52 protein-coding genes and 1 pseudogene (1 of these 53 running past the window's edge) are annotated in these 57671 nt (G+C 37.5%); 13 read left to right on the forward strand and 40 right to left on the reverse strand.

What is annotated here, in order from left to right; genetic code table 11:
- Nucleotides 1-149: 149 nt before the first annotated feature.
- The 10 genes from lapB to H4J67_RS13405 all read right to left on the reverse strand — a co-directional run bounded on the left by lapB (nt 150) and on the right by H4J67_RS13405 (nt 13406).
- A complete protein-coding gene (lapB, locus tag H4J67_RS13360) occupies nt 150-1319 on the reverse strand; it encodes a lipopolysaccharide assembly protein LapB (RefSeq protein WP_182175592.1) in 1170 nt (389 codons plus the stop codon).
- 5 nt (nt 1320-1324) lie between these two features.
- The gene (locus H4J67_RS13365) at nt 1325-1567 is read right to left on the reverse strand and encodes a lipopolysaccharide assembly protein LapA domain-containing protein (protein ID WP_070373830.1); all 243 of its coding nucleotides are present in this window, start codon (nt 1565-1567) and stop codon (nt 1325-1327) included.
- Between the two features lie 80 nt (nt 1568-1647).
- Nucleotides 1648-1935, reverse strand: a complete 288-nt coding sequence (gene ihfB, locus H4J67_RS13370; protein WP_070373831.1) for an integration host factor subunit beta — start codon at nt 1933-1935, stop codon at nt 1648-1650.
- Between the two features lie 109 nt (nt 1936-2044).
- Nucleotides 2045-3706, reverse strand: coding sequence for a 30S ribosomal protein S1 (gene rpsA / locus H4J67_RS13375; protein WP_070376968.1), 1662 nt, complete (start codon nt 3704-3706; stop codon nt 2045-2047).
- A gap of 121 nt (nt 3707-3827) precedes the next feature.
- A complete protein-coding gene (gene cmk, locus H4J67_RS13380) occupies nt 3828-4508 on the reverse strand; it encodes a (d)CMP kinase (RefSeq protein ID WP_182175590.1) in 681 nt (226 codons plus the stop codon).
- 46 nt (nt 4509-4554) lie between these two features.
- Nucleotides 4555-5898 carry a 3-phosphoshikimate 1-carboxyvinyltransferase gene (aroA, locus tag H4J67_RS13385; protein WP_182175589.1) on the reverse strand — a complete coding sequence of 448 codons (1344 nt, stop codon included), beginning with the start codon at nt 5896-5898 and terminating at the stop codon, nt 4555-4557.
- Nucleotides 5899-6030: 132 nt separating this feature from the next.
- A complete protein-coding gene (gene serC, locus H4J67_RS13390) occupies nt 6031-7119 on the reverse strand; it encodes a 3-phosphoserine/phosphohydroxythreonine transaminase (protein ID WP_182175588.1) in 1089 nt (362 codons plus the stop codon).
- Nucleotides 7120-7393: 274 nt separating this feature from the next.
- The gene (gene gyrA, locus H4J67_RS13395; protein ID WP_182175587.1) at nt 7394-10117 is read right to left on the reverse strand and encodes a DNA topoisomerase (ATP-hydrolyzing) subunit A; all 2724 of its coding nucleotides are present in this window, start codon (nt 10115-10117) and stop codon (nt 7394-7396) included.
- A gap of 191 nt (nt 10118-10308) precedes the next feature.
- Nucleotides 10309-10863, reverse strand: a complete 555-nt coding sequence (locus tag H4J67_RS13400; RefSeq protein ID WP_182175644.1) for a DUF962 domain-containing protein — start codon at nt 10861-10863, stop codon at nt 10309-10311.
- A 203-nt stretch (nt 10864-11066) separates the two neighbouring features.
- Nucleotides 11067-13406, reverse strand: coding sequence for a S8 family serine peptidase (locus tag H4J67_RS13405; RefSeq protein WP_182204016.1), 2340 nt, complete (start codon nt 13404-13406; stop codon nt 11067-11069).
- 454 nt (nt 13407-13860) lie between these two features.
- Here H4J67_RS13405 and ubiG point away from each other — a divergent pair, with 454 nt between their 5' ends.
- A complete protein-coding gene (gene ubiG / locus H4J67_RS13410) occupies nt 13861-14583 on the forward strand; it encodes a bifunctional 2-polyprenyl-6-hydroxyphenol methylase/3-demethylubiquinol 3-O-methyltransferase UbiG (RefSeq protein ID WP_182175585.1) in 723 nt (240 codons plus the stop codon).
- A gap of 15 nt (nt 14584-14598) precedes the next feature.
- A complete protein-coding gene (locus H4J67_RS13415) occupies nt 14599-15258 on the forward strand; it encodes an HAD family hydrolase (protein WP_220463309.1) in 660 nt (219 codons plus the stop codon).
- A 147-nt stretch (nt 15259-15405) separates the two neighbouring features.
- Here H4J67_RS13415 and H4J67_RS13420 read toward each other — a convergent pair whose 3' ends face one another.
- The 3 genes from H4J67_RS13420 to H4J67_RS13430 all read right to left on the reverse strand — a co-directional run bounded on the left by H4J67_RS13420 (nt 15406) and on the right by H4J67_RS13430 (nt 18509).
- On the reverse strand, nt 15406-16449 hold the full coding sequence (locus H4J67_RS13420) for an NADP-dependent oxidoreductase (protein ID WP_182204017.1): 1044 nt from the start codon (nt 16447-16449) through the stop codon (nt 15406-15408).
- Nucleotides 16450-16588: 139 nt separating this feature from the next.
- The gene (locus H4J67_RS13425; RefSeq protein ID WP_182175583.1) at nt 16589-17746 is read right to left on the reverse strand and encodes an iron-containing alcohol dehydrogenase; all 1158 of its coding nucleotides are present in this window, start codon (nt 17744-17746) and stop codon (nt 16589-16591) included.
- Between the two features lie 76 nt (nt 17747-17822).
- Nucleotides 17823-18509, reverse strand: a complete 687-nt coding sequence (locus H4J67_RS13430) for a type 1 glutamine amidotransferase domain-containing protein (RefSeq protein ID WP_182204018.1) — start codon at nt 18507-18509, stop codon at nt 17823-17825.
- Nucleotides 18510-18687: 178 nt separating this feature from the next.
- Here H4J67_RS13430 and H4J67_RS13435 point away from each other — a divergent pair, with 178 nt between their 5' ends.
- The 4 genes from H4J67_RS13435 to yfaE all read left to right on the forward strand — a co-directional run bounded on the left by H4J67_RS13435 (nt 18688) and on the right by yfaE (nt 24105).
- Nucleotides 18688-19593, forward strand: coding sequence for a LysR family transcriptional regulator (locus H4J67_RS13435; RefSeq protein WP_182175581.1), 906 nt, complete (start codon nt 18688-18690; stop codon nt 19591-19593).
- A gap of 581 nt (nt 19594-20174) precedes the next feature.
- Entirely contained in the window at nt 20175-22448 is a 2274-nt protein-coding gene (gene nrdA / locus H4J67_RS13440) for a class 1a ribonucleoside-diphosphate reductase subunit alpha (RefSeq protein WP_070373844.1), read from the forward strand.
- Between the two features lie 132 nt (nt 22449-22580).
- Entirely contained in the window at nt 22581-23711 is a 1131-nt protein-coding gene (gene nrdB / locus H4J67_RS13445; protein WP_182175580.1) for a class Ia ribonucleoside-diphosphate reductase subunit beta, read from the forward strand.
- Nucleotides 23712-23793: 82 nt separating this feature from the next.
- Entirely contained in the window at nt 23794-24105 is a 312-nt protein-coding gene (yfaE, locus tag H4J67_RS13450; protein WP_259368602.1) for a class I ribonucleotide reductase maintenance protein YfaE, read from the forward strand.
- A 110-nt stretch (nt 24106-24215) separates the two neighbouring features.
- Here yfaE and H4J67_RS13455 read toward each other — a convergent pair whose 3' ends face one another.
- From H4J67_RS13455 to H4J67_RS13540, 18 genes are all read right to left on the reverse strand, one after another.
- Nucleotides 24216-25529, reverse strand: coding sequence for a diguanylate cyclase (locus H4J67_RS13455; protein ID WP_182175579.1), 1314 nt, complete (start codon nt 25527-25529; stop codon nt 24216-24218).
- A 21-nt stretch (nt 25530-25550) separates the two neighbouring features.
- Nucleotides 25551-29741 (reverse strand): response regulator, encoded by a 4191-nt coding sequence (locus H4J67_RS13460; RefSeq protein ID WP_182204019.1) that lies wholly within the window; start codon nt 29739-29741, stop codon nt 25551-25553.
- Between the two features lie 237 nt (nt 29742-29978).
- The gene (locus H4J67_RS13465; RefSeq protein ID WP_182204020.1) at nt 29979-32552 is read right to left on the reverse strand and encodes an ATP-binding protein; all 2574 of its coding nucleotides are present in this window, start codon (nt 32550-32552) and stop codon (nt 29979-29981) included.
- Entirely contained in the window at nt 32549-33709 is a 1161-nt protein-coding gene (locus tag H4J67_RS13470) for a response regulator (protein ID WP_182204021.1), read from the reverse strand. The genes H4J67_RS13465 and H4J67_RS13470 overlap by 4 nt, the downstream gene beginning before the upstream one ends.
- A 46-nt stretch (nt 33710-33755) precedes the next feature.
- Entirely contained in the window at nt 33756-34679 is a 924-nt protein-coding gene (locus H4J67_RS21060; protein ID WP_182175575.1) for a diguanylate cyclase, read from the reverse strand.
- Between the two features lie 43 nt (nt 34680-34722).
- Nucleotides 34723-36450, reverse strand: coding sequence for a SpoIIE family protein phosphatase (locus H4J67_RS13480; protein WP_310650663.1), 1728 nt, complete (start codon nt 36448-36450; stop codon nt 34723-34725).
- Nucleotides 36451-36459: 9 nt separating this feature from the next.
- Nucleotides 36460-36768 (reverse strand): STAS domain-containing protein, encoded by a 309-nt coding sequence (locus H4J67_RS13485; RefSeq protein WP_070376971.1) that lies wholly within the window; start codon nt 36766-36768, stop codon nt 36460-36462.
- A 22-nt stretch (nt 36769-36790) separates the two neighbouring features.
- Complete coding sequence (locus H4J67_RS13490) at nt 36791-37990, reverse strand: methyl-accepting chemotaxis protein (RefSeq protein WP_182204022.1); 1200 nt, start codon at nt 37988-37990, stop codon at nt 36791-36793.
- A complete protein-coding gene (locus tag H4J67_RS13495; protein ID WP_182204024.1) occupies nt 37980-39065 on the reverse strand; it encodes a chemotaxis response regulator protein-glutamate methylesterase in 1086 nt (361 codons plus the stop codon). Before H4J67_RS13495 ends, H4J67_RS13490 begins: the two co-directional genes overlap by 11 nt.
- 52 nt (nt 39066-39117) lie before the next feature.
- Complete coding sequence (gene cheD / locus H4J67_RS13500) at nt 39118-39783, reverse strand: chemoreceptor glutamine deamidase CheD (protein ID WP_182175572.1); 666 nt, start codon at nt 39781-39783, stop codon at nt 39118-39120.
- Between the two features lie 28 nt (nt 39784-39811).
- A complete protein-coding gene (locus tag H4J67_RS13505) occupies nt 39812-40657 on the reverse strand; it encodes a protein-glutamate O-methyltransferase CheR (RefSeq protein WP_182175571.1) in 846 nt (281 codons plus the stop codon).
- A 12-nt stretch (nt 40658-40669) separates the two neighbouring features.
- A complete protein-coding gene (locus H4J67_RS21065; RefSeq protein WP_182204025.1) occupies nt 40670-43042 on the reverse strand; it encodes a methyl-accepting chemotaxis protein in 2373 nt (790 codons plus the stop codon).
- 165 nt (nt 43043-43207) lie between these two features.
- Entirely contained in the window at nt 43208-43348 is a 141-nt protein-coding gene (locus H4J67_RS13515) for a hypothetical protein (protein WP_182175569.1), read from the reverse strand.
- A 67-nt stretch (nt 43349-43415) separates the two neighbouring features.
- Nucleotides 43416-43898 (reverse strand): chemotaxis protein CheW, encoded by a 483-nt coding sequence (locus tag H4J67_RS13520; RefSeq protein ID WP_182175568.1) that lies wholly within the window; start codon nt 43896-43898, stop codon nt 43416-43418.
- Between the two features lie 15 nt (nt 43899-43913).
- A complete protein-coding gene (locus H4J67_RS13525; protein WP_182175567.1) occupies nt 43914-44438 on the reverse strand; it encodes a chemotaxis protein CheW in 525 nt (174 codons plus the stop codon).
- The gene (locus H4J67_RS13530; protein WP_182204027.1) at nt 44438-46558 is read right to left on the reverse strand and encodes a chemotaxis protein CheA; all 2121 of its coding nucleotides are present in this window, start codon (nt 46556-46558) and stop codon (nt 44438-44440) included. Before H4J67_RS13530 ends, H4J67_RS13525 begins: the two co-directional genes overlap by 1 nt.
- Before the next feature lie 5 nt (nt 46559-46563).
- Nucleotides 46564-46926 (reverse strand): response regulator, encoded by a 363-nt coding sequence (locus H4J67_RS13535; RefSeq protein ID WP_182175565.1) that lies wholly within the window; start codon nt 46924-46926, stop codon nt 46564-46566.
- Nucleotides 46927-47014: 88 nt separating this feature from the next.
- The gene (locus H4J67_RS13540) at nt 47015-47290 is read right to left on the reverse strand and encodes a lipid asymmetry maintenance protein MlaB (protein ID WP_182175564.1); all 276 of its coding nucleotides are present in this window, start codon (nt 47288-47290) and stop codon (nt 47015-47017) included.
- A gap of 221 nt (nt 47291-47511) precedes the next feature.
- Between H4J67_RS13540 and H4J67_RS13545 the strand changes: the two genes are divergently transcribed.
- From H4J67_RS13545 to H4J67_RS13565, 5 genes are all read left to right on the forward strand, one after another.
- Nucleotides 47512-48339, forward strand: coding sequence for a tetratricopeptide repeat protein (locus H4J67_RS13545; protein WP_182175563.1), 828 nt, complete (start codon nt 47512-47514; stop codon nt 48337-48339).
- A gap of 131 nt (nt 48340-48470) precedes the next feature.
- Nucleotides 48471-49703, forward strand: coding sequence for a Xaa-Pro peptidase family protein (locus tag H4J67_RS13550; RefSeq protein WP_182175640.1), 1233 nt, complete (start codon nt 48471-48473; stop codon nt 49701-49703).
- Between the two features lie 167 nt (nt 49704-49870).
- Nucleotides 49871-50437, forward strand: coding sequence for a septation protein A (locus tag H4J67_RS13555; RefSeq protein WP_182175562.1), 567 nt, complete (start codon nt 49871-49873; stop codon nt 50435-50437).
- 40 nt (nt 50438-50477) lie between these two features.
- Nucleotides 50478-50780, forward strand: coding sequence for a YciI family protein (locus H4J67_RS13560; protein WP_182175561.1), 303 nt, complete (start codon nt 50478-50480; stop codon nt 50778-50780).
- A gap of 71 nt (nt 50781-50851) precedes the next feature.
- Complete coding sequence (locus tag H4J67_RS13565; protein WP_182175560.1) at nt 50852-51253, forward strand: lysozyme inhibitor LprI family protein; 402 nt, start codon at nt 50852-50854, stop codon at nt 51251-51253.
- 206 nt (nt 51254-51459) lie between these two features.
- On the opposite strand, the gene H4J67_RS13570 is transcribed toward H4J67_RS13565, so the two are convergent.
- From H4J67_RS13570 to H4J67_RS20750, 9 genes and pseudogenes are all read right to left on the reverse strand, one after another.
- A complete protein-coding gene (locus H4J67_RS13570; RefSeq protein ID WP_182175559.1) occupies nt 51460-52203 on the reverse strand; it encodes a DUF1461 domain-containing protein in 744 nt (247 codons plus the stop codon).
- Nucleotides 52203-52907 carry a hypothetical protein gene (locus H4J67_RS13575; protein ID WP_182204029.1) on the reverse strand — a complete coding sequence of 235 codons (705 nt, stop codon included), beginning with the start codon at nt 52905-52907 and terminating at the stop codon, nt 52203-52205. Before H4J67_RS13575 ends, H4J67_RS13570 begins: the two co-directional genes overlap by 1 nt.
- The gene (locus H4J67_RS13580) at nt 52904-53701 is read right to left on the reverse strand and encodes a hypothetical protein (RefSeq protein WP_182204031.1); all 798 of its coding nucleotides are present in this window, start codon (nt 53699-53701) and stop codon (nt 52904-52906) included. Before H4J67_RS13580 ends, H4J67_RS13575 begins: the two co-directional genes overlap by 4 nt.
- Complete coding sequence (locus H4J67_RS13585; protein ID WP_182175639.1) at nt 53701-54075, reverse strand: cupredoxin domain-containing protein; 375 nt, start codon at nt 54073-54075, stop codon at nt 53701-53703. Before H4J67_RS13585 ends, H4J67_RS13580 begins: the two co-directional genes overlap by 1 nt.
- A 32-nt stretch (nt 54076-54107) precedes the next feature.
- Nucleotides 54108-54539 (reverse strand): cell wall metabolism sensor histidine kinase WalK, encoded by a 432-nt coding sequence (locus H4J67_RS13590; protein ID WP_182175556.1) that lies wholly within the window; start codon nt 54537-54539, stop codon nt 54108-54110.
- A 9-nt stretch (nt 54540-54548) separates the two neighbouring features.
- A complete protein-coding gene (locus H4J67_RS13595; protein WP_182175555.1) occupies nt 54549-54965 on the reverse strand; it encodes a histidine kinase dimerization/phospho-acceptor domain-containing protein in 417 nt (138 codons plus the stop codon).
- A 33-nt stretch (nt 54966-54998) separates the two neighbouring features.
- Complete coding sequence (locus tag H4J67_RS13600; protein WP_182175554.1) at nt 54999-55523, reverse strand: sensor histidine kinase N-terminal domain-containing protein; 525 nt, start codon at nt 55521-55523, stop codon at nt 54999-55001.
- Nucleotides 55523-56181 (reverse strand): annotated as a pseudogene (locus tag H4J67_RS13605) (response regulator). The gene H4J67_RS13600 and the pseudogene H4J67_RS13605 overlap by 1 nt, the downstream one beginning before the upstream one ends.
- A 250-nt stretch (nt 56182-56431) precedes the next feature.
- A complete protein-coding gene (locus tag H4J67_RS20750; RefSeq protein ID WP_259368603.1) occupies nt 56432-56566 on the reverse strand; it encodes a hypothetical protein in 135 nt (44 codons plus the stop codon).
- Nucleotides 56567-56688: 122 nt separating this feature from the next.
- Here H4J67_RS20750 and H4J67_RS13610 point away from each other — a divergent pair, with 122 nt between their 5' ends.
- Nucleotides 56689-57180, forward strand: a complete 492-nt coding sequence (locus H4J67_RS13610; RefSeq protein WP_182175553.1) for a hypothetical protein — start codon at nt 56689-56691, stop codon at nt 57178-57180.
- 95 nt (nt 57181-57275) lie between these two features.
- Nucleotides 57276-57671 carry the 5' portion of a YchJ family protein gene (locus H4J67_RS13615; RefSeq protein ID WP_182175552.1) on the forward strand. 114 nt of this gene lie beyond the right edge of the window, so only the first 396 of its 510 coding nucleotides appear in the window; it begins with the start codon at nt 57276-57278; its stop codon lies off the right edge, out of view.

Below are 57671 nucleotides of genomic sequence, written 5' to 3' on the forward strand. Positions count from 1 at the left end.
AATTCTTTAATTCTTTAATTCTTTAATTCTTTAATAATATTCTAATTTGACCTTCTATGATTCAAGAGCAAAGAAAAAGCACGCAGCTGACGCTAATCAGTGAGTACTTTAGATGCAGCCATTGAAATGTAGAACAAAGAAGTTAGATATTATTCGCCTTCTAGGCCTCTAACTGGTTTCAATTGTTCCCAGTCATGACATGAAGGACACGCCCAATAATGTTTACTACTATTAAAACCACAGGTTCGACAACTATAACGGGGTTTTAAATTCAAATAAGCGCCAATCAATTCTTTGATCATATCTAAATTTTCGGTGTTGTCATGCTCAGTAGAGTTAACCATTTGCATCTTAATAAAATGCTTAAAGCCTTTAATGGTTGGACGCTTTTTCAAGGCAAGTAAAATAAACTCTTTCGCTTTTTTGTTGCCATATTTAGCTTCAAGATGACTTAAGTATTTTATCAGTGCGCTCGAACCACCGGTTTCATCATAAACTTTTCTAATGAATTTAAAATATTCATCGTCGGCATCTAACTGATGATAACAATTTTGCATTTCATCAATAACATCAGGAAAGAATTCTTTATCCTGAAGATAGATGTCTTGATAACATCGGCAGGCTTCATTGAACTGTTGATGCTTTTCATAAATTTGAGCTAATAACCAATTAGCACGACAAGAATTAGCATCATAAATCAACGCCAACTCTAATAACTCTATGACTTCAATAAAGTTATCTTCTGCGAAGGCTGTTGTCGCTAATTCACAATAAAAATTAGCTAAGTTATGAAGAAGTTTTTTATCTTTAGTTTTAACAATGGCTTTTTTATGACTGATGCCTTTTGACCAATCTTTAGTAGACTGGTAAATACGCATTAAATAATCAAGAGATTTTAAGCCATAGTGTTTTGATTTAAGCAGTTTTTCAAACATCGTTTCAGCGCGGTCGTATAAGCCGGCACTAAAGAAATCTTTACCTAGTTCATAAGCCGCTTGTTGCTTATCTTTAGCGGATAAATGTTTCTGTCTAACTAAGTGCTCATGCACTTTTAATGCGCGGTCAAGCTCACCACGGCGACGAAATAAATTGGCCATGGCAAAGTGTGCTTCAACAGTATCATCTTCAACTTTAAGAGCTTCTAGTAAGTAGTCTATCGCTTTATCTTGTTGATTTGATAAGAGGTAATTTAAGCCTGTTGAATATTTTATCGACAAGGCTTGTTTAGCTGAGTGATCATTTTGTTTAACACTATTACGGCCCATGAACCAGCCATAGCCCATTGCAACAGGGAGTAATAAGAACAATAGTTCTAACATATAATTTACACTGATTCTTTAGAGGATGACTTTTTAGGTTTTATCATTCGAACAAACTTCCACAATAATGCAAAGAGTAAGCCGAGTACAAAGCCCAAAGTGGTAAATAAACTGACAGCCGCAGCAACTGATAGTTCAGTTCGGGCGATGAGATAATTCAACGTTAAGGTCTGCTCATTTTGACTACCAAAGATAAAAGCGATGACTAGTAAGCTGAACAGTAAAAACGCTGTAATATAAATACGCAAAATAAGTTACCTATGATGAAAATTAAGTTAAAAAAAACGGCATACCATTATAGCATGCCGTTTTATTGATAATTTATCAATTACGCTATTGAAAGATTTACCCTTTCACGTAACTCTTTTCCAGGTTTAAAATGAGGAACGTATTTACCTGCCAACTCAACAGATTCGCCAGTTTTAGGGTTACGTCCAACACGAGGAGCACGAAAATGTAATGAAAAACTACCAAAACCACGAATTTCAATACGCTCACCTTTTGACAAGGTTTGTGCCATCATTTCTAAGATTTCTTTAATAGATTGTTCAACATCTCTCGCTGATAAATGACTTAATTTATCGGCTAATCTTTCAATAAGTTCAGATTTGGTCATTTGACCTCCTGTGTTCACTAGATTGAAGTTAATAGTACCTTCTCACCAATGGATTTTAAACGAAGAGAAGGGTTATGTTTCAAACACTTCTCACCTTCAAGTGTCTAAATTAGTTTTTAGCGTTTTTAAACGCTGCAGCCATTGCACTTAAACCAGTTTCTTCAACTTGGTTTAGGTTATCCATAGCTTCACGTTCTTCTGCTTGGTCTTTAGCTTTGATTGATAAGCTGATAGCACGGTTCTTACGATCCACACCCATAAACTTAGTCTCAACACTATCACCAACAGATAATTCAGTTGACGCATCTTCGATACGCTCACTAGAAATATCAGATACGCGTAGGTATCCTTCAACGCCTTCGGCTAATTCAATTTTAGCGCCTTTAGCATCTACTTCGATAACCTTACCTGTAACAATAGCACCTTTCTTAGTATCTGCAAGGTACTGATTAAACGGATCATCTTCAGTTTGCTTAACACCTAAAGAAATACGTTCGCGCTCAGGGTCAACTTGTAATACTACAGCTGAGATTTCATCACCTTTCTTGTATTCACGAACAGCTTCTTCGCCGCCAGCCCATGAAATATCAGATAAGTGAACAAGACCATCAATGCCGCCGTCAAGACCAATAAAAATACCAAAGTCAGTAATTGACTTGATCTTACCAGATACTTTGTCGCCTTTGTTGAAGTTCTTAGCGAACTCTTCCCAAGGGTTAGCAATACACTGTTTAAGGCCTAAAGAAATACGACGACGTTCTTCGTCAATTTCTAATACCATAACTTCAACCGTGTCACCTAAGTTAACAACTTTAGATGGGTGGATATTTTTGTTAGTCCAATCCATTTCAGAAACGTGAACTAAACCTTCAACGCCTTCTTGGATTTCAACAAAACAACCGTAGTCAGTTAAGTTAGTTACACGACCAGTAAGTTTAGCGCCTTCAGGGTAACGCTTAGCAATTGCTACCCATGGATCTTCACCTAACTGCTTCATACCTAGAGATACACGAGTGCGCTCACGGTCAAATTTCAATACTTTAACTTGTATTTCGTCACCAACATTTACGATTTCACTTGGGTGCTTAACGCGCTTCCAAGCCATATCTGTAATGTGTAGTAAGCCGTCAATGCCGCCTAAGTCTACGAATGCGCCGTAGTCAGTAAGGTTCTTAACGATACCTTTAACTTCTAGGCCTTCTGCTAATGACTCTAACAATGCATCACGTTCAACGCTGCTTTCAGATTCGATAACGGCACGACGAGAAACAACAACGTTATTACGCTTTTGATCAAGCTTAATAACTTTAAATTCTAATTCTTTGCCTTCAAGGTGAGTTGTATCGCGAATTGGGCGAACATCTACTAATGAACCCGGTAAGAAAGCACGAATATCGCTAACTTCAACCGTGAAACCACCTTTAACTTTACCGTTGATAACACCGATAACAGTTTCTTTTTCTTCATATGCTTTCTCAAGCACTTGCCACGCTTCATGACGTTTAGCGTCATCACGTGAAAGAATAGTTTCACCAAAACCGTCATCTGTAGCTTTAAGAGATACGTCGACTTCATCGCCAACGCTTACATCAACTTCACCAGCGTTGTTTTTAAACTGGTTAATGTCAATAACACTTTCAGATTTAAGGCCAGCATCAACGATAACATTGTCTTTAGTAATAGCGACAATCGTACCTTTGATAATTGAACCAGGGCGTGTTTCGATTTCTTTTAAACTTTCTTCAAATAGTTGTGCGAAATTTTCAGTCATAACTTGCATATAAACTCAGTTATTAATCCAGTCAACATCAATGTTTCATGGGGTTATTTAATAGTGCCCAGTGCATCCGTACAGTAGGCTATAGGTTGATTTTGAAGCTATATAGCTTCGTTTACGTTAACTTGCCATTGGCAAATGTTAAAATCTTGGTAACCACTTCATCAATAGAAAGGTCAGTAGAATCAACAATTAACGCACCTTCTGCTGGGATAAGGGGAGCGACCGTACGGGTCTGATCTCGCTCATCTCGCTGACGTATATCATCCAAAAGGCGCCCGATTTTAACATCAAAACCTTTCTCTTTCAACTGATTAAATCGACGTTGTGCTCTTTCTTCTGCAGAAGCGGTTAAAAAAACTTTAACTGGTGCGTTACTAAAAACGATTGTTCCCATGTCTCTTCCATCAGCGACAAGCCCGGGAGCGACTTTAAAAGCACGTTGGCGACGTAAAAGCGCTTCACGCACCCGAGGGAAGGCTGCTATTTTAGAAGCGATAGCACCAACTTCCTCTGTGCGTATACTATTACTAACATCTTCGCCTTCTAAAATAACTTTTCCTTCACCTTGACTGGTTATTTCAAATTGCACGTCTAAATGAGCAGCAATGGGGATCAAGGATTCTTCATCTTCGATAGTTAAATGGTGATGCAATGTCGCCACTGCAAGCACACGATAAATAGCTCCGCTGTCAAGCAAGTGCCAGCCAAGTTGCTCTGCAACTAAACGTGCGGCTGTGCCCTTACCTGCTCCACTAGGTCCATCTATAGTTATTACCGGTATTTGTTCTATCATATTTTTATCTACACTAAAGCAAGTTAAACTAAGTTAGTCACTTAATTTAAGCTTGATTGAGCGTTAGTCCCACTTGGTTTGCTAAGGTGACAAAATTAGGGAACGAAGTCGCTACATTGTCACACTCTAAAATTTGAATTTCACCAGTAGCTCGTAATGAGCTAATCGCAAAAGACATGGCAATACGGTGATCATCATGACTATGAATAGTCCCTGATGTTAATTGCCCACCAACAATATCTATACCGTCATCATAAACAGTACAGTCAATATCTAATTCTTTTAAGCCATCAGCCATTGCTTGAATGCGATCGCTTTCTTTCACTCTTAATTCTTCCGCGCCACGTAAACGTGTTGTACCTTCAGCACAAGCAGCCGCAATAAATATCGCTGGGAACTCATCTATGGCAAGCGGTACATCACGTTCGTTTATATCAATACCTTTTAATGGTGATGATTTAACCACAACATCAGCAACAGGCTCTCCGCCCGCCATACGCTCGTTGATGATGCTCAAATCGCCATTCATCTGCTGTAAAATATTAATAGCACCAATACGCGTCGGGTTCATACCCACATTACGAATAGTCAACTGACCTTCTTTAGCAATTAAACCCGCAACCATAAAAAATGTTGCTGATGAAATATCGCCGGGTACTTGAATGTCGCAAGCCGTTAGTTGATGGCCGCCTTCAATAGAAACCTTTTTACCCATAGGGGTATCTTCAACCTTTACCGGATAACCAAAGGCGGTCAACATGCGTTCAGTGTGATCGCGAGTAATACCGGGTTCGGTTACCGAGGTAATGCCGTCGGCATAAATACCAGCAAGTAATACACAAGATTTTACTTGTGCACTGGCCATGGGTAAGTCGTAATGAATCGCGGTTAAGGTTTGACCTTCATCAATACCTTGTGAAATAACCGGTGGCGTACCATTTTTGGCAGCAGAGATATTTGCACCCATTAATTTTAATGGGTCAACAACGCGTGCCATAGGACGTTTATTTAAAGAACTGTCACCAGCCATTTGCCATGCAAAATTTTGTCCGGCGAGTAATCCCGACATTAATCGGATTGTTGTCCCTGAATTACCAATATTTAAAGCTTCTTGAGGTGCGGTTAAACCACGTAAACCTTTGCCATGAATAACAACATTTTGTTGCTTGTCAGGGCCTTCTATTTTTATGCCCATCGCCTTAAACGCATTCATTGTTGCTAAACAATCGTCTCCAGGTAAGAAACCCGAAACATGCGTGGTACCTTCAGCTAAAGAGCCAAACATAATAGAGCGATGCGAACATGACTTGTCACCCGGTACAATGATATCTCCGGATACTTTTCCGGCAAGGCCTGTGGTGATAGTTAATGTTTTATTTACTTGAGACATTTTTTTTCCATTAAATTAATGTTTTTTTATGACAATTTTTCAATCACTTTTACTAAATATAATTACTGATGTTGCTCGCCAGCACTATAAACGAGCGATAAAACAAAGATAAAATGATTACTTTACTTGTTATTACTTGCTGTTTTTAGCGGAAAATTCTTTCATAAAAGCAACCAACGCAGTTATACCCACTAATGGCATAGCATTATAAATACTGGCGCGCATACCACCCACCATACGATGACCCTTTAAAGCCATTAGTCCCTGCGCTTCTGCTTGTTTTAAAAACTCATCATTCAAGCTTTCATCTGTTAACCAAAAAGGCACATTCATTAGACTACGATACTTTGCTTCAATATGATTTTGATAAAACGCACTTTCATCAATATAACCATATAAAACCTCAGCTTTTTGTTTGTTTATCTTTGAAATTTCTTTAACACCGCCACGCTCTTTTAACCATTCAAATACTAAACCGGCTAAATACCATGCATAGGTTGGCGGCGTATTGTACATTGAATCGTTCTTTGCTAACACCTGATAATTCATGATTGAGGGCGTTGTTAATTGAGCATTGCCTAATAAGTCATTACGCACAATAACAATAGTTAGACCAGAGGGACCAATATTTTTTTGCGCACCGGCATAGATAAGACCGAATTTTTTAACGTCAATTTCATGAGACAAAATGGTTGACGACATGTCAGCAACCAGTGGCACCCCATGAGTTTCTGGAATATCAAACATCTCGATACCGTCAACGGTTTCATTCGGGCAATAATGTACAAAGGCAGCATTAGGGTTTAAGCCCCACTCGTTACTTGGTAATACGTGAGTTTCGCCTTTAACCTTACTAACAACATTGATCGCGTTTATTTCACCATAATGCTCAGCTTCTGCAGCGGCAGCTTTTGACCAAGAGCCAGAAATAACATAATCGGCTGATTTGCCGTTTGGTAGAAAATTTAAAGGGACCGCAGAAAATTGACCTCGACCACCACCATGACAAAACAAAACACTGTAATTTTCTGGTATTGCCATCAAATCACGTAAATCCGCTTCGGCTTTTGCGGCTACTACCAAAAACTCTTTACTGCGGTGACTCAGCTCCATCACTGAACTACCCGTACCTTGCCAATTGACAAATTCTGCTTGTGCCTTTTTCATTACCTCTACAGGTAACATCGCAGGACCGGCACAAAAGTTAAATACATGAGACATATAACACAACACCTTCTATAAAGTTTTAAATACGCTTGTCGATGCACTTGGTCTAACTGTTTTAATTATTTTTATTATAAACATCAATTTGGTCAGCATTCTCTTGGGTAAAATAAGACTGCTCATCAAATGGAAAAATGCTCCTGCATTTGCTTAATACCGTTCGTCCTGAACATCGTCACTCATTCACATCGATGTGATCGTGACATACGTTCGTCCTAAACATAAAAAGGGCGGTGATTAGCCGCCCTTTAAACCGAATTTATAGCGGTAACTATTCGTTATCACTTTCGATGAGTTGTTCTTCATCACTGTCAGCTTCTGGTGCTACCTCTGTTGAGGTACTCTCAGTTGACGAAGCGATTAACTGCTCAGAAGTTTCTTCCGTTCCTTCAGGAACGTCTTCTTCTTCAATTTCGTCAATACGTTGCAATGCAACAACATGTTCACCTTCAACCGTTCTAATAATACGAACACCTTGAGTATTACGACCAATAACACTAACTTCATTAACACGAGTACGTACTAAAGTACCGTTATCAGTGATAAGCATTATTTCATCTAAATCTTCAACCTGAACAGCGCCAACTACTGGGCCATTTCGATCGCTAACTTTAATAGAAACAACACCTTTAGTCGCACGACTTTTCGCTGGGTATTCAGTTAACGCGGTACGTTTACCAAAGCCATTTTCGGTTATCGTTAATATTGGGCCATCATTAACTGGCACAATAAGTGACACAACCTTTTGATCACCTTCTAACTTAATACCTCGAACACCAGTACCGGTTCGTCCGATAGGTTTTAATGCCCAACGTTCTTCACCTGTTTCTGCATCTAATTTAATTTCACCCGTTTCACTGTCACGAAGTTTCTCATTAAAACGAACAACTTTACCCGCATCCGAGAACAACATAATATCGTTGTAACCGTCGGTAATAGCAACGCCAATTAAGGTGTCATCATCACGTAAGTTAAGGGCTATAATACCGTTAGCACGTTGGTTTTTATAAGCGGTAAGTGCTGTTTTCTTAACAGTACCTGAAGCCGTTGCCATGATAATAAACTTGTCTTCTGCATATTCACGAACCGGTAATATTGCGGTAATACGTTCACCTGCATCAAGCGGTAAAATATTAACAATAGGTCGGCCACGGGCAGTACGACTCGCTAAAGGTAATTGGAACACTTTCAACCAGTAGAGTTTTCCGCGATCTGAGAAACACAAAATAGTATCGTGGGTATTAGCAATGAGTAAACGTTCAATGAAATCTTCTTCTTTCATCTTAGTCGCTGCTTTACCTTTACCACCACGGCGTTGTGCTTGATAGTCACTTAACACTTGGTATTTAACATAACCTTCATGTGATAACGTAACCACAACATCTTCTTCTGTGATCAAGTCTTCCATGGATAAGTCATGCGAAGCATTAGTAATTTCAGTACGACGTTCATCACCAAAATCATTACGGATAGTTTCTAGCTCTTCACGAATAATTTCCATTAAACGTTCAGGCGAACCTAATATATGTAATAACTCAGCGATAATATCGAGTAATGCTTTGTATTCAGATAAGATTTTTTCGTGTTCTAAACCAGTCAACTTATGTAAGCGAAGATCTAATATCGCTTGTGCTTGTTGCATAGTTAAGAAGTATTGACCGTCTTGAATACCAAAACCAGCTTCAACCCATTCAGGGCGTGCTGCGTCATCACCAGCGGCGCTGAGCATATCAGCAACATTACCTAAATCCCAACCACGAGCCAGCAGTTTTTCTTTTGCTTCACTTGGCGTTGGTGAATTTTTAATTAATTCAATGATCGGGTCAATGTTCGCTAATGCAATCGACAAACCTTCTAGTAAATGCGCGCGTTCACGTGCTTTACGTAATTCAAAGATAGTACGACGAGTAACAACTTCACGGCGATGAAGGATAAACTCTTCAAGCATTTCCTTGATATTAAATAATTTAGGTTGGCCGTTAGTTAACGCCACCATATTTAAACCAAAAGAAACTTGCATTTGGGTAAGTTTGTACAAGTTATTTAATACAACTTCACCGACTTCTCCACGTTTAATTTCAATAACCATGCGCATGCCGTCTTTATCAGACTCATCACGCAGCGCTGAAATACCTTCAAGGCGTTTTTCTTTTACCAGCTCTGCCATCTTTTCGATAAGGCGGGCTTTGTTTACTTGATAAGGTAATTCATGAACAACAATCGTTTCTTTACCGGTTGTTTCATGAACTTCGATGTCGGCACGGGCGCGAATTTTAATTTTGCCACGACCAGTACGGTAAGCTTCTTCAATACCGGCACGACCGCTAATAATACCGGCTGTTGGAAAATCAGGACCAGGTATATATTCTAATATCTCTTCAAAGGTCAAATCACTATTTTCAATCAGTGCTAAACAGCCGTTTATCACTTCTGTTAAATTGTGAGGAGGTATATTGGTTGCCATACCTACGGCGATACCTGAGGTACCATTCACTAATAAATTAGGAATACGCGTTGGCATAACAACAGGTATATGTTCTGTACCGTCATAGTTAGGTACAAAATCTACCGTTTCTTTATCAAGATCTGCCAAAATAGAATGTGCTATTTTTGACATTCTGATTTCGGTATAACGCATTGCTGCTGCAGAGTCACCGTCAACCGAACCAAAGTTACCCTGACCATCTACTAGCATATAGCGTAATGAAAATGGTTGCGCCATACGTACTATCGTATCGTAAACGGCAGTATCGCCGTGTGGGTGGTATTTACCTATTACATCACCAACAACACGTGCTGATTTTTTGTAAGGTTTATTGAAGTCATTACCAAGTACATTCATCGCAAATAATACGCGGCGATGAACAGGTTTTAAGCCGTCTCGTACATCTGGTAATGCACGGCCTACAATTACGCTCATGGCGTAATCTAGATAAGAATTTTTTAGCTCATCTTCAATATTGACGGGTACAACATTGTTTGACAAATCGGTCATAAGTCGATGGTATCCCTTAACTTAGCAAGAATTTTGAAAGTTTTTTCGAAATTATAATTATTAATTAACACAGCATACTATCATATTTTTAATGAGATGCCATACCGCTTTATTATCTTAAAAGTACTTAAAATGGTAGCACTGAAAAGTCATTAACTTCCAAATGGTTGTTTATTGTTCACCATTTTAACTCAACATATATTATTGTGCTTTTTTTGTTCAAATATACGGCGTTTCTCAATGGCTTTTTCAGTAATTTTTTTATTTAATATTCTCCCTTGTCCTAATGAAAAATAAATTTCCGCAATTACAAATAATGGTCCAATAAATAATTGGTTAATATCATCAAAAAATGCCGGCTTTGCTTTTTCGTAATGATGACCAACAAATTGAATAACCCATCCAATAATAAAGACACTTATTGCAATAATAATATGATGTTCTACTTTTACAACTTCATGAACACTCCACATTAACGGGCCAAACAAAATGAACGCCAATAACGCAAGAGGTAACGACAATATTAAATAATAAATAAACACCGCAATTGAAAGTATGGCGGCTAAAGTAAAGTTAACTTGTGCAACGCCTAAGTAGTTATTGATAACAACTTCAAAGGATACACTGGCAAGTAATAAGGCAATTGACCAAATGATCATTGGCACACCAATAAAGTGTGTATGAATATTTTTTCTGTTTAAGTGAACGCTTTTATAGCTAGACAGTTGTTCTATTACTGTTTTCATCATGACCTCTTAGATTTTTTCGCATCGTACCTATTAAGTGACAATTTATATTTATAGCTATTAAACTTCAAGATGCAATTACAGCCCATTTTGTGTCGAGTAACTATATCATCTTCTTTTTTACAACAGATCTAACGAAAAACCCTGCCGAAGCAGGGTTTTATTTATCAACATAAAGTGAACGGGTTGCCCCTTTCTTTAGATTATTTGGGTGTAGCTTGTAGATTTAATGTTATACCTGAAGCTGCTGAATAGCCGTAGATATCGACATACCATAGACCTTTAGCTGGGTCGGTAAAGTTACAAGCTTCATTGTTACCATTTTTATAAGGGCGACAATCATAAACAGACGTTGTTGACTGTTTACCTTGTGTTACATATAAATCTGCATCACCTGAACCACCTGAAAGTGTAACCGTTAGATCGGCATAACCATCGGCTAAATCAAGGGTGTAACGTTTCCATGTTCTTCTTGCAACATTAACATTATTAATTGTGGTATCAATCGGATTAATTGTATTACCACCACCCGTAGAAGGTTCAGTGTAACTACCCGTTAAACTAACACCGGCAAAATCACTATAGGCTTTAAGTCTTACATAGTAAGTGCCACCTGCTTGTGTACTTGCACACGATTCAACATTACCTGATTGATAAGGGCGACAATCGTAAACACTGTCAGTTGGCTCAGCACCAAACTTCACATATAAATCAGCATCACCACTACCACCTGTCATCGCAAAATTAATATCTGTTGCACCAGCAGGTACTTCCATAGTGAAAACTAAATCATTACCCGTTGCAGCCGTTAACTCAGTTTTAACCTGACCATTTTCAAGGACAGTATCTGGTATTGTTCCACCACCACCGCCAGTGTCACCGCCAGAGCCATCACATCCATTTGCGGTAATGTAATCGATCGCATCTTTAGTTTGGGCTAAACCATAACCAAATTTAACATCGCGACCCGCAGCACCTAAATCTTGTGCACTACTATTTAATACGTTACGAATTTCAACGTTAGTACAGCTTGGGTGATGACTCCATACCAAGGCAGCAACACCAGCAACATGAGGAGATGCCATTGAAGTGCCACTCATTTTGCCATAATTACCCGCGCCAATATTTATACTGGCGCTTAAGCCTATATTATTTTTCATCGCTGCGCCGTCCGTATCAGATACAGTAACACTTGGGATAGAAGTTGCGTTTGCATCACCTAACGTGCCACCAAAGCTTCCCGGTGCATTGTTATAAAGAATTGCACCTACACCTCCGCTGTCTTGACAAGCTTTAACTTTATCATAAAACGAAATATTGCCACGTTGGATTAAACAAACACTACCTGCAGCGCCTGTATCTATAGCTTCGCCCGTGGCAAAGTCATAGAGAGAGCCCGTTGCTTGACCTTGGTTTTCCATTGCATTAGCGGTATAACCGACATTAGCGACAGAGACTTCAACGACTGAACCTGAACCTTCAGGATAAATAGAATAAACATCAACGCCTGGGCCAGATATCTCTACTTGGCTATTTTTTTGTGAAAAGTCAGCTAAGGCTTTATTACTGTCAACAGCAGCAACTGACATCACTGCATCGTAAGAAGCAGGAAAGCTTTCTAAATCAGTCGTTGCTGTAGCAACACCATCATTACCGGCTGCAGCTATAAGTAAAACGCCTGCATCATAGGCCGCTTGAATACCATTTTGTTCGCTGGTACTTGAACCAGAACCACCTAAGCTCATGTTAATAACGTCTGCACCATTACTGACACAATCGTTAATAGCACTAACAAGTGTTGAAGAGTATCCCCATCCCGCAGCATTAAATACTTTTATAATGTGCAAATTAGGATCGGTGCCAATAACACCACGAACGCCAATACCATTATTAAGTGCGGCAATTGTTCCTGCTACGTGAGTACCGTGCGGACCACCTTCATCATACCAGTTACCTGTACCGCTATTGCTTGTACCAGTTATTGTGCCTCCTTGTGCCCCCATGTCTTCATGAGGTAAGTCTAAACCTGAATCAATAATACATATTTTCTTACCGCCAGCGTTGGCAGAAGCAATCATATCGTCAACTTGATCGGCTTGAACCATGCCAATACCATAAGGCACCGTTTGTGCCATAAAGCGACGTGGTAAATCTTCTTCTACGTATTCCACATTATTGTCCATCGCTAAATTCATCACTTGTGATGTAGATAGCTCAGCACTGATCATATTAACATCTGGAAATTCGGCTTTAACATTGACCCGTAATCTCTTTAATTTTTCCTTAACGGCGGCAAGGCGAACAAAGGCGTTTTGGCTACCGATGAAACTAGTTGTTTGATTACTGCCTGCTTGGTTATTAGCTGCTTGCTTGTATTTGATTATAAAGCGTTTGGGTAAGGGTGAACTGGTCACTTCAGATAATACATTATCTGCGTTTTGTATGCTAAGTGGTTGAGCAGCGTAAAGTGCTGTCGATATTGATACCGACAATATACTTGCAGTGGTCAATATTAATGATTTCTTTGTTATCTTATTCGACATCTATATTCCTACCTATTAGGTTAATTTTAATTATTATTTTGCTGGGGGAATTTCAAATGAGAGTGATACGTCATTTTCGAAGCAGCAATGAACATAACATCAATGTTTCACACATTACAAGTATGTTATTGAAATGTTAAATAAAAAAGACAAAACAAAAGTAACAACCACATTTAAATCAACAACTTATAACATAAGACTTTATTTTTACTGCTAAATCTTGGTAAATAAAGACTTAAATTAAGGGGCATTAGCTGATAAAAATCAGTAATGAGTAAGATAATCGCTATAAAAAAGTCTTAATGTGCCCTGCTTTCTCAGTTTTGGCTCGTCTGCATTAGCTATGACTTATCCACTTTTAACGAGGATAACAAACTCAACGTTCAGTACTAGGCGAACCATTTACTTTAGTTTAGAATTACTGACAATAATTGATTAAAATAGTGAAAATGTAATGTCAACAACTAACAACACTAAAACTGTTAACGTAAATGAAGAAGAAATAGCCAAATTTGAAAAAGTTGCAAGCCAGTGGTGGGACCTTGATGGCGATTTTAAACCATTGCATCAAATAAACCCTATTCGTCGACAATTTATTTGTCAGCATGTCGGTGATATTTTTGGTAAAAAAATTATTGATGTTGGCTGTGGTGGTGGTATTTTAGCCGAGAGTTTAGCCAAGCTTGGTGGCGATGTTACTGGGATTGACCTTGGCGAAGAGCCATTAAATGTAGCTAGATTGCATGCGTTGGAGAGTGGTTTAACGGTCGATTATCAAAAAATACCCGCCGAAGACAAAGCGATTGATCAACCCAAAACATTTGATGTCGTCACTTGTATGGAAATGCTTGAGCACGTACCCGATCCCGCTTCAATTATAGAAGCTTGCGCTAAAATGATAAAACCCGGTGGTTATGTCTTTTTTTCAACCTTAAACAAATCAATAAAATCATATTTATTGGCTATTGTTGCCGCCGAAAAAGTCCTTAAAATAGTCCCGGACGGTACACACGACCACAAAAGTTTTATTCGTCCATCGACCTTAATTGGCTGGGCTGAATCATTTGATCTCAAATGCATTGATGCCGCAGGCATTCATTACAACCCGCTGACAGAGAATCACAAACTTATTTCATCACTAGATGTAAATTATATTCTTTGTTGCCAAAAAATTTAAATAAGGGAATGTCCATTGCGAAATACTAAAATTTCAGGGGTATTATTTGATCTTGATGGCACCTTATTAGATACTGCTAATGATTTAGGTGCAGCACTTAACTACGTTTTACGAAAATATAACTTAGCAGAAGTGGCTCGTGAAGATTATCGTCCAATCGCTTCTGATGGTGCATTAGGGTTATTAACCCTTGGTTTTGCACAAGCTTTAAAAAACTATGATTACGAGGAGTTACGCGCGGAATTCCTCACTTATTACCAAGAAAATATTGCGGTACATACCTGTCTTTATCCTGGCGTAGCTCAATTACTGTTGACGTTGAATGAACGAAACATTCCTTGGGGTGTTGTCACGAATAAGCCAGAAGGTTTAACAAGACTATTATTGCCTTATTATAGTGAATTCGAAAAATGTTTATCACTGGTTGGTGGTGATACTTTCACCAACCGAAAACCACACCCAGAGCCTATCCTCAAAGCTTGTGAACAAATATCAGTGCCAAGTGAGCTATGTTTGTATGTCGGAGACGCTTTGCGTGATATTGAAGCCGGCAATAGTGCTCAAGCAACTACCGTCATTGCAAAGTGGGGCTATATTATCGCTGGTGAAGATTGTAAAAACTGGCAAGCAGACTATCACGCTGAAACCCCCTTAGATATCTTATCATTACTGTAATAATGTTAAGCCAAACGCGAATAAAGTAACGGTTTAAATCCAGTGATATAGGTCCTTAACTTGCTATAACCAACACATAAAAAAGCCACTCAACCGTGGCTTTTTTCTTAATAAAACACCCATAATAAAGTAACGCTTGGTTAACTGTTAGTCAATATTGTCAGGGCCTACTCGCACAATTAACTTACCAAAATTCTCACCTTCTAATAAACCAATAAAAGCATTTACTGTATTTTCTAGTCCGGTAATTAAATGCTCTTTATAGTTAATTTCACCTGCCATTAACCATTTTACCATTTGCTCGCTAAACTCGTTATAACGATGACCATAATCATCAAAGACAATAAAACCTTGCATTTTTATACGCTTAACAAGTAGTGTTCCCATCAATGAAGAAAGTCTGTCAGGTCCACTAGGTAATTCTGTCGCATTGTACTGAGAAATTAAGCCACACAAAGGAATACGGGCACAGCTATTTAATAGTGGCATAACAGCGTCAAAGACTTTACCGCCAACGTTTTCAAAATAGACATCAATCCCTGATGTATAAACGGCCGCTAGTTGCTCAGCTAAGTCATCACTTTTATGATCAAGACAATGATCAAACCCTAAACTGTCAACTGCATAGGTACATTTAGTCTCACCGCCAGCAATACCGATCACTTTACACCCTTTTAATTTAGCTATTTGACCCACTAAACTTCCAACCGCTCCTGTTGCCGCAGCAACGACTACCGTTTCACCTGCTTTTGGTTGACCGATATCCAATAAACCCATGTAAGCCGTTAGCCCAGGCATACCCAAAACACCTAAGGCATGAGACGGGTTAACCATATCATTATCAAGCTTGAGCAATTCACTACCATGAATAACGCTATAATCCTGCCAGCCACCAAAAGCGACAACCCAATCACCTTTTGTGTAATCGTTGTGATTTGACTCTTCTACTCGACAAACACTTCCACCCACCATCACTGCATTTAAAGCGACGGGATCGGCATAAGACTTAGCATAATTCATTCGCCCTCGCATATAAGGGTCGAGTGAAAGAAAAACCGTACGAAGTAATACTTCGTTAGCTTGAGGGATGGGTTTATTACTAGTAACGAGATTAAAATTTTCTGCTTTTGGCGCGCCAACGGGTCTTGATGCTAGCACCATTTGGCGATTGGTATCTGTTGTTTGAGTCATAAGAGTTACTCCTGTAAAGAGCCAGTAAAAGCGCTAAGTGTGTTGGGATTAAAAAAGGCCAATATAAGAGAAATATATCGACCTTTTATGAATAAGGGCAGCGTGTCAATTAAACAAGCCACTCATTTTTATTTTATCTTTACAAGGCTTGCGTTAAAATCTCTCGGCTTATTGCTAGAGTAATATCACTGTTTTCACCTAGTGCTGTCATGCCATGTTGCTCTAATCGTTCGACAAGGGAATCAATATCAGCGCTACCAAGATCAACGTGAGATAAGCGCGTTGGTACCTGCATCTTTTCAAAAAACTCTTCTGTTAAACGGATAGCTTGATCAATACGTGCATTATCATCACCTTCAGTTATCTGCCAAACACGTGTTGCATATTGAAGTAATTTTTCACGCTTTTGCTCACGACGTACTTTCATCACGGCAGGTAACACAATAGATAAGGTTCGAGCGTGGTCAATACCAAAGGCACCTGTTAATTCATGGCCTATCATATGTGTTGACCAATCTTGTGGTACTCCAGCACCAATAAGACCGTTTAGTGCCATAGTGGCCGACCACATAATATTTGCTCTAACGTCTAAATCATCTTTAGTTGCCGGGGCTAAGGCTTTAGGTCCTTCTTCAATTAAGGTTTGTAATAAACCTTCACTGAACCTGTCTTGTACTTTGCCATTAACGCTGTAAGTTAAGTACTGTTCAATGGTATGAATAAAAGCATCAACAACACCATTACCAATTTGACGATCTGATAATGAGAAGGTCACACTTGGGTCTAACACCGCAAATAATGGACGCACTAAAGGACTAGAAAAAGGGAGCTTATTACCGTCTCGTGTTACCACGGAATTACCATTACTTTCTGAGCCAGTGGCAGGTAAAGTTAACACCGCGCCAATGGGTAAAGCTTTAGTGAACGCTTGCTGTTTGGCAAGAATATCCCAAGGGTCATCACCTTCAAATAATGCCGCAGCGGCAATAAATTTAGCGCCATCAACAACAGAGCCACCGCCAACAGCAAGTAAATAATCAATGTTTTCAGCTTTGATGATCGTTTGCGCTTTCATTAAAGTGTCGTAAGTTGGGTTAGGTTCAATGCCTGAAAATTCAAAGTAAGTGTGTTCTTTAAGCGCATCAATAACCTGCTCATAAACACCATTACCTTTGATTGAACCTCCACCGTAAACAACGAGTACTCTTGCATCTAGTGGTATTTCTTTTGAAATAGTTTTAATTTCTCCCGGACCAAAATTAATTTTAGTTGGGTTTTGAAAATTGAAATTTAACATTTATATGTCCTTAAAGGTAAAGCGTTAAATCGATTAGCTAAACAGCTTAGCTAATCGAGTTGTCTGTTCTAAGTAGCTATGCTGAAAGGTGAGTTAATAATTTTTCAGCGGCTAATGCCGAGCTAGCTGGGTTTTGACCAGTAATAATAAGACCATCTTGAATTGCAAAGGCATGCCAATCTTGAGCCTTTTGGTATTCGCCGCCACGTTTAATCAATTCATCTTCTACTAAAAATGGCACAACTTCAGTTAATTGCACCGCTTCTTCTTCACTGTTAGTAAAACCGGTTACGGCTTTGCCTTTGACAGCAAAATCACCAGAGGCTTGTTTTACATTTAACAAAGCAGCACTTGCATGACAAACTGTTGCAACAGCTTTTCCGGCCTTAAGAAAGTTTTCAATCAAAGTAATTGAGTCAGTATTGTCGGTAAGGTCCCATAATGGACCATGACCACCAGGATAGAATACTGCGTCAAAATCAGCTTCATTAACAGAAGCTAATATTAGCGTATTAGCGATTTTAGCTTGTGCTTCGCTGTCTGCATCGTAACGGTCTGTCGCAGCTGTTTGAAAGTCTTCAAGTGTGCTGGTTGGGTCTATTGGTGCTTGTCCACCTTTAGGTGTTGCTAAAGTAACTTCCACACCCGCATCGATAAAGGCATAATAAGGAGCAGCAAATTCTTCAACCCAAAAGCCGGTTTTTTGGCCTGTGTTACCGAGCTCGTCATGTGAAGTAAGTACCATTAATATTTGTTTAGTCATTATCATTCATCCGTTTGGTTATATAAGTGAGTTTAGGTGTTTTTTGATTCTATTTGTCCAGTATATGCCTAAGAACGAACATGAACAATGCAGATAAAACTGACATCATTGTATCAATAATTGATACAATGATTGACAAAGTAAATTATTGGCTGGTTATTACCTCAATAGGTACGTTATGGATATCTCATTTGAACAACTCAAAAGTATGGTTGTTTTCGCTCAAGTCATTGAACAAGGTAGCTTAAGTGCAGCCGCTAAACATTTAGGGCTCTCAAGAGCAGTAGTAAGTTATCATTTGAAGAAGCTTGAAGCGCAGCTCGAGGTAAAGTTACTTAATCGTTCAACACGTGCGATTAATCTTACTGAAGCGGGTCAAGCCTATTATGAGCGCTGTCGAGTTATTGCTGAGCAAGCGAGTGCCGCTAATCAGCAAATTGAAAATTTCAAAAATGAACCTATCGGCTTACTTAAAATAACGTGTCCGGTAAATGTTGGTTTGCAGACCGTTGTGCCGGCACTGAACGAATTTAAAAAAATTTACCCCAAAATAGCACTCGATGTGATGTTAACTGATGAGGTCGTTAATATTATGAAAGAAGGTATCGATTTAGCAATTCGTGGTGCCCCCTTACCTGACTCTGGTTTGCAAGCAACTAAACTGGCAACGCTGCAAACATGCCTATGTGGCGCACCTGAATATTTCCTGCAATTTGGCCGCCCCACTAAACCGTCTGATTTAAGCGACCACCAATGGGTTATTTATAAATTAACCTCTGGAGTGTTAACCTTGACTAAGGGCAGTCGTTCGTTCAGTGTCACCACAAAAGGTAGTATTAGTACCAATAATGCAGCTGCACGTACCGCCTTTGTTGAAGCAGGACATGGTCTGGGACGTATTCCTATTTACGATGCTTGGCCAAAAATAAAAGCAGGCACTTTAGAAACAGTGCTAGATGATTATGCTTTTAGCGACATTAATGTCTTTGGTGTATTCCCGCCAGGTACAGCCAATTCCAAAAAACTGCGCTTATTACTTAACTTCTTAAAAGAATATTTTACCAGCCAAAGTATAATAAAATAGCAATAACCCAACTTATTAGCATATATATTTCTGTGTGGACCAACCGCTATTATGACTGACTAATAACTAGCGGATAAACTTTATACAAGTTGTCATAGTAACGCTTAACCTGAACAGCTATATCAACATTATTGTTCATTTAGTGGCCTTGCTGCTTAAAAAAAAGCAACGTGTTGTTTTTATTAGAAATTAAGTTTTAGCTGACAAAAACAACCAATAAACGGGTAATTTTATTTAAAAATAAATTATCCACAAAAATTAATTAAAATAAACGTTGCGTTTTTGTAATATCAAAAATAAAAAGCACTACTAAGTTAGTCGTTACTAACTGAACTTTTACTCTGAAGAAAGTTATTAAAAACTATGCTTTTTATCACTTGCAAAAACAGTCAAACCTCATTATCTTGTGATCAGTTTTTAGAAAACCCCTACATATAGTGTATTTGTTGTTCAGATGTTTTTTTGTACTCATTTACATTTTAGGGAAATATAATACTGATAAGTGTTCACTTAACGTTTTTATAGTTGACAACGTTAAGTAAATAAAGCGACCAGCATAATTAATAAATGACAGGCTCTTCATGACTAATAATCTTTTTGTAAGTAAGCGTAACGGCAAAAAAGAACTCATCGATTTAGAAAAAATTCATCAAGTTATCACGTGGGCTGCTGAAGGCCTTGATAACGTTTCGGTGTCACAAGTTGAGTTGAAATCTCATATTCAATTCTACGACGGTATCAAGACTGCTGACATACATGAAACTATCATTAAAGCTGCCGCTGATCTTATTTCAGAAGAGACACCTGATTATCAATATTTATCAGCACGTTTGGCTATTTTTCATCTACGTAAAAAAGCCTACGGTCAATTTGAGCCACCTAAATTATTTACCCATGTTGTTAGTATGGTAGAAAATGGTAAATATGATGAACATCTTCTAGCTGATTACAGCGAAGCAGAGTTTGAACAAATGGAAAAATTTCTTGTTCATCCTCGCGATCTAGACTTTAGTTACGCCGCTGTCAAACAATTAGAAGGTAAATACCTTGTCCAAAACCGGGTAACGGGTGAAATTTACGAAAGTGCTCAGTTTTTATATATCTTAGTGGCCGCTTGTTTATTTGCTAAATATCCTGTAGAAACACGTTTAAAATATGTTGAAGGTTTTTATCACGCAATTTCAACCTTCAAAATATCGTTACCTACCCCTATTATGGCAGGGGTACGTACGCCTACACGTCAATTTTCATCTTGTGTATTAATTGAATGTGGTGACAGTTTAGACTCAATAAACGCGGCTTCTAGCTCTATTGTTAAATATGTTTCACAACGAGCAGGTATTGGTATCAATGCTGGCCGTATTCGCGCTTTAGGTAGCTCGATACGTAATGGTGAAGCCTTTCATACCGGTTGTATTCCGTTTTTCAAGCATTTTCAAACGGCTGTTAAAAGTTGTTCTCAAGGGGGGGTTCGAGGTGGCGCAGCAACGTTGTTCTACCCACTTTGGCATTTAGAAGTTGAAAGTTTACTGGTCCTTAAAAATAACCGAGGTGTTGAAGAAAATCGTGTCCGCCATTTAGATTACGGCGTGCAATTCAATAAGCTTATGTACACACGTTTAATTAAAGGTGAGTCTATTACTCTCTTTAGCCCAAGCGATGTCCCTGGGCTTTATGATGCCTTTTTTGAAGACCAAGATAAATTTGAAGCCTTGTATGTAAAATATGAAGCTGATGATTCTATTCGTAAAAAATGTATTAAAGCTATTGAGTTATTCACCTTGTTTGCTCAAGAGCGTGCCAGCACAGGTCGAATTTATTTACAGAATGTTGATCACTGTAATACACACAGCCCATTCGATCCGAAACAGGCACCGATACGCCAAAGTAATTTGTGTTTAGAGATTGCGCTACCGACACAACCAATGAATGATATTAATGATCCAAATGGTGAAATTGCTCTTTGTACTTTGTCAGCCTTTAACTTAGGCGCAATAGAAAGCTTAGATGAATTAGAAGGTTTATCAGACCTTGCAGTTCGAGCACTTGATAGTTTACTTGATTATCAAAACTACCCAATGCCAGCTGCTTACAATGCGACGATAGGCAGAAGAACATTAGGCATAGGCGTAATAAACTACGCTTATTACTTAGCTAAAAACGGCGTGTATTATTCAAATGGCAGTGCCAACAATTTAACTCACCGTACCTTTGAAGCCATTCAATTTAATTTATTGAAAGCATCAAACGAATTAGCAAAAGAAAAAGGCGCTTGTCCTAAATTTAATGAGACACGTTTATCGCAAGGTATTTTACCGATTGATACTTATAAAAAGACTATTGACGACATTACTGGTGAGCCCCTTCATCTTGACTGGGAAACTTTGCGAGAGAGTATCAAGACACATGGCGTAAGAAATTCAACGGTTTCAGCGTTAATGCCATCTGAAACTTCATCACAAATTTCAAATGCTACAAATGGAATTGAACCACCAAGAGGTTTAATCAGTATAAAGGCTAGTAAAGATGGTGTTTTAAAACAGGTTGTACCTGAATATCAAAGATTAAAGGGTAACTATGAGTTACTTTGGAATATTCCAAGTAACGAAGGTTACTTGCAGTTAGTGGGTATCATGCAGAAGTTTATTGACCAAACCATCTCTGCAAATACTAACTATGACCCTGCACGCTTTGAAGGCGGAAAAGTACCGGTGAAGCAAATCTTAAAAGATATTTTAACCGCTTATAAACTAGGCGTTAAAACCATGTATTACCATAACACCCGTGATGGTGCGTCTGAGAATATGCTCGGATTAGAAGAAGAAGACTGTGAAGGCGGTGCATGTAAAATTTAATTGTGCGCACAACAAAGCTTCATTGTTTGTTAACAATGAAGCTTTGAGCATAATCAGTCATACCTATAATTTTAAAAAACAAAATTTTGATAACAGGCTGTGATTTTCACGCTTGTTATCAAGGAGTAATAGATGTCCTACACTACGTTTAATCAAGTTCCTAATAACGCACTACTCGAGCCGATGTTTTTAGGTAACAGTGTCAATGTCTCACGATATGACCAACAACGTTTTATCGCCTTTGAAAAACTTATTGAAAAACAGTTATCGTTTTTTTGGCGTCCCGAAGAAATTGATGTATCAAAAGACAGATCTGATTGGCAAAGTTTAACGCCTTCAGAAAAGCATATTTTCATTTCCAACCTAAAATATCAAACTTTGCTTGATTCTATGGCTGCACGCTCAGTAAATGCGATGTTTTTACCGCTGGTTTCATTACCAGAAGTAGAAACTTGGATAGAGACCTGGGCTTTTAGTGAAACCATTCATTCTCGTTCATACACGCATATTTTGAGAAACTTGTTTTCAGATCCAAGTGAAATATTTGACGATATCGTTGTTAACCCAGCTATTTTAAAGCGTGCATCAAGTATTTCTAAATACTTTGATGCCGTGATAATCACCACACAACTACTCCAGTCACAAGGTGACGGTACCTATGAAGTCGATGGTAAAATGATTGAAGTGTCGACTCGCAAGCTCAAAGAACGCTTATACTTGGCTGTTTGTTCGGTTAACGCTTTAGAGGCCATTCGTTTTTATGTCAGCTTTGCCTGTTCATTTGCTTTTGCCGAGCGTGAATTATTAGAAGGTAATGCTAAAATTATTAAGCTTATTGCTCGAGATGAGGCTTTGCATTTAACCGGTACTCAACATATTTTAAATAACTGGTTATCCGGTAGAGATGATCCTGAAATGAAAATCATTTCTCAAGAAATGAAAGAGCAAGGATTACAGATATTTCTTGATGTTGTTGATCAAGAAAAAGAATGGGCTCAGTACTTATTCAAAGACGGCTCAATGATTGGCTTAAATGCGGCAATATTAAATCAATATATTGAATACATCAGTAATCAACGCTTAACCGCTATTGGTTTTGATGCACCCTTTGATATAAAAAGTAACCCATTACCATGGATGAATGCTTATTTAGTATCAGACAATGTTCAGGTCGCTCCACAAGAAACAGAAATATCGAGTTACCTGGTCGGTCAAGTCGACTCTTCTGTATCAAGTGATGATTTTGATGGCTTTGACCTTTAATGGTTTTAACCTCCATATAAAGAAGCGATTATCATGCTTTCTTATTACATCATTAGCACATTTTGCGTTTGAGTCTTTTTAAATGAAAAGTGCTAATGATATGGCCATTTGCCAGCAAAAATTACCTGAAAGTAAGAAAGCTCATCGTATTTTTGTCGATAATAAAACCATTACCTTTCAAGCCAATGACAAAAGCTTACTTGACTGTTTAGAGAACGCTAATGTAGAAGTACATTATCATTGTCGTGACGGTTTTTGTGGGGCGTGTCGAGTAACCTTAGTTGAAGGCGAAATTAGCTATCCTCAAGGAGAACCACTGGCTTTTATCGGCGATGGTGAAGTGCTATCTTGCTGTTGTGTGCCAAAGAGTGACATCAAACTTATTGTTGAATAACTTAGTACTAGGATTATTAACGGGTCTTTAAACATTGGAGAATGAACGCGTATAGATGTTGAGCGACAAATATACCCGTCACTCAATATCCAGATCTGTCAATCTTATACTTATAATTGCGCGCTTAACCTAACTTCAATACCGCCTAAAACCTTAATTAACTCTGCGGCAACCGGTTGATACAATTGTTGATAACGCGCGGTATCTTCAACACTTACCGCTTCATCTAGCGCTTTAGTCAATTCAAACAGTTGCATAGCTCCTACTGAGCAAGAAACACCTTTTAAGGTATGTACTAAGTGCTTACAAGCAGTTTGATCATCACTACTGATCGCTTGTTGAATCTTTTCGCTGTCTTTGGAATGGTCTTCATAAAACATCACCAGTATTTCAGCAAAAAGGTCTTCATCTCCGAGCACATTACCAATACCTATTTCAGCATCAATACCTGGATATTGGTCTTCACTGGCCACCGGTAATGCGTCGACAATACCCTCAGCGACAACCGTATTTGATTCTTGATGCACCTTCACTTGATTTCGACCACTGTGTTTTGCTTCATATAGACTAAGATCAGCTTCTTTTAACAAGCCTTCTAAGTTCATCTCATCGCCCTTGCCTAATGATAAGCCGATACTCACGGTTACAGACACCTTTTCATCTATGGTATCATCAATATGTATTTTACTGTGTTCTACTCTTTCTCTTAAGCGTTCACAGGCAACAAGCGCATTCTCTGGAGAGGTATTTGCCATACATATCGCAAACTCTTCGCCGCCAACTCGACCAATAATATCATGATCTCGAAAACAATCGCAGATGATATCAGCAAATTCAACAAGGACTTTATCACCGGCATCATGGCCATAATTATCGTTAACCACTTTAAAAAAATCTATATCGAGCATCGCCACAGCAAGCGGGTTATTCGTGCGTTTTGCTTGGCTAATCGCTTTACCCGCTAAATCTTCAAAAGCGCCTCTGTTACGAATGCCGGTTAAGAAGTCTGTTTTAGCCAGCGACTCTAGCTCTAAAGTTTTCTCTAAAAGCCGAAGCGAGGTTCGTATTCTAGCCAGTAACACTTTAGGAATATAAGGTTTAGTTACGTAGTCGTCGGCGCCAAATTCTAGAGCAGCAACAATTTGATCTTCATCATCTGAAGCCGATAACATAATGACCGGCGTATTGAAAATAATAGGGTGAGTTTTTAATTTGTGTAACATCTCTAAGCCTGAGATACCCGGCATATACATATCTAATAAAATGAAGTCTATCGCTTGCTCTTCTAAAACCTCTAAGGCTTTTTCTCCAGATTCGGCGGTAAACACATTATAACCTTCTTCACCTAAATCAAACTCTAATAGCATGAGCGTGTCTTTTGCGTCATCAACAGCGAGAATGTTATATTTTTTCTTAGTATTCATAATTTATTCCCATTGTAAGGCTTACTCGTCATCTTTAGCTGTTAGGTGTTTTTGTAAGGTATCAATTAACAAATAATATTCCCTTGATAAATCATTCTGCAACGACAACAATTCAACGCTATTTTTTATTCTAGCCAATTGTTCAATTTGTCGCGTTAATTTTCCAAGATTAATTCCACCTAAATTTTTTGACGAACCACTAATTTTATGTGCTAAAGCTATAATATCATCAAATAATTTATTTTCCATAGCGATAACTAACTCATTTTTAAGCGCCGGCATATCCTCAATAAATAAACTGATCAGCTGTTTACTTAATTTTTCATTATTTCTAATACGCTTTAAAAAGCCTGTTTTATCCCAAATGATATCTTCATTTTTCTTTGAATGACTACTTTTGGAGTTATCACCATGGCTGGTCTGGGTTACGGGCTCTGCAATTACACGACTGTTATTATCAGACACAGTTTCAAAGCTATCTAGCCCGACCCATACCGATATTTTTTTAAGTAAAATATCGGTATCTACCGGTTTACTCGCGTAATCACTCATGCCTGCCGCTAAACATTTTTCTTTATCGCCTTTCATCGCATTGGCGGTCATGGCAATAATTGGAATGTTACGATGAACAACACCGGCCTTTCCTGCCCTTATTGCTCTTGTTGCATCGTAGCCGTCCATTTCAGGCATTTGACAGTCCATAATAATGATTTGATAGGGTGCATCTTCTGGTGAAGAATTTAAAGCAGCCAGGGCTTCGATACCATTACCAGCAACATCAGCTGACAAACCAATATTGGCTAGCACACCTAGAATGACCACTTGGTTAATACGGTTATCTTCAACCAATAAGATACGGGTATTTTTGGCAATAACACGATTAACATTTGAATGTTTTAATTTATGGACGTTATGTTGAGTAACAAAGGGTTTATTGACACTCAAAGTGCCTTCTTCGTCTAAAACAAGATTTAACGTAGCAAATAAATCTGCGGTTGTTACTGGCTTGGGGAAATACGCAGAAAAACCGAGTTGTTCAAAAAAGTTAGTATCTCCTCGGTCACTCATTGACGTCATAATAATAAGTTTTGTTTTTTGTGTATGTCGATGCTTCCTCAAGCGCTCACCTAAAGTAACGCCGTCTATGCCAGGCATTTGCATATCAAGAATTGCGGCATCAAAAAAATCAACCGGGTGATTATCAACCTGCTCAATAGCACAAGTGCCATCCTTTGCTTGCGTAACCTCTGCCCCCCAAATAGCTAACTGTCCTTTTAATACCGCCAAATTTGTCGCGTTATCATCAACTATAAGAATTTGCTTACCTTTTATGTCTACATGAGGCATGACTGTTTGAGAGTTATCACTTTCGTTAAGTAGTATGGTGAAAGTAAACACACTGCCCTGACCTTCGGTACTTGTTAAGGTAATATCCCCTGACATCAGTTGGGCTAATTGTTTAACAATGGCCAAACCTAAGCCTGTACCCCCATATTTTCGTGTAGTAGAGGCGTCTACCTGGGTGAAAGAATCAAACAATGCAATCATTTTATTTTCAGGAATACCAATACCCGTATCTGATATGCTGCATGTTAGTTGCAACTGATGTTGATATTTCTTAATCGAGGCTTTAATGAGTACTTCACCGGTCTCGGTAAACTTTATTGAATTACTGACTAAATTTGACAGTATTTGTCGCAAACGGCTAGGATCACCCTTAACTAAAGATTGTTCAACACCGCAAACATCCAGTATCAATTCCAGGCCTTTCTCCTGCGCTTTTATCGCCATCGACTCAGCAAAGTCGCCAAGCTGACCTCGAATATCAAAATCAAGTATTTCAAGTTCTAATTTTCCTGCCTCTATTTTTGAAAAGTCTAAAATATCATTAATCAAAGATAATAAAGATTGCGCACTTGAACTGGCTAATTGCAAATGGTGAGCTTGTTGTTTGTCGATATTACTTTGCTGAAGTAAACCTAACATCCCTAAAACGCCATTCATCGGGGTACGTATTTCATGACTCATACTTGCAAGAAACTGCGAACGCAGCAGCAGAGCGTGCTCTGCCATATCTAAAGCGTCCTGTTTTAAAGTACGCAAGTTTCTTTGCTCGGTTATATCACGATGAGTTCCCACCACTCTGAAGTTTTTTTGATCTTTATGATTAACCACTTGAGTATGTGTTTCAATATATCGAATAGTTCCGTCTGGCAAAGTGATACGGTATTCAAAATTAAGTGCTATGCCTTTCTTAATTTCATGGATAAATTGTTCTTCCACAAATTTAACATCGTCTATGTGTATAGCTGTTCGCCAAATTTTTTCTGTAGGCACTGTTGAGTTTTTATCATAGCCAAATAATTCATACATTCGACTGTCCCAAAAACTTAGCCCTGTTTGAAGATTATAGTCCCAAACGCCTATTCTTGGTGCTGACAAAGCAAAATTTAAACGCCATGCCATATCTTTAGCTTCTTCAATACTGCGGATACTTTCTGCTGCCAACAACTTATTTTCAGTGATGTCACGTATTAATCCGGTAAAAACAACATCACCAGGAATATTTATTTTGCTGATACTTAAATGCATAAAAAACTTTTCACCATTTTTTCTTAATGCAGTCAGTTCAAGTGTGCGTCCTTTTACTTCACTTGAGCTATGTTGTAAAAAACGTTTAAATTCGTCCGCTTGGTTAATAGTATTATCTATTGGCACTAGAAATAGTGCGTTTTGACCAAGGACCTCATTAGTTTGATAGCCAAATATTTTTTCAGCCGCATGATTAAAAGCGAGAATATTGCCTTTCCCGTCAATATTTATAACACCATCAGCGATTGAGTTTAAAATAGAATGAAGCTTTGCTAACGCATCTTCTGCCCGTATTGTTTCACTTTTTTGGACAATTGACTTTTGCTCTATTTGCATGAATAGATTTTGAAAACTTCTTGCTAAAACGCCGATTTCATCATTTTCTTGCACCGGTAACTTACCGATAACACCCTGTTCTTCATATTGGGCAACACCTCTAGTCATCAACAACAAAGCACGTGTTATCCGCTTTGACGCCATAATACAAAACACTAGACTTAATATCGCTAAGATAAAGCTAAATAATATTGTGCGGTTTTGCATATTTTCTAATGATTGCAGATAAATATTACTTTTATTTTCAATAACTAAGTGTAATGGGTTTACTTGGCCAAATTCATCAAACTGAACAGTAGAGTAATAGGCTAATTTATTATCAACATCTATCTCTTTATCTTGAAAGAGCTTATCGCTAGTGAGTATTGAGGAAAAAATAACACTGAGCGACGGAAACTTTTCAGTCACCTTGATATTTTTTTCATCAACTTTTTGATCAGCTGGAAAATAAATAAAATCACCCGCTGAATTAGCAAGATAAAAAGTAACTTTTTCTAAAGCATTTTCCTTAAGCCGTTCAATAAATAATGAAAAATCAACTTCTATTGTTATTGAACCAAAAAGTTTGTTGTCAGCATTATAAACAGGGGTACCGATAAATAAAGAACTTTGTAAAGGCTTGTCCTGAGTGTTTTTTTGATAAAATATCTCTGAAAAATACACTTCACCTTCTTTTACTAATAAAGCCGCTTTTAATGAATCAAGCGCTATATTTTGACTAGATTGCTCAAAAGGAATGACCTTCACTTGGTCATTTTCATGGTCAACACTGACATTACTACGAACATGATTCTCTGTTGTTAAATAACTTATATTTTTATAAATCGGTTTTTTTTTGATAAATTCTTTGAATATCCCCTGTAATTTTTTTCGCCATAACAGGTTTTGATCATCATCTGATTTGATAGACTCCATAACACCTTGTATTGACGCGGTCTTACTGAGGAAGATTGAGTCGTTGGCACTTTCTCGATAGAAATAGGCTATTAATGGTTTTACAATTTTACTTTTAATATTGAGTTCATCAAACGCCTGCTCTTTAACCAACTGCTGGCTTTCAATATAAAATACAGTGCCAACCGCAAAAGCAATAAAGAGTGATAAAGAAAAACCAGCAAATGGAATTTTAAAAGCTAATGAGCTAAAAACTTTTCCGATTGAGAAGCTTTTACTGGCTTTAGTTAATGGCTGCGCAGTATGATCATGTTCTTTACATGCGCCATAATTATCTTCTAAATGATTGTTTTTGATAAGTGCTACTTCTCTTTTGGTGAATCTATTCATACGCCGATAAAAAAAGAGCCTAAAACAATGTTTTTATGAGAAAGTGCTAAATACTCAATTGACTATCAAATAACATACTAGAACCAACTCTTATATGCAATTGTAGTTGAGTAACAACAATAACGCTGATAACTAAACCTTAAGGTATTACAGAGCATTTACCGATAAAACATCACTAAATTAGCAATAGTTACTGGCTAAGTGGCTAACTGTCATCATATATATTCAAGCTGCAAGTTAATTATTTTCAATTAGAAAGCTTGCCAATTCTTTTGAATTAAACGGTTTTCTGAGAATGGGGTAATGCCATTTTTTATTTTCCTCAGCAATATAACCACTAATTGAAAATACTCTAATATTGGGAAACTTTGCTTTCACTAATTCCACAGCCTCCCAACCTGAAATATCGGGTAATATCATATCGGTAATAAAAATATCAAAAGGTTGCTCAGTCACTAAAATTTTGATTAGACCCTTTTTATTGTTGGTATGTTTAGTTTTAACGCCTTCATTTTCCAAATACAAGGAAACAAACTCAGCAATACTTATTTCATCATCTAAAATAAGTACACGCTTTCCCTTCATATTTAATTGGCTTTTAAGCGTTAAGGGGATTTTTTTCGGGGAAATTTTTAAAATATGACACTTAAAGACTAAGGTAAAGTGCGCCCCACCCAGACTGCCATGCCCTAAAACTCGTATTTGACCATTATGTTTATATATTGTGCTATAAACATTAGCTAAACCAATACCGTTGCCCTTATTATCTGATTTACTGCTGTAAAAGGGATCAAACACTTTAGTCAAATTACTTTGCTCAATACCTACACCACTATCTTTGACATGAATTTCTAAGTTTTGCTGTTCATTAATGTTGGCCGATATTTCTATCTGTCCAATTAAGCCTCTTTCGCGGATCGCATCCTGAGAATTTAACACTAAGTTAAGCAATATATTAATAAATTCACCTTGAGGAAACTTTATTTTACAGCATAGGTCATTGGTATTAATGCTAAAGTCTATGGTAGAAAGTAACAATTGCTTAAAAAGATATTGGTTATCAATAATATCTTGTATCGGGTCAAAACGAACCACTTTGATGGTAGGTTTACGCGTAAAAGCTAATAAACGCTCGGTAACGCTTTTACCTTTATCTATCGCATTCTTGACCCGCTCAATATACCTTGAAATATCACGTTCACCTTGAGCGAACTTAATCTCTAACATTTCAGTAGCACCTAAAGCGACGCCCAGTACATTATTGATGTCATGTGAAACATTGCCAAAAGTATTACCCAGTAAAGCGAGTCGATTACTAATAAGTTGTTGTTGGTCTTTACGAAATTGCTCAGTAACGTTTTCAACAATCCAAATAAATATTCCTTCATCGGCTTCATAGGTTACCGATAAATCAAAAACACTGTTGTATTGATCAAAGCTAATATGAGTTTCTTTAAGTTGACCGCACGCTTTTGCTTTTCGTTTAAACGCAAGATAGTCGATAATACTGAAATTAATATAATTAAAAAGCACAGCGCTACTGTGGGCAGTTTTTGGTGTTAGCTCTTGATAAACGACATTATCTTTGTCATCAATAAAGAAAACCGGTACCTTTATTGTATAATTGACCATAGCGAGCAGTTTTAATTTTTCAAAAATAGTTTCTGATTGGCTAATATCTTTAAATACGCCGAAAACACCAACAACGTCACCCGCAGTATTGAGCTCAACCTCACCAAAACACTCCACTTTCACTTTATTGCCCAGTTTATTTCTTATAGCACTTTTAAAGTAGAAGCCTTGTTTATTGGCAATGGCATTATCTAAATAATTTCGTACCTTAACCTGTTCTTCTACCAGGTAAAAGTCTAAGGCCGAAACTACCTTTGGTTGGTAATTAGTGGCGTCTACACCATGAATTTTATAAAGCTCAGTTGACCAACATAAGGTATTATCAATACAATCTAGACGCCAATACCCTGATTTATTTACACTTTCCGCTAGCAACAGATAATTATTTCTTTCTTTTAGCTTTTCGACTAATTGATGTTGCGCGGTGATATCTTTAACTGAGCCAAACATTTTATAAGCACGCTCAGCCCTGTATTCGATAATTTTACCAAAAACAGTTACCCACTTCGTAGCACCTTGCTCTGTAGTCATTGACAGCGTTAAATTTATACTGGGTATTTCACCAAGACAATGCGCTTTGGCTTCTTGGTTAAGGCGGGCTAAATCTTCTTCTTTTAACCATTTTTGACCAAAAGAAAGTTGGCCTAAGAATGCTTCTGCCGAATAATCCAACATAGCCATAAATTTTGCGGAATAAAGTAGCGTTCCTTCAATTATATTCCACTCCCAAAAAGCTTCTTCTATGGTGTTTAATATTTTATGGGTGTATTTTGATAGTGCTGCAGATTCTATTTTTTCTACTAGCTTTTCCCGCTCATTAATCGTTTTATCGTCAGAGCTATTGTTTAACAATGAATCCGAAAGGTAGACGGTATAACCACCAGCAACTTCACTTGTTTTTATTGTACAATTAAGCATCTCATCTGATTTACTCAATAAAACAACATCTCTAACACCTGATCTACGTTGGAAGTTATGACAAAACTTTAGATGCGAATTAGCAAATTCCTTTGGCAAGAGCATTTCTAGCGGTTGCCCTTTAATTTCTGCTAAACAATAACCAGAAAAACTTTCTGCCCAACGATTACAACCGGTAATAATCCCTTGATGATCTAATTGAATAACCGAAAAAGGAATACTATTGATCGATACCGTTAAATCGTCAGAGGTAGCGTTCAAAATAGTTCATCTTCATCATCAAAATCAACTATTTCCTCTTCTTGTTGTTGATTAAGGACTTCAAGTTCATCAACACTGGCTAAGGCGCCATCAAGTAAATCGGTAACTTCAAGAAAATTTATATCATCTTGTGAGTGTTTTTTTAAGGCACCATGAACCAAGTTGGTCAGATATTGTTCTTGTTCATCCGACATCTCTAGGACATGGAAGCTCATACCTATGTTAGTGACTATCTCATTCATCACTTCCTGTTGATGGTGCTTAGATATGGCAATCATGTTTTTGGTAGTAAAAACAGCTTTCTGAATTTTGCTTTGTACTTGCACCAGTGAATTTTTATAAGTAATAAAAGCAATACGTGCACCGATGCATTCAATAACAGAGGCTAGTGCATCAATATATATATCAGTATCAATAGCGCCATCTACTAAATTTAAAATAAGGATTGAGCACAGTGGATGGTTAAAAATAGTTCTAGAACTAAAGCGATATAAGCGAGGTTTAACCCTTAACAGTTTCATTACATCGATTTCTACAGGAGAACAAAAGCCATTTTTAGAACTAAAGAAAAGGGCTTTTTCATTGATCGGGTAAAAAGCAATACAGCCATCTAAGTTCATTGTATAAAGAAATAAAAATACTTCATCTCTAATTTTTTCTAAAGTAAAACAATGATTAAGTCGAGATGTTAGCTGCATACAGCTGCCATATTTAGCCGCTTGTGCCATTGAAATATTAATAACTCGATCTTTTGAACTGATTTCTGTTTCAAAGCTATGAATTTTATCTTGATAAGAAATAAGTTTTTTTAGCTTTTTATTCAAAGCTAATAAAGAAATAGGTTTTGCAAGGAAATCATCGGCACCACACTCTAAACCTTTAAGTACAGCATCTTCGGTGGCTAGGCCAGAATACAAGACAAAAGAGGTTGCGACGGTATGTTGTTCAACGTTACGTTTTATCCATTGTGACCCTTTGTCTTCGCCAATATTTTCATCAACTAAGGCGATGTCAAAAAGTTGATTGTCGCTGACTAACTTATCCGCATCTTTAATATTAGTCGCGCACGTTACTTCAAAACTTTTGGTTAATGCTTCATGAAGCAGTTCAAGGTAATCTTTGTCATCATCAATAATTAACAAACGGGGTTTAAGCATAATAATTCCTTTTTTTATGAGATTTCAACCTTAGTAAATGCAGTTGTTAAGCACTTTTTTGAAAAACACTAGAACCATTACGCCCTTGGTCTTTTGCTTGATATAAAGCGATATCAGCTTGTTTTATTAATTCACTTGCATTGGCTACGTGATCGTCAGCGCTTGTTGTTGCAATACCAATACTTACCGTCACATAAGGAAATATCGATGAATATTCGTGCTTTATTTTTTGACTTAATAACGCCAAACTTAATTCTTTTGCTTTAAACCTAGCACCCTCGAGCGGCGTAAAAGGCAGCACAACAATAAACTCTTCTCCCCCATAGCGAGCTAATGAGTCAGTGGCTCGATTAAGCGTTTCATTAAGGGTATTAGCAACCTGAACTAAGCACTTATCGCCTTGTGGGTGACCATAGTTATCGTTATAAGGCTTAAAAAAGTCAATATCTATCATCAATATTGATAATTCCCCTTTTTGGCGCTCATTAATTTTCCAAGCACTAGCGAGGACTTCTTCTAACCCTCTTCGGTTAAGTATCTGCGTTAGCGGGTCAATACTACTGAGTATTTCTAGTTGTTTATTGGTGCGCTCAAGTGCCCCTTTCATTTTGGCAATACGTTCCATCGCTCTTAATTTTGCGCTTAAAATCACTTGTTTTATCGGCTTTGTTAAGTAATCATCAGCACCCGCGTCAATACCTTGAGTTAAGTACTCTTCGCTGTCGTTGGCGCTAAGAAAAATAATAGGGAACCATTGTGGGTATTCTTTTCTCATCATTTTTGTTAGCGCAAAACCGTCAACCTCGGGCATTTCTATATCCATAAGCACTAAATCAATGTTTTCTTTCTTTAATGCCGCCATCGCCTGGACATGGCCATTAGCAACGACGGCAATATGGCCGCTGTCAATGATCATGGCACTAACAACTTCTCTGATAAACTTATTATCATCCACAACTAAAATGTTCACATTAATACCTTATTACATTGGTCATAAATTAAAATATTGATGTTTACGATGCCCAAACATAAGATGCTTCGACCACACTACCATTATCTTGGAAGTCTAAGCTGTCACAAAGCTGCTCAACTAACTCAATGCCACGACCGCTAAGCTCGAGTTTATTTGCTGGCTTGTTCACTCGTTGCTCATAGTATTTTTTTATATCAAATCCTTGACCACTGTCTTGTATTTTAATCATAATTCGTCCGCCATTTGGAAAGGGGTAATGGCATATTTGTAATTCAATAAAGCCATGCGCTAAATTTTTCAAACGCAATTCTCGCTCTTTGTAATATTGAGAGAAACCATCTGCACTGGCTTTTAAATTAGAGCTCAAACCTAAGACACCATGGTCAAGTGAATTAACAAATAACTCAGTGAGTATGCTGTATAAACTTTGCCAATGCTCTGCATGACCTTCTATTTCATTTATTTGACTCATAGCCATAGGAATTGGGTTTATAGAGGCTAAGCGCTTACCACTTAAGGTAAGTTGCCAGTGCCATGCTGGCTCTGTTGCCAAATAGATATCGTCAAGTTGCTTAGCTGAAATATTGGTAATGCCATGACTGGCAACCAGCACGTGATCCCAACCTCCGCAAGGAATGTCAATCAATGAAATATCATCTTCTTGTGGCATAGCTTGGCAAAAGTCATTAACCGCGTTAAGCACACATTCACTAACCTTCTGTGTGATTACACCCTGCTTTGCCGCCTGTTCGAATCGGTCAAAATCAAACATTTCCCCGTGTTCATTTCTCGCCTCAAGAATACCATCGCTGATTAAGATCATCCGATCGGTTTCTTCAATACCAAATACGGTTAATTTACTCTCAGGTAAAAGCTTTGGAAGCACACCTATCGGTGGGTGACTTGACGATATTTGATATTTTATTTCACCTTGTTCAGAAAACAAGTAAGCATCGGGTAAGCCCGCATTAAAAACATACACAGATTTATCATGGCTAGAGATACTGGCAAACCCAGCCGCAAGAAATAAATCTGCAGGCAGTAAATCATAAAGTTGATGGTTAATTTGATTAATAATTTCAAATAACAAAAAACCTTTTTTGGTCATCGCTCTAAAGGTTTCCGCTAAGGGAATAGCACCAATAGATGAACGCAGTCCATGGCCAGTAAAATCTCCCAACATAACATTAACGTCGCCATTAGGAGATAAAGCGGTCAGTTGTATATCACCACTAAATAACGCAGCGGGTTTTTTAATAATGCCAATGCGGTCAAGCGAGAAGTTTCTTGCCTCAATAACGCCCGACATTAACTGTTCAGCAAGCTCGGCATCTTTTTGTTGTTCTTGTTGTAAAATCTTAACTTGTGCGTATAAATCACTGATTCGTTGAATTGACTTTATTTTAGCTTTAAAAACTTCGGGTGAAAATGGCCTGACCAATATGCCGTCACCGCCAGCATCAACACACTCAATAAAAGCTTTATCTGTATCCATGCTGGTAATAAAAATCAGTGGGCACAAGCTATTATCTTGCGATAAACTTTTAATTTTTCTTGCGGCTTCATAGCCGTTCATAATGGGCATATTAATGTCCATTAACACTAAATCAGGCTTGTACTCCACATACATAGCCACGCCACGAGCGCCATCATTAGCTGTAAAAACACGATAACCTTGCTCTTTTAATAAGACACTTAAAACTTTGCATTGCATGGCAGAGTCATCAACGACTAAAGCTAATTTAACATCATTTTTTTCAGCTAACACGGCTATAACCTATAATTCTATAGTGAGCAAACGGTGAAATTGCGCAATTTCTAAAATTTTATTCACTGACTCGCTTGGTTTACTAATCACGACTTTTCCTGAATAGTTCTCAGCATGATCTTTAAGCAATAAAATCATGCCTAAAGCAGAGCTATCCATATAAGTCGTTTTTGATAAACAGATAGTAAACATCGAGTTTTTTTCTTTACAGTTAACGTAGGCATCTCGAAAATGTTGATGCAGTGAAAAATCAAACCGACCTTCAATACTAATTTCTATATTTTTTTTATCTTCTGATACTTGTTTTATAACATTCATAGTCGTTCCTAATAATTTAGAATTAAAACAACTCAACAACACCTTCATCCATAGATGACTGAGATACGCTGCGCTGCTCATTTTGATGTTGAGATTGTTCGATGAGCGATTGACATTGATGCTGTAATTTTTGTAATGCTTGTGGAGTATTACTATTATTGATTTCAAATTCCATTAAAACTTGATTGAGAGCCGTAATAGTTTCAGTATTATTTTTAAGGGTTGCAAGGGCTTGACACGTTAAGTCTTCAAATTGTAGCGAGCGAATGCCTGTAGCGACTGTTTCAGCAATTTTTGGTGATAATCCAGCAAGCTCTTCAACAATGGCATTGGTTTGTGAAGAAGATTCACCCACATGCTCAACCATAAGACTGACTCGACTTTTAGCTTCAAGTGTTGCGGTCATATCAGCTGAAGCCATGACTTGAACTGAGTTTCTTAGCTTTTCAATGATAATTTGTGCCAATGATATTTCTTCACGAATATTATCATTAAGCTTGGTAGAATTAACCGATAACGCCCTGACTTCATTGGCCACTACAGCAAAACCTCTACCGGCATCTCCTGCTCTCGCTGCTTCTATAGCGGCATTAAGGGCTAATAAATTAGTTTGGCTCGCTAAACTTTCTACTTGTCCCAATAAGCTAAAAATACCGTCAAGCTGTTTACTCATTTCATCGCTAAATGACACGGCGGCTAAACTTTGCTTGCTGGTGGTCATAATCACCTGTAAAAAATCATCTAAAGTCTCACTGGAGTCGTGAACAAAAGACTCTATCGTGGTACCGTTTTCATCAACAGCACCTCGATGATTACCAATAGCGGCATTAAGCATGACTTGTTGTTCATCCGTTAAGCTTTTTAAAGACTTGAAACTATCTGCAATCCCAGTCGTAGCCTCTTGAATTAAGATACTGGCCCGGTCAACTTCTGTATCAACGATGGCTATTTGCTGGCTAAGTAAGCTAACAATTTTTGTCAGGGTTATTTTTATTTCTTTTTCATTGTTGTTTACATTAAGCCCATTGCGCCCCTCAACATCACTTGCACTTGATAATGTTAGCAAAGCATGATTATTTTTATATAAGATAATCAAGACAAACGACAGTAATAATGTCAGCGTAACTGATAAGTAACTCAGTTGAAAAAATAAAAGGTCCATCAGTATTACGCCAACAATCACCAGCCCAGTCTTTAATAACAGCATGGCTTTATTTTTCATAAAACACCTCTTTTTTACCCTGTCGAGTCAGTGCAGCATGAGCTAAAATTTCCTTAGGTATATTAACTAATGAGCACTCTTTTACCTGAGCATTTAATGCATGAGCACTGCCTGGCATCCCCCAAATTAAACTACTTGCCTTATCTTGGATAATAGTCATAGCGCCAGTATTTTTTAAATTTAATAAACCTTTGGCTCCATCTTGTCCCATTCCGGTTAATAATACCGCTTGAACATTATTAGCAAGTGGCAGTAAAGAATTAAACAAAATGTCTACGGCAGGCTTGTGGCGGTTAACATCAGGTGAGTCTTCTAAAATACAAAAAAGTGATCCGCCTTTACTTTCTACTTTTAGATGAAGATTACCTGGCGCAATATAAACATTACCCGCTTTAATCTTTTGGCCATGCCTTGCTTCTTGCACATCAACGGCACAAATTTCGTTCATCCGTTGTGCATATCTCGCACTGAATGTTTTTGGAATATGTAAGGTGATAACCACAGCTGGAGAATTACTTGGCAAAGCGGTAATAATCGCTTTAATTGCTTCAGTGCCTCCTGTTGAAGCGCCAATAGCCACTAAATGATTCGAGCGCTGGCAACCTTTAAAGGGTAGTAGACCATTCGCTAGAGGTTTTGATAACGTGCTGTCAAGTCGAAATTTTTTATTCTCAACCGTTGCGGCAAATTTTATTTTTCTCAACAAAGTCTCTTGAAAGGTAGACTTATTAGCAATCAAGGCTTCAAAACTAGGTTTTGCAATAAAATCAACAGCTCCTATTTCTAAAGCTTGTAGGGTGATATCAGCCCCTTTAGTCGTTAATGTTGATAGCATCACTACCGGCATAGGATGCAGTCGCATTAAGTTTTTCAAAAAGGTAATACCATCCATCTTTGGCATTTCAATATCTAAAGTCAGTACGTCAGGATTTAGCTTTTTGATTTGCTCTCGAGCGATCATAGGGTCTTTAGCTTCGCCAACCACTTCAATTTCAGGATCATCTTTTAAAACCTCATTAACAACCGCTCGGATAACCGAGGAATCGTCAATAATTAATACCTTAATTGGCTTCATATAACTAACATCCTAAGCTCGATAGTGACTATTAAATAACTATTTAACAACACTAAAATAATTCTATATCACCTTCTACAGGTGTTTGGTCTATACGGTTTCTGTAAGCACTTTCACGGCGCGCAATAGTATCATTATGTAAATTATCAATCGTTTTAACAAAAGCCCGGCCACTTAGCGGTTCAAACAAAATTTTGCGGGGAAAAAAAGAACCTAAATCTGAACCTTCAACAGGTATTCCTTCATCTGCAAGATATTTCATCACAAAGCTAATATTTTTTTCGCCTATATCAGACATGTGCTTTAAGACTTTACCGCCACCAAATACCTTAGCGCGTAAATTTACTTTTCGACCACCATTTTTCAATATCATATTAATGAGGTGTTCCATTGCAAAGTTGCCATAACGCGTTGCATCAGATGCCATACTGCGTTGTCCCCAATCAACTTCATGGGCTTCTTTATCGGTTAGCGGCAACATAAAATGATTCATGCCACCGATACCGCTATGTTCATCCCAAATACAGGCTGAAATACAAGACCCTAACGTGGTCGCTATAGCAACATTATCTCGAGTCATATAAAACTCACCTGGAAGAATTTTAGCGATAACTTGTTGTCTTTTTGGATCCCAATAATGATTTATATGGGCAAACTCTGCTAAACATTGTTTTAAGCATTGCTTAACATAAATATTGTCTTGTCGATTTAAAACCATGATTATTTGTTCACTTATTATAGAACGGCTAAAATGCTTTTCTAAAAATGGTACGTCCGACACTTTCAAAATGTTGTTGATATTGACCTAAATTTTCACTATGCCCTAAGATAAGCAAACCACCCGGTGCTAGCATTTCATAATAACGGGCAAATAATTCTTGCTGCGTTTTTTTGTCAAAATATATAATCACATTTCGACAAAAAATGATGTCAAATGGCCCTTTCATTGGCCATTCATGTAATAGATTCAATTTTTTAAAGGTAATAAGTGCTTGTAACTGTTTACCTACCTTTACTTTACTTTCGTTAATGCCAATACCTTTGGTAAAATATTTTTCTTTAAACTTCCTGGGAACATCTTCTATGCGGCGTTCATCATAAGTCCCTTCTTTAGCAACAGCTAACACATTACTGTCAATATCTGTTGCTAATATTTTTACATCCCATTGACTTAATTGGCTTTTCATTGCTTCGAGCACCATAATAGCAATACTGTAAGGTTCTTCTCCAGTGGAGCTTGCAGACGACCAAATTCTCAGGCGTTTATCATGCGATAGGCGATTACCGAGTAACTTAGGTAGTTCATCTTGCGTCATATAATCAAAATGATGTTGCTCACGAAAAAAACTGGTTAAATTCGTGGTAATCGCATTGATAAAGTAATCTTGCTCTTTTTCTGTATCTGTCTTTAATAAGTTGCAATAAGCCGTAAAGGAGGGAAGTTTACGCTCACGAATAATACGAGTAAGACGACGGTACACCATCTCTTTTTTACTGGCATTGAGTACAATACCAGCTGTGTCATAAACAAATTGACAAAGATAATCAAAGTTATCGCCACTTAATTGAAACGCTTTATCACGCTCTGTCATTGATAGTATGCCCTAGAACTCTTCCCACTCTTGATCAGATTCTGTTTTGGTTCGAGTCACCCTTGCTCTGGGCGCTGGTCTGGTTGGTTGTCTGCTCGCGGCTCTTGTTGGTTGTCTACTTGCAGGCTGTCTACTTGCCGGTTTTCTACTTGTTTGTTGTGAGCGACGAACGGGGGTTTGAATCTCTTGTTCATCATCTTCGCCATTATTAAAGAAGGCAACTTGATCAAGGAGTGCTTGTGACTGTTCTTCCATTGACTTACTCGACGCTGCCGCTTCTTCGACTAATGCAGCATTTTGTTGAGTCATTTCGTCCATTTGACTAACGGCTGCACTGACTTCGCCAATACCGGCCGATTGCTCTTTACCCGCACTGTCAATATCGCTGATCATTTTACTGACTTCTTCAATAGCATTAACCAATTCAGTAAAAGTTTGACCGGTTTCATCAACTAACTTAGTCCCTTGACCTACCGCTTCAACACTGTCGTTTATTAAACCTTTAATCTCTTTAGCTGCACCGGCTGAACGTTGCGCTAAGTTGCGAACTTCTGCAGCAACCACCGCAAAACCACGACCTTGTTCACCCGCTCTTGCCGCTTCAACTGCAGCATTTAAGGCCAACAAGTTGGTTTGAAAGGCAATTTCATCAATAACACTAATAATGTCAGCAATTTTTTTACTCGACTTATTAATATCACTCATCGCCGTGATAGCATTTTTTACTACTGCGCCACCATTACTTGCTTTGTCCATGACCGAAGCTGACAACTTACTCGCTTCAGATGCATTCTCTGCATTCTGCTGCACAGTACTGGTTAGTTCTTCCATAGCAGAAGCTGTTTCTTCAAGGCTAGAGGCTTGAGATTCTGTTCTGTGGCTAAGTTCATTGTTTCCTTCAGCAAGTTCACGAGCCGAATCAAAAACATTGGTTGACGCGCTGCGGATATCACCAACCATATTACTCAATACATCAATAAATTCATTAATAGAAGTGCCAATAATATTAAATTCACCTACCAACTCTGTTTCAATATATTGCGTTAAGTCACCGTCAGATAAGGTCATTAACGTTTCTTTAATTTGAGCAATAGCTTGCTTTCTTCCGGTGATATCTGCGGCATATTTAACGACTTTCATGGTCTTGCCGTTTAAATCTAAAATCGGGTTGTAAGACGCTTGTATCCAAACTTCTTTTCCGCCTTTGCCTATGCGTAAGTATTCGCCACTGTCGAATTCACCGCGATTAAGTTTTTGCCAAAACTGTTGATATTCAATAGTCGACTTATGAGCAGGCTCAACAAATAAACTATGGTGTTGCCCCTGTATTTCACTAAGTGTATAACCTAACGCCGATAAAAAGTTGTCATTGGCGGTAATAATAGTTCCGTCCATATTAAATTCAATCACCGCTTGTGATTTACTTATCGCGGCAATTTGTCCAGAATAATCAGCACTTATTAATTTTTGTTTGGTTACGTCTGAGGCGAATTTTACCACTTTAAAAGGTTTATCATTTAAGTCTAATATAGGATTGTAAGAAGCTTGTATCCAAACTTCTTTACCACCTTTACCGATGCGTTTATATTCTTTTGAGTCGTATTCACCGCGATTTAAGCTTTCCCAAAAGAGTTTATATTCAACACTATTTTTGAGCTCTGGCTCAATAAACATGCTGTGGTGCTGGCCTTTTACTTCTTCTAGGGTATAACCGAGCGTTGATAAAAAGTTTTCATTCGCGGTTATAATAGTGCCGTCCATATTAAATTCAATCACAGCTTGCGCTTTACTTATCGCTTCAATCTGACCTAAAAAGTTTGCGTTGGCTAATTTTTGTTCAGTAATGTCCGTTGCAAATTTCATCACTTTATAAGGAACACCCTCTTTATTAAGGAGAGGGGTATAAGACGCCTGTATCCAAACTTCTCTGCCGCCTTTAGCAATGCGTTTATAAGTTTTTGATTCAAAATCACCACGATTCAAGCCTTCCCAAAAATTTTGATATTCTTCACTTATTTTAAAACTATGTTCGACAAACATACTGTGATGCTTACCTTGCACTTCTTCTAAGCTATAACCTAAGGTCGATAAGAAGTTTTCATTGGCGGTAATAATAGTACCGTCCATATTAAACTCAATTAGCGCTTGAACTTTATTCAGCGCTTCTATCTGAGCTAACATGTCTGCAAATTGCAATTCTTTAGCCTGCTCAACTGAAATTTCGGTATCTTTACCCATGGTAGTATTCTTCCCTATCGATTGAATGTTATCTTTTATTTTTATAGGATTAAGCACTAACTCAATAACAATGCTTCCTGCTAAACGTTTAATTGTCGAAATCCAAGCTCTTTTGAGCGCAATTTTTAACTCTTTATCGAGTATCATTGTTAATGCTAGCAACAAGGCATTTTCAACATCTGCTTGATAATTTTTAACATCATTAATAGTTACTGATGTATTAACTTTTTCTTTAGTCAGTTCAATTGGCTGTAATAAATTTATTTCTTGGCTTAATAAACAGATAAAGTCTTTATTAGCCCAGATTTTATCTTACTTATCATTTTTTAATAATGCTGCTAATTCCGGTCGTAATACAAATAATTGTTGATAAAACAAATCGCCAACATCGGGTGAAAGTATCAGTACTTTTTGCCAACTTTGCTGAACTAAATTAATCTGTTTAGCTGTCATTATATTAATACTCTTATTTATCTATATTGTCGCTTGTTCAATAACGATTAACACTGCTTGCTATGTATCATTGCTGTGAACTGTTTAGTTGATTTTCTACGTCGTAGAGTTCGTCCTGATCTAATAAACTATGACTATCAAGTAGAATAATAAGCCTGTCGTCAATTGACACTAAGCCTTGTAAAAAACAACGATCTATTTTATTACCAAAAGTAGGAGGGATCCGGATTGATTTTTTGTCAAACTTGTATACTTCTGACACAGCGTCGACCACAATGCCGACTACCATGTTTTTTTGACTATTCGGCTTTCGAAGAATAATGGTCACTGTTTGCTCATTATATGCGAGCGGTTGTTGACCAAAACGCTGGCGTAAATCTATGATAGGTACAATAATGCCACGTAAGTTAATGACCCCTTTGATATAATTTGGCTTATTTGGTAATTCGGTAACTGAACTCCACACGCGTATTTCTTGTACGCATAAAATATCAACACCATACTCTTCGCCATTTAACATAAAGGTGAGATATTCTTGCTCTTGTTCCATGGTATCTTCCTTTATTTATATTAACTGATGTTTTTCAATTTCTTGTAAAACGTTAACATTGAGTAAAGTGACAACATTTTCGCCAACATTTACTAAACCTTGTAAGTAATTTTGCGGTACATAGCCACCAAATGCTGGGGCAGGTTTTATATCGTTTGCTTCTACATTGAGCACATCTGAGACGGCGTCAACCACAAAACCTATAGTGCGGGTTTTATCTTCGGTTTCCACAGTTAAGACAATCACGACCGTTGTTTCACAATAAATAGCACTACCGATATTAAATTTCATTCGTAGATCAACTATCGGTACAATAATGCCGCGCATATTTATAACCCCTTTAATATAACAAGGTGAATTAGGGATGCGGGTTGGGTTTTCCCAACTACGTATTTCTTCAACACATAAAATATCAACCGCGTATTGTTCATCGGCTAATAAAAAAGTGAGGTACTGGTCACCACTGGTTATAAAATCGATGCCCTCTAAGGAATACTCTCCTTCAACGGGTACCTCTGCTGCTAACATTTGAATATCCATTAAGTGTTCGCTCCTGTCGATATTGACTGGGTAATTTGAGATTGAACACTTGACTGGTGTTGTTGATTTATTTGTGCTTTTGTTAACGCCATTTCAATAATACCAGGTACATCAAGAATCATAGCCACAGAACCATCACCTAGAATGGTGGCTCCTGAGATACCTTGAACTTGTTGATAATTATCATTTAAACTCTTAATGACGACTTGCTGCTGGGCAAGTAAATCATCTACCATTAAACCAATTTTTTGTCCGTCTGCTTCAACCACAACCAACAAACAACTTTCGATATGTTCAAATTCACAAGGAATATTAAATAACTGATAAATAGGGATAACCGGTACATTATCTTCCCTGAGTCGATAAAGCAGCATGTCACCTGAAACACGATTAATAAGCTCTTTTTGTGGCTGGAGAGATTCAACAATAGTAATTAAAGGAATAATATAAACTTCCTTACCCACCCGAACTAACTGACCATCAAGTATTGCTAAGGTAAGGGGTAGGTTTACCCGAAAGGTACTCCCCTTTCCTTGTTCAGACTCGACTTGTATTCTTCCACCTAATGATTGAATATTCTTTTTTACCACATCCATACCGACGCCACGGCCAGAAATATCACTGACCTCTTTAGCTGTAGAGAATCCAGGTTCAAAAAGTAAATCAAAAACTTGGCTATCAGATAAAGTGGTTTTTTCGTCAACGAGGCCTTTTTCAAGTGCCTTATTAAAAACGGCTTGGCGGTCAATGCCACCACCATCATCACTAATTTCAATACAAATACTGCCACCTTGATGATAGGCGTCAAGCACAATAGAACCCTTTTCAGGCTTACCATTAGCGAGTCTAACTTGTGCAGACTCAATACCATGATCAACGGCATTACGCACTAAATGTACCAGCGGATCGCCAATTTGTTCCATAACAGTTTTATCGAGTTCTGTTTGCTCACCTTTAAGAATAAGCTCAATTTCTTTTCCTGTTTTTTTAGACAGATCATGTACTAACCTTGGAAAACGATTAAAAACGAAACTAATTGGTAGCATGCGAATTCGCATAACACTTTCTTGTAATTCTTTAGTATTTTGCAGTAACTGCTCCAACCCCGCATTTAGGCGCTCAACTTTTGATAAGTCAAAATCATTGCCTAACTCAGACAGCATAGATTGAGTAATAACTAATTCACCAACCAGGTTAATTAAACTGTCAACTTTATCAACGCCGACTCGAATAGAACCGAGATCATTTTTAGACTTACCTGCTGGTTTATCTGGGGTGTTTTTTGGCGTAGGTTCAGGAAAGCTTACTTCAATTGGCGTTGTTATATTAGCTGCTTCATCTTGGCTTGACTGATCAATAGTATTGACTTCAATCCCCTCTTCAACTTCAACAGCTAAGAGGTGATCTTCTTTGGTAATAATTAATTCACATTCATCTTCAACCCATTCAAAGACTTCTTTTATATCCGCTTCACTGGCATTTGAGCACAATGTTAACTGCCAACTTAAATAGAGCTCTTCGGCATCAATATCATTTAGTGCTGGTAGATCTTTAGCATCAGCCTCTAAAGAAATTTCTCCTAAATCAGCCAAGGCATTAAAGAGGAGTAGAGGGTCATTACCCGTTTGCACTAAATGATGCTCTGGTATAAATTTTATCTGCCACCTTGTTATATCATTGGTGTTGTCTGTGGTGTCATCAACGTTTATGAGAAGTGCTTCAGTATTCACATTGCCACTTGAGGCTAATGTTTCCTCTAAGCGCGTTGAGTTTTCGGCTATTTTTTCACTATCACACTCTCGTTCATCTCTTATTGCTTGAATTAACAAGCGCATACAGTCAACAGACTCTAATAGTAGTTCAACGTCATCTTGTTCAATATTACGCCTGCCATCTCGCATTTCATCAAGAAGTGTTTCAACCAAGTGGGTGAACTCTGTGACATGATTAAAGCCAAAAGTGCCAGCTCCTCCTTTAATGGAATGGGCAGCACGAAATATTGAATTAATTGTTTCATCATCACCTTGCTCTAAATTTAGCAAGCTCGACTCCATTAATTCAAGACCTTCAAAACTTTCTTCTAAAAAGCTTGGAATAAACTGTGTGAGATCTACGCTCATAATAGCTACCTAATAACCCGTTTAATGGTTGCTAATAATTTTTCAGGGTTAAAAGGTTTAACTAACCATCCGGTAGCACCAGCTGCTTTGCCACGCATTTTCATATCACCAGAACTTTCGGTCGTTAGCATTAAAATAGGAGTAAACTTAAAAGGGGGTAACTTACGTAACTCTTCGCATAAAGTAATACCGTTCATAATCGGCATATTTACGTCAGAGATCACTAAGTCAAAAGCCCCACCCTGAGCTTTAGTCAAACCTTCTTGTCCGTCTCTTGCTTCAACGGTTTCATAACCGGCACTTTTTAATGTAAAACTAACCATATCGCGAATAGAGTTAGAATCATCAACAACCAAAATCTTGGTCATAGGTATCTCCTTTTTAAAGTAAATATAAACAGCAAAAGCTTAATAATATTTAGATGATATTTAGATGATATTTCACTAAAAATTGATTCTAAGCATTTAGATATTGATTTAAAATAGCTTCATTAAGCCCTAATTGCTTAACGCTTTCTTGAATAACACGGGAGGTAGAATTCCAATTGAGTACTTTATTTTGTGCCGCGATGTAGGTTACCGCCGCTAATAATAGTTGTATACCAACGGTATCTATATGGGTAACAGCGCTGTCGTCAAAAGTTATAACATCATTTTTAGCAATTTCATCGAGTAGTTGATTTTTACAGTCATCCACTTGAGCAATGGTTAACAGAGCCGGTAATATGAACATTTAATCCCTTATAAATTCATCTAAAAATTTAATACTTAGCAATAAAGATAAACCATAAAAAATTAACTGCAAGTTTATTTTAATAGAAACCCGCCATTTTTTAGGTGTTTAGCATAAATTAATTGCTTTATTTTTTAAATACAGATAAATAAAGTAAGCTTTCGTAATGAATATATTGCTTTCCCTGTTTACAATTATTATGGTTAAAAAAAGGATATGTTTTGAGAACAGCTATGCCAGAAGATAATCAAAAAGTGCCCAGCCAAATATTTCGTTGGTTTGAAAAAATGAAAACTAACTACGAGCAAAGTGTTCAAGGTGTATTAGAGCGGTTTGAAAAATATAGTCATAGCCAACAATTAAGAATTGATCTCGCTAATCAATCAAACATTAATAACTTAAAGCAGTCTCATCAAAAACATCTTGACCAACAAAATGCTCATATCAAACAATTAAGTGAAGATGTGAGCTATTACAAAAAACAAATCAGTAAACAGCAACAAACCATAGAGCAACTCAATGGCCGCTATGATGCAGTGATAAGTTGTTTGTTAACTGAAAAAAGAAAAGACATAGACATTAAAGATATATTTTCTGACAACGAAGATGAAAACAGCGAGCTTATTGAAGACTTATACTTAGAAGTTCACCATAACAAAGCTGTTGATAGCCCCTTTAAACACCAAGGGCAAAATGATCTAAATAATGAGCCAGACATAACGACTTCGCCCTTAAGCGAAAGAGGTGAGGACTTGTTCGATAACGCTCTCTTAAAAAGGCAGTCTGGCGATGTTGAGCAAGCGTTTCAATTGTTTGAACAAGCAGCAAAGCTTGGTCATGTAAAAGCGATGGGCGCGATGGGCCGTGCTTTTTTCTTAGCTGAAGGCACAGAAGAAGATCATAGCCTTGGACTTGCTTGGCTTATTCATGCGGCAAATCAAGATCTACCACAAGCGGTTGCCCGGGTAAAATTCTTTCAAGACAATAACCCTGAGCTTTACTTGCAGGCACTTAATCTAACAGCAGACCCAATATTCCTTAAATATTAATGACGCGATAACTTAGCTTTTATAATAGGTAAAATTGCCCTTCCCAATAATGTATATTGTATAAAATAAACAATTCATGTCATAATAACGAAATAATATACATTACTTTTGGGACGCTGATGACACAAAAAATGACTATAGGTGTAGGAGGCTCTGATGCACAAACAGAGCTAGCCAAACTTAACAATATGACTGGCGATGTTGAGCCTATTTCTTCAAATGAGTTTGAGTTACGTATCGCTAAAGCTCAGCAATTAATGAAAGATAATAATATTGAGGCAACTTACTTAGATGCTGGCACTAACCTCTATTATTTTACGGGCACAAAATGGTATGCTAGTGAACGTATGGTTGGGGCAATAATCCCACAGCAAGGCGACATTCAATATATTACCCCCTTCTTTGAGGTCAATACCTTACGTCAGTATATGACCATTAAAGGTAAAGTTAATGGTTGGCAAGAACATGAAAATCCTTATCAATTATTTATAGAAACCTTAAAAAACATGGGTATTGGCTCAGGCAATATTGCGCTTGACGAGTCAACCGCATTCTTCATTGCTGATGGTATTAAACAATGTGCCGACAGTAGCCCAAACAATTACCAACTGATCAATGCAAAAGCGATTACAGCTGGTTGTCGTAGTGAGAAATCGTCAGCTGAAATAGCTTTACTCCAACAGGCTAAAAATATGACGATGGCAGTACATCAAGCCGTCGCTAAAATATTATATCAGGGGATCAGTACGCAAGAAGTTACTGACTTTATCAATCAAGCCCACATAAAGGTTGGCGCCGCTGCAGGATCTTACTTTTGTATTGTGCTCTTTGGTGAAGATTCATCTTTTCCACACGGCGTAAAAAATCCAAAGACTTTAGACATTAACGATATAGTGCTTATTGATAGCGGTTGTCAGTTAGAAGGATACAATTCAGATATCACCAGAACCTATGTTTTTGGTGAAGCTAACCCACGTCAGCGTCAAATGTGGCTGATTGAAAAAAATGCCCAAGCAAGTGCATTTAACGCAGCAATACTTGGCGTACCTTGTGGTGATGTTGATATTGCCGCTCGTGATTATTTAGCCAGCCAAGCAATGGGACCTGATTATCAAACACCGGGTTGTCCCCACAGAACCGGCCACGGCATAGGTTTAGACATTCATGAATGGCCTTATCTAGTTCGCAGTGATAAAACACCCCTGTCGGTAGGTATGTGTTTCTCTAATGAGCCGATGTTAGTGGTGCCAGACGAGTTTGGTGTTCGCCTAGAAGATCATTTTTATATGAGTGAGCATGGGGCAAAATGGTTTACTGAACCATCATATTCTATCGATGACCCATTTGGACTAATGAAGGGCTAGTTAATTTTAATTAAAAAAAGTTAATCCTTTCAGTTAATAACTTGTAACGTTTTCGCTTGTATTTCACGTTATTAGTTCACATTAGCCAAATAATTGTTTGGCTAATGCTTAAGCATTGAGTAGAATTAACTCACTTATAAACGAAGGTTGGTTGGAGATTTAATACTATGCACGCTCTGTTTGAATATCTCCCCCTCGTTGTTTTTTTTATTGTTTATAAATTTGTTGATATATATTGGGCAACTGGCGCTTTAATTATTCTTGGCGCCGCGCAAATAATTTACTATCTTTACAAAAAAGAACCCATCCCTAAACGTACCTTAATATTTTTTGTCCTTATTGCGGTGTTTGGTGGGCTGACAATATTTTTACATGATGATACTTTTCTCAAATGGAAAGTCACCATCATCAATTTATTCTTTGCAATCGCACTTATGGTCAGTGATAAAATTTTTAATAAAAACATCATCAAAGACTTCCTCGATGAGTCATTAACTTTACCTGAGAATATTTGGCGTAAGTTAAACTTAGCTTGGGCGCTCTTTTTCGCATTTTTCGCGATATTAAATTTATACGTCGCTTTTAATTTTGACCAAGACACTTGGGTAAACTTTAAAGTATTCGGTTTAACCGGACTAATGTTTGTTTTTTCAATCGCCTCAATTTTATTATTATCAAAACATTTACCCGATGATGATGAAGAAAGTGACAGAGCAATTGAAGAAAAAGAGTAATCACTTAACCTATATAACCCTCAAAATTTATGGAAACAACATGTTTTATCTTATTTATTCAGAAGACGTAGAAAATAGTTTAGCTTTAAGAATGTCAGTACGTGAGCAACATTTAGCACGTTTACGAGAATTACAAGACCAAGGGCGATTATTAGTTGCCGGTCCTTGTCCGGCAATCGATAATGAAAATCCTGGTGATGCAGGCTTTACTGGTTCGCTTATCGTTGCTGAATTTGAGAGTTTAACCCAAGCCCAAGTATGGGCAGATAAAGACCCTTATATTGACGCGGGTGTTTATAAAAAAGTGACCGTAAAACCTTATAAAAAAGTACTACCCGCATAAAGTTAAGCTATTATTACTTTACCTATGATCCGATGATTAACCATAAACTTATAAATATAATGAAAAGTATCATGAGCAAAATTTCTTTCTACTGTTTAGCCTTAGCCCTTTGTTTTTTATCCAATGTTAGCTACGCAAAAAAGTCTATTGATGAATGTGAGCTGACCCAAAAAACAACCTCAGGCTTATCAGGCTGTCTAGACATAGTTAAACAGGCGGTAGATAGAGAGTTACAAACATGGATAAACAATCAAGTGTTCATCCTTGAAGAGTTTGCCTCTGTAACCGGTAGAAAAGCGGCATTAAATATGTTTAAACGCTCACAACGTAATTTCATTACCTTTAGAGAAAATGACTGTCGATGGCAGTACCTTGCTATTTCACCGGGAACGGGTGCGGCTTCTGCCTACAAGAAGTGTTATATTTTAGTGAGTCAAAGCCGTATTAAAGAATTAGAATCAATTAACCCCTAGTACTACTATTTCAGCCCAGTACACTGTTATATAAACAGTTGCTTGGCTGAAATATAACTCGCCTTACCACCCGCGGTAATCGTCTAAAAATTGATGACTTTATGCTCGCCAAAACTTACTTTTAGTTGCTGACTTTCAAACAATTCACTTCAATGCTCATGATAATTTATTCCGTATATAAGATGTCAACGCACTGACGAACACGATTAGCTGCTAAAGATTTTTGTCATTAATAATCGATAAATTAACATATAAATCCCCGCTGCGATAACACTGAGCGACAATGCTATTGCAGCAAATAAGTCAGGTGCTTTCATTAAGCTACTCATTAATGACTCTTGATAATAAAAAAACCATTGATGATTATCAGGAAAGACCACCGTATGCAGATAGTAAAAGACATCGGTAAAACCAAACAGTGCAAACACAGCTACAAATAAAACAGTGGGAATAATTATCGCCAGATAGCGCTCTTTTTTAGCTGGCTTTGGCTGTTTAAAACGGGATACGCCAACAATCGTAATCAGTAGTAATAAGACATTAATCACTGATATTGTACGTAATTGGTTAATTAAAACACTGACATCTTGTAAATGTACGACCTCAGGTTTGGTCAGTAAAGCGCGACGCTGGTTATCGTTATTGAAATAACTTAACCTTGCCAGACCCTCGCCATTATTATGAATTTCATCAACTATTTCGCTAAAGCTTTGTAAATGTTGCTCGCGGCTTGTCTGGGCAAAGTCCTGTTTACCTTGTGTATTCTGTGGTACATAGGTTTTTATCGTTTGTTCAATATTTAATGGTGAGTACCAAAACTTATAAAAAAAATTAACACTTTTATTGACTTGCCAACTTAGCCCTAGCGAAAAAAGTAATAAAAAACAACAACAACATAGCCATAAGAAGGTCGCTGCGTGGCGTCTATTTAGTGGTAAAATGCGGTTCATTAAAATTCAAACTCAATAGCCGCGCGCAAAATATGATCTTTGCTTTCGCCATTCAGTCCAGTGATAAAGGCGAGTTCCCATTTCAACTGTTTTTGTCGATCAAAGCGTTGAATTCCCATGAAAGCTGGACCAATACCGACATAATCTTCACCTGAATATAACTCAATTGCGGGTTGAAATTGTGGTAGCCAGCGATAACGATACTGAGCGCGAAATTCCATTTCTATTTCATTTTTAATGTCATTACCCCACTCGAAAATCAAAAATGCATTAATACTTAAACTGGTCCGCCCTATTTCTTTCTCAAACAACAAGCCTGAAGTCACTTCCCAACTGTCTTTATTATGTTCTTTTTCAAATTCAAAAAGCATGCCCCAATCCGCCCAATACTGACCTTGCTCCGTTAGCATCCAACGGGTTTCTATTTCGTAAGCAGATAAACCAAAATTTCCATCGCTATCGCGTTCGCCAACGATATAAAATTCTACCATCAGATTGTCAAGTACAGACTGCCCGTAAGCAAAGCGCTGCGCTAAGTCATTGGTCTTTTCCGTTTGGTGAGACAGTAACCGCCATTCAACTTCTTTTTCATTGGGTAACACGTACGGATGATACACTTTATCAACCACTACCCCATCAGCAAAAGCAAGAACGCTGTAAAGATTGTACAAGGGTAACGTTAAAACATAAAATATTTTTTTCATGATACAGCCTGCTTAAAGTGAGGGATCCGCCAAGGTTTTTGGGGAAACTGACACCAATAAAGTGCGATAAATAAAGCGCCAAGATAAAGTCCAATTTGTAATAGCGTTGGGCTTGCATCGTAACCAAATAAAGCTTTCAAAAAATGTCCTAATTCAGACTTTTCTCTAATAATAAAATTAACATCAAAAATCATACGACTACTGGGTAAAAAATCAATTTTTAGTAATAAATCGCTGGTTTTATTAAATAATCCACAAGCAAATAAAATAAAAATAACTTCTGTGCTTCGACCATACAAACGTTCATTGAGAAACAAGCAAAAAAAGTACAATAGTATACTGATACTAATACAAATTCCTGTACCTAATACAACGCCAATAAAAAGTGAATTAACCATATCGGTTTGCGACCAATATCCAATAAAGTAAATGAGAAAGTTAGTACCTTGTAGCATAATAACGAACGCGAGTATTACGCCAGCATACCAAGATTGACGACTGTTATTGGCGGTGCTAACGCTGATATGTGAACGATGAATAAAATGTAAAATCAGAATATAAACAAGAATATGTATACTCGCATAGAACCATTCAAGCCCGGTATCATCAAACATTTGGCTAATCACATCGATATAAATCCAAAGCAATAACATAAACAAAATCCCCAATAGCGCACCACTTATAAGGGTAAGACCACAGAGTTGAAACTTATTTTTAATCGATAACAACAAGGCTAACACCATAAAAATAACTAAACTGTTACTCAAAAACAAAAGCACGGTATTAATTAACATTAAGCACCTCCTATTATGTTTTGAACAGTAGCGTTAATTGCTTTTTTACTTTCAAGCAAAGGGGTAACGATAATGGTCCCTTTGGCACTATTAGGATTAAACTCACCAAAAAAGTTATATTTCCCCTCGGGTAATGGGCCAATAAAAATAACGGCTCTTTTATGGGGGAAAATAACTTTTTCTCGATTTAAGTCAAAACTGTCAAACTCTTCAGGGGTTGAATCTCGATTATAAATAACAAGTTTAACTTTTTTGTTCGGTGGGATTTTTATAACCGCTGGAAAAAACAAATGATCTTTCAATTCTACGACATACTCAACTCGTTCAGCCCAGACACTTGGGCTAAAGATTAAAGAGATAAAGAGACTGATGATACTGGTCTTTTTTATAAAAATAGCAGGTGCCTTCACCTATTACCCTCCCATTCTTGTTCAAACTGATGTAAATGTAAGTCAACTGCTTGAGTCTTTTGTAGAAACGTAACTGACACGCTAAGACCACCTAATTTCGTCGATTTTTCTAAAATAATATTCGCATGATGCAATTTAACAATATGCTGAACAATCGCTAAGCCTAAGCCGCATCCTACCACAGTAGAGTGATGGCTATCTCCACCTACACGATAAAAGCGATCGAAAACTCGCTGGTATTCGCTGGAGTCAATACCAGGACCAGAATCTTCAACAGTCAGAGTAAAACTGTCTTCATCAATCAGCGTTTTAACCAAAACATGCCCTCCTTTAGGCGTATATTTGCAGGCATTACCAATTAAATTTTTCACTAAGGTCAATAAAGCAAATTCATTAGCATAAATAATTGTGGCTTCACTTTCTAACAAAATATCATGCTAATGCTGCAATATTTCAGGGTATAAGTCGCTGATCACTTGTTGCAACAATCCTTGTAATTCAAGCTTAGTCGCTGCTATGGTGAGTTGTTCAGGATTAGTATGATTTAACGTTAATATTTGATCGACAACATGAGCCATTCGGTCAACACTTTGACCTAATTGCACTAACGAAGCCTGCCCTGTGCTGTCAAGGTTTTCACTTTGGGTTATTTGTAAATTGTGAACATTAATTTTGAGCACACTTAATAGCGTTCTTAATTCATGAGCGGCGTCAGAAGCAAAATAACGTTCCCTTGAAAAAGCCGCCGACAAGCGTTCAAATAACAGATTTAGTGTCTGAATAACCGGTTGTAGTTCTTTTGTTGATGTCTCACTAGAAAGCTTTGATAAGTCATTAATTTTCTTTTCTGACAATTCTCGGCGCAAAACAGTTAACGGTTTTAAGCCTTAACGAATCGCCATAAAAATAAATAAGGCAATAAAGGGGATAACTAAAATAATAGGAGTCACAGCAGATAATATAACTTGTTCAGCCAGTGAAAATCTTTGTTCAAGCGGTTGAGCAACCAGCACTGTTAATTGACTTCTTTGCGCCTGTTCGTTTGTTGATGTTTCTATATATACTCGCCAACGCTGTCCAATAAAATTAAGGTCAGTAAAACCTGCAGGTAACTCAGTAATTAACTGTTCAGGTGCATTATCTGTGCGTAGTGATAAAGTATTATTGCTAAAGACTTGATAAGCAATATGGTTAGAAGGGACCACTGTTGCTGCACTTAATCGATTTTCGGCACTCTTATCAGAAATAGTCGCAGAGGTCGCTAACAAGGTTTTACCGACAAGAACTAATTGCTCATCAAATAGATTAGTTGCTTGTTCCATACTGGCTTTATAGCCCTGTATAACAGCAAAAAATGTCATCAAAGTGATGATTGATAGTAAAACAAGCGCTAAGTAGCGACAAATCGACATTAGGTTTTATTAACCGTATAACCAACGCCTCTGACTGTTTTTATAAATTGTTCAGGCAATTTTTTTCTTAAGTTGTGTATATGTACCTCAACAGCATTACTGGCGACTTCTTCTCCCCATTCATATAAACGCGATTCAATTTGTTCTCGAGATTGGATTCGACCGGCATTTTCCATCAATGCTTTTAATACCATGTACTCTTTTTTGACGATTTTAATTCTTCATCTTTAATAAGGATTTTATGCGCCGTAGTATCAATTGCCACGTCTGAGCAAATAATCAATGCCGGCTTTGCCGTACCTAAACGCCGTTCAATCACGCGAAGGCGCGCTAACAATTCGCTAATTTCAAAAGGCTTTACCAGGTAATCATCTGCACCAAAGTCTAAGCCTTTAACTTTATCTTCAAGAGGATCTCTTGCAGTTAAAATAATAACTGGAATACCGAGCTTACGATCACGAGTTCGCTTAAGCACTGCCAATCGATCAATATCAGGTAAACCCAAATCAAGAATAACTAAGTCTTGATCTGGCACAGACAATGCTAAAATTGCTGCCTTACCATTATCAACATGATTAACAACGAAGCCTTGATGACGAAGTGACTGCTGTAGTCCCAAAGCCAAGGGTATGTCGTCTTCAACTAACAATATACGCATGTTTTTCCTATAACAATTTAAAATTACTATTGATGGTTTTTATATTATCTAGCCTTTTCTAAACCAGCTTATTAATACTTTACGGTCGAAAATTATCAACAGTGAACAGAAGACTAACCATGGCGTAGTTGTGAACGACTCAAGGTGTTTTATCTCACCACTATTGTCGGTTATTACAGAAATATTCCCCATAAAATAATGAAGGTTAATAGCGTTTATTCATAGGGAGGTCTTTACCTTGAATATTTGGCTAATGAAAATAACAAACTTTTATTAAGGAAAGCTTAAGCGTTAATAATTGTCTGTCACTAAAATACCCAAGCACAGCATTGCGCCAATCAATAGTGCGGGTATCTTCAATACTGTTGGTACTACTTTCGTGCATTTACTGACGTTTATCGCATTAGATCCTTCAGTATGATCAATTAATATTAATTATAAAAAGTGCTTGAATAAACACCAAAAACGATATACTGTACATACATACAGTATATCGAGGTTTTAAAAATGAACTCAATAAATCACATTAATACCAACACCTTAGCATTAGAAACTACAAATATGGCTATCACAAAACACAATTGGTGTGATGTTAGAAGTATTGCTAATACCATTGAACTATCTCAGCAGTATACTGAAATTTTCAAAAATCATGATTTAGATAACAAATGGATCCTGATGATAAACCCTGAAGAGAAGCCGCTTCAGCAATTGTCTGTTCAAGGAAAAATAGACCCTAAAAAAATCTTAAAAGTTAATCTTCATCACCGTAACATCTCACTAAATACTATTAAAGATGCTTTAGAAAAAGGTCACTGTTCGGCTGTTATTTTGTGTAATGCCACCTTAGATAAATCACAATTAAGCCAACTCACTCAATTCGCAGAAAAAGGACAAACTCAATGCATTATTTTAACCAAGCAAACTCAAAAGCGTTTAAACCAGCAACGACTAAAAAGTTACGTCACTCTTTCGGATTCTTCTTTATTGTTACATTAATTGAGTTTGAAGCGATTTTGCCGTTATTAAAACAGAAAATAAAATTTTGCTCTGCTAAAATAGATCAATTACTTTTCTAAAATAATGTCGACTTTATGCAATGCCCATGTGGTTCAAATATTAGTTTTCAGCAATGCTGCTGCTTATTAATAAATCAAGAGACCTGTGCACAATCACCAGAGCAATTGATGCGCTCTCGCTATAGCGCCTATGCAACAGAAGCAGCTGATTATATTTATCAGACTTATGCTCAAGCTAGCAGAGCATTACAATCAATCGCTGATATATCAGCATGGGCCAAAGAAACCAAATGGTTAAAACTAACCATTAATGCTGCCAGTGATTATACCGAGCTTAATGATCAAAATGCTGTAAACGCTGACAATAAAGGGCAACACTTACCGACGGTTTGCTTTTCGGCTTACTACCAATATCAAGGTGAGTATTTTCTGGTGAAGGAAACATCACGCTTTGTTGTGGAAAAGGGTCAA

Origin of the sequence: Colwellia sp. BRX10-4 (genome assembly GCF_014077465.1) — a bacterium.
In the GTDB taxonomy this organism is placed as follows: domain Bacteria; phylum Pseudomonadota; class Gammaproteobacteria; order Enterobacterales; family Alteromonadaceae; genus Colwellia_A.

What these genes read in the sequence shown, in the direction of transcription:
- H4J67_RS13425 (WP_182175583.1), bottom strand. Translation starts at nt 17,746, where the DNA reads ATGTTAAATTTCAATTTTCAAAACCCAACTAAAATTAATTTTGGTCCG.
- cmk (WP_182175590.1), bottom strand. Translation starts at nt 4,508, where the DNA reads ATGATAGAACAAATACCGGTAATAACTATAGATGGACCTAGTGGAGCA.
- H4J67_RS20750 (WP_259368603.1), bottom strand. Translation starts at nt 56,566, where the DNA reads ATGCACGAAAGTAGTACCAACAGTATTGAAGATACCCGCACTATTGAT.
- nrdA (WP_070373844.1), top strand. Translation starts at nt 20,175, where the DNA reads ATGACTAATAATCTTTTTGTAAGTAAGCGTAACGGCAAAAAAGAACTC.
- H4J67_RS13580 (WP_182204031.1), bottom strand. Translation starts at nt 53,701, where the DNA reads ATGTTAATTAATACCGTGCTTTTGTTTTTGAGTAACAGTTTAGTTATT.
- H4J67_RS13520 (WP_182175568.1), bottom strand. Translation starts at nt 43,898, where the DNA reads ATGGAACAAGAGCAAGAATATCTCACCTTTATGTTAAATGGCGAAGAG.
- H4J67_RS13505 (WP_182175571.1), bottom strand. Translation starts at nt 40,657, where the DNA reads ATGACAGAGCGTGATAAAGCGTTTCAATTAAGTGGCGATAACTTTGAT.
- rpsA (WP_070376968.1), bottom strand. Translation starts at nt 3,706, where the DNA reads ATGACTGAAAATTTCGCACAACTATTTGAAGAAAGTTTAAAAGAAATC.
- H4J67_RS13570 (WP_182175559.1), bottom strand. Translation starts at nt 52,203, where the DNA reads ATGAACCGCATTTTACCACTAAATAGACGCCACGCAGCGACCTTCTTA.
- H4J67_RS13540 (WP_182175564.1), bottom strand. Translation starts at nt 47,290, where the DNA reads ATGTTCATATTACCGGCTCTGTTAACCATTGCTCAAGTGGATGACTGT.
- H4J67_RS13575 (WP_182204029.1), bottom strand. Translation starts at nt 52,907, where the DNA reads ATGAAAAAAATATTTTATGTTTTAACGTTACCCTTGTACAATCTTTAC.
- nrdB (WP_182175580.1), top strand. Translation starts at nt 22,581, where the DNA reads ATGTCCTACACTACGTTTAATCAAGTTCCTAATAACGCACTACTCGAG.
- H4J67_RS13560 (WP_182175561.1), top strand. Translation starts at nt 50,478, where the DNA reads ATGTTTTATCTTATTTATTCAGAAGACGTAGAAAATAGTTTAGCTTTA.
- H4J67_RS13490 (WP_182204022.1), bottom strand. Translation starts at nt 37,990, where the DNA reads ATGAAAAATAAAGCCATGCTGTTATTAAAGACTGGGCTGGTGATTGTT.
- H4J67_RS13565 (WP_182175560.1), top strand. Translation starts at nt 50,852, where the DNA reads ATGAGCAAAATTTCTTTCTACTGTTTAGCCTTAGCCCTTTGTTTTTTA.
- yfaE (WP_259368602.1), top strand. Translation starts at nt 23,794, where the DNA reads ATGAAAAGTGCTAATGATATGGCCATTTGCCAGCAAAAATTACCTGAA.
- H4J67_RS13470 (WP_182204021.1), bottom strand. Translation starts at nt 33,709, where the DNA reads ATGCTTAAACCCCGTTTGTTAATTATTGATGATGACAAAGATTACCTT.
- H4J67_RS13455 (WP_182175579.1), bottom strand. Translation starts at nt 25,529, where the DNA reads ATGAATACTAAGAAAAAATATAACATTCTCGCTGTTGATGACGCAAAA.
- H4J67_RS13525 (WP_182175567.1), bottom strand. Translation starts at nt 44,438, where the DNA reads ATGGATATTCAAATGTTAGCAGCAGAGGTACCCGTTGAAGGAGAGTAT.
- H4J67_RS13600 (WP_182175554.1), bottom strand. Translation starts at nt 55,523, where the DNA reads ATGTCGATTTGTCGCTACTTAGCGCTTGTTTTACTATCAATCATCACT.
- H4J67_RS13430 (WP_182204018.1), bottom strand. Translation starts at nt 18,509, where the DNA reads ATGACTAAACAAATATTAATGGTACTTACTTCACATGACGAGCTCGGT.
- ubiG (WP_182175585.1), top strand. Translation starts at nt 13,861, where the DNA reads ATGTCAACAACTAACAACACTAAAACTGTTAACGTAAATGAAGAAGAA.
- H4J67_RS13405 (WP_182204016.1), bottom strand. Translation starts at nt 13,406, where the DNA reads ATGTCGAATAAGATAACAAAGAAATCATTAATATTGACCACTGCAAGT.
- H4J67_RS13515 (WP_182175569.1), bottom strand. Translation starts at nt 43,348, where the DNA reads ATGACAGCTAAACAGATTAATTTAGTTCAGCAAAGTTGGCAAAAAGTA.
- H4J67_RS13610 (WP_182175553.1), top strand. Translation starts at nt 56,689, where the DNA reads ATGAACTCAATAAATCACATTAATACCAACACCTTAGCATTAGAAACT.
- cheD (WP_182175572.1), bottom strand. Translation starts at nt 39,783, where the DNA reads ATGGTTTTAAATCGACAAGACAATATTTATGTTAAGCAATGCTTAAAA.
- ihfB (WP_070373831.1), bottom strand. Translation starts at nt 1,935, where the DNA reads ATGACCAAATCTGAACTTATTGAAAGATTAGCCGATAAATTAAGTCAT.
- H4J67_RS21065 (WP_182204025.1), bottom strand. Translation starts at nt 43,042, where the DNA reads ATGATACTCGATAAAGAGTTAAAAATTGCGCTCAAAAGAGCTTGGATT.
- H4J67_RS13535 (WP_182175565.1), bottom strand. Translation starts at nt 46,926, where the DNA reads ATGACCAAGATTTTGGTTGTTGATGATTCTAACTCTATTCGCGATATG.
- aroA (WP_182175589.1), bottom strand. Translation starts at nt 5,898, where the DNA reads ATGTCTCAAGTAAATAAAACATTAACTATCACCACAGGCCTTGCCGGA.
- H4J67_RS13400 (WP_182175644.1), bottom strand. Translation starts at nt 10,863, where the DNA reads ATGAAAACAGTAATAGAACAACTGTCTAGCTATAAAAGCGTTCACTTA.
- H4J67_RS13435 (WP_182175581.1), top strand. Translation starts at nt 18,688, where the DNA reads ATGGATATCTCATTTGAACAACTCAAAAGTATGGTTGTTTTCGCTCAA.
- H4J67_RS13495 (WP_182204024.1), bottom strand. Translation starts at nt 39,065, where the DNA reads ATGAAGCCAATTAAGGTATTAATTATTGACGATTCCTCGGTTATCCGA.
- H4J67_RS13555 (WP_182175562.1), top strand. Translation starts at nt 49,871, where the DNA reads ATGCACGCTCTGTTTGAATATCTCCCCCTCGTTGTTTTTTTTATTGTT.
- gyrA (WP_182175587.1), bottom strand. Translation starts at nt 10,117, where the DNA reads ATGACCGATTTGTCAAACAATGTTGTACCCGTCAATATTGAAGATGAG.
- serC (WP_182175588.1), bottom strand. Translation starts at nt 7,119, where the DNA reads ATGTCTCATGTATTTAACTTTTGTGCCGGTCCTGCGATGTTACCTGTA.
- H4J67_RS13485 (WP_070376971.1), bottom strand. Translation starts at nt 36,768, where the DNA reads ATGAATGTTATAAAACAAGTATCAGAAGATAAAAAAAATATAGAAATT.
- H4J67_RS13460 (WP_182204019.1), bottom strand. Translation starts at nt 29,741, where the DNA reads ATGAATAGATTCACCAAAAGAGAAGTAGCACTTATCAAAAACAATCAT.
- H4J67_RS13550 (WP_182175640.1), top strand. Translation starts at nt 48,471, where the DNA reads ATGACTATAGGTGTAGGAGGCTCTGATGCACAAACAGAGCTAGCCAAA.
- H4J67_RS13530 (WP_182204027.1), bottom strand. Translation starts at nt 46,558, where the DNA reads ATGAGCGTAGATCTCACACAGTTTATTCCAAGCTTTTTAGAAGAAAGT.
- lapB (WP_182175592.1), bottom strand. Translation starts at nt 1,319, where the DNA reads ATGTTAGAACTATTGTTCTTATTACTCCCTGTTGCAATGGGCTATGGC.
- H4J67_RS13420 (WP_182204017.1), bottom strand. Translation starts at nt 16,449, where the DNA reads ATGACTCAAACAACAGATACCAATCGCCAAATGGTGCTAGCATCAAGA.